Raw genomic sequence first — 44,354 nt, forward strand, 5'->3', positions numbered from 1 at the left:
GTGAACTCTGGGACTTCATGTACAGCACCTTCAGCACCATTAACTCCGTCTACAAATTCTGGGGTTTCTAACTTAGCTGATTCTACTGCATTCACACTACCGCTAAATTCTGGGACTTCATGAATAGTGGCTTCGCCATTTACTCCTCCGGTGAACTCAGGCACTTCATGGACAGCTACTTCTGCACCATTGACACCGCCTACAAATTCTGGAGATTCTGCTCTTGCTGCTTCTACTGCGTTCACACCACCTGTAAATTCTGGTTGTTCATGAACCGCTGCTTCTACACCATTAACTCCACCTACAAATTCTGGATCATTGGCTACGGCTGCTTCCTCGCCATTGACACCGCTATTGAATTCTGGTACTTCATGTACGGCTGCTTCTGCACCGTTGACAGATCCTTCAAAGGCTGGATTCTCAGGGGTGACAAGACTGTCTATGTTGACACCACCACTAAATTCTGGTTGTTCATGAACCGCTGCTTCCTCACCGTTGACTCCACCTGTAAATTCTGGAAATTCATGAACTGCCGCTTCGCTTCCATTTACTGCTCCAGGAATACCTGCTCCTTCAAGACTCACTGGAAGGTTGTGCATACTCTCGATCGCTCCAGAAGCAAGGCCAGTTATCTCTTGACCTAGATCTGACTTATCTATTGTGAATAGAAGAGTCTTAGTATCGTACTGGGTCATAAAGTTTATTTTTTTACCATTTGCCAACTGAAGTGTTGGGATTTTGTTAACTAAAACTTCTGAATCAAATTCTACTGCAAGAATTCCTGGCCATTTTTCAATAACATTTTTAACTTTGGCTTCTTTAGGAGAAATTCTTTCCTTCGTTAAGAAATCCCAGTTGAATTTCTTGAAGGATAGAGTATAAGGATTGCCACCAGCTTCATGATGCTCGTACAAGAGACCAAATTCTTTTGGTCCGATCTGTTGAAGTGAGTTATAGGCATACTCTCCTTCTTGAATCAAATGATGATGCAACCAAGTCAACTCGCCATCTTCTTCTACGCGAGCCACTCGAATATGGCCATTCTTACGACCTGGGCCATTGGCATTTGCTAGAAGGATGTACTCTTTACCATCTTGAACCGTATGAGTCGCCGCCATTTGAACATAAACATCTGGTACATCATAGCGTGCCACATAGTTATCCCATGTAATCCCACCATCATGACTTGTCGCAACTTGCAAATCTCCCGTCAAACCACGCATAAAGAGTTTCAATTGACCATTGTTCAACTGAACAACAGAAGCTTCTGTATTTTGAGCATAGTAATTGTTCATGTTACTTGAATCAACTACTGTGCCATCATGAAGTGTACGGTTGTCATTGACACCGCCACCCATATGCCAAGTCTTACCATGGTCATCTGAATAGATAATGCGAGATGATTGAGAACCGTTGAGGTGGTGGGTTCTGTTTGTCGTATAGACAGGGACAACAATCCGACCTTTATGAGGTCCATGCTGGAGGGTAATTCCCACTCCAGGTCCCACACCTAAGAATTTCATCCAATCAGCTTTGACCATTGGAGTGATATCTTGTGGTGCAGACCAAGTCTTACCATCATCATCACTGTAAGACATCCATAGGTAGCTGTCTTTGGCAATTCTAAATGGAGAAGTTTTATTGCTTGTAAAGTAGACATTTCCTAGTAGCTGCTCACCTTGATAAAGGTCACCTTTATCGCTATAGCCAGACTTGACAGGATTTACAACAACACGGTAATCCGTTGCCTGACCATCTGGTGTGTAGACTACACCATTTTCACGAATTGTATAGGCTCCATTTTCTCCTTCACGGTAGAGGATTTGGTAGGTTTTACCATCAATTTCTTTGTAGGCTTCCTCTTTTTCAGCTGACATCCCAAAAATTCCTTTCCCTTCTGGGAACATATCATAGACTGAAAAGATGCGTTTGGTTTCAGTATCTTGGGCTAAAACCATGTCGATATTGACTGGTGAACCAATGTTCGGATCCTTGGCTTTTGGGTTGTCACGTAGATTTGTAAGAGTGATGCGATCGCCCCATGTTTGGCCCTTATCTTCACTTCGTTTAACGACCATACCGATATCACCCCAGTCAGAGTAGTGTAGGCGGCGTTCGTCAGCTCCAGCAATCAAAGTTCCCTTGTCAGTCTTAAGGAGGGCTGGAATACGATAGCTATTAATACCATCTGGATTTGATTGCCCATTTTTACCAGCTTCAAAGACATCCTTTTTATCTGTTATCTCAGCCCCTTCTGGAAGTTTTTTCTCCAAATCCGCTCTTTCAAAGAGGTAACTACGATTTTGAACTTCTTCTGGACTTAAGGCACGGTCATAAACAGTTAAATTTCGAACCTTTAAGTTAGATCCCCAAACCATGCTTCCTGCACGATTTGTAGATCCAATCTGCATATGATTCACATCAGGCATATCTTTGATAAAGCGTCCTGATTTCTTACTTGTTCGTGACAAGACTCCGTTTACATAGAGACGAACTTGCCCGTCTGGAGAATCTGCACTTGGTCTTTCGACTGTAAAGGTTACTGAGTTCCACTGACCTGGTTTGACTGTTAACGGAGCATCTGTATATCTATCATAAAATTGGTCGCCGTTTTGATCTCGCCCCTCAATCAAGGCAACATTGTTGTAAACAGCCATGGTGAAATATTCATTTCGAACTGTATCACTTGAGACTGAGAAAAGGTTATAAAATGCTGGTGCAGAAGCATCTGGTTTGAACTCCATATGAATGGTCGCATTTTGAAGCTGTTTCAGTTTGTCCAACTGCTCTGTCAGATCAATTCTATTGCTATTTGTAGCATTAGTCTCTACATCTTCCTTTTCAAGAACAGTATTAACATTCTCTAATTCTCTAGCATAATAGTCACGTGGAAGTGCGTCTGAGTTTCTATCAGTTTCTGTAGTTTCTGTGGTTTCTGTAGTTTCTGTGGTTTCTGTGGTTTCTGTGGTTGCTTCGGTAGTCTCTGTTGATGTATGCGCAATCGTATCCACTACATTTGACTTCGTAACATTCTTTTCAACGATCTCTGCTTTTTCCTGTTCCTTTTCGACACCAAGCTCAGTGGTTTCTTTACTAGCAGCCGTTGATTCTTGAGCTAATACTGGTGACGCACCAAAAACAACTGCTCCAATCACTACTGAAGCGGCTCCTACTGTAAATTTGCGAATTCCGTATCGTTGTTTTTTTTCAAAATGACTATGTTTCATTTCTTATCCTTTCACCTCAAAAATAAAGCGCTTTCTTTTTTGCTTAAAATTTTTAGTCCCACTGACTAAATTTCAAAAATTACTTTTTCACGAATGGTTACACTCGCTCTTTCAAATTTTCTCTTACTTAACGCCCCATCGTTAACTAGAGTCTCCTACTCCTTTCAAATCTTATCTTATCCTCATTATATAATAAATTTCTATATTTTAAGATAGATGAATATAGAACAGATTTTACTTTCAGTTTTCGAAACATAAACTCAGACATTTGAAACTACTTTCGGATGCTTTGGATTTTTCTGACATAAAATTGCTTCATTCGGTTGAATCGTATTTTTAATGAACTTTATCTCAATCTTATACTCAATGAAAATCAAAGAGCAAACTAGGAAGCTAGCCGCAAGCTGTACTTGAGTACGGTAAGGCGAAGCTGACGTGGTTTGAATTTGATTTTCGAAGAGTATTAACTATTTGACTCCTGATTTATCTAGATCAAAAAGGCCGTAACTAGTTCTAGTCACGCCCCTTTCTAATATAAGATCAAATTTCTCTATGGATTTCGTTGATTTTAACTATTTCATTGATCTTCTTTTTTCTTACCTAGGGCAAACATGCCGAGGAGTATTCCTACAAGTCCTAGAGAGGCAAGAGGAGCAACAGCTTCACTTCCTGTTTCAGGAAGAAGTTGATGACGAGCAGCAGGGGCTTGATAAGTTTTATCTTCTGCCATGGCCTGAACCACAATTGACTGTTCTCCCTTATACTCTGAGACCTCATGGATAGCAGCTTCTAGCCCATTAACACCACCTGTGTACTCTGGAACTTCTAACTTAGCAGATTCCACTCCATTGACACCACCTGTGTACTCTGGAACTTCTAACTTAGCAGATTCTACTCCATTTACACCACCTGTATACTCTGGTGCTTCTAACTTAGCAGATTCTACCGCATTGACACCACCTGTATATTCTGGCACCTCTAACTTAGCAGATTCTACTACATTGACGCCACCTGTGTATTCTGGAACTTCTAACTTAGCGGACTCCACTCCATTGACGCTACCTGCATACTCTGGAACTTCTAACTTAGCAGTTTCCACTGCATTGACGCCACCTGTGTATTCTGGAACTTCTAACTTAGCAGTTTCCACTGCATTGACGCCACCTGTGTACTCTGGAACTTCTAACTTAGCAGATTCTACCGCATTAGCACCGCCTTCATAGGCTGGAAGTTCTGAACTTGCTGCTTCTACTGCATTAACGCCACCTTCATAAGCTGGAAGTTCTGAGCTTGCTGCTTCGACTGCATTAACGCCACCTTCATAAGCTGGAAGTTCTGAGCTTGCTGCTTCGACCGCATTAGCGCCGCCTTCATAGGCTGGAAGTTCTGAGCTTGCTGCTTCGACCGCATTAGCGCCGCCTTCATAGGCTGGAACTTCATGAACCGCTGCTTCTACTGCATTCACACCGCCTTCGAACTCTGGACTTTCTGCCTTAGCTCCTTCCTCACCATTGACGCCACCTTCAAAAGCTGAAGTGTCTGACTTAGCGGCCTCTACTGCATTCACACCGCCTTCGAACTCTGGACTTTCTGACTTAGCTCCTTCCTCACCATTGACGCCACCTTCAAAGTCTGATGCGTCTGACTTAGAGGCTTCTACTGCATTGACGCCGCCTTCGAACTCTGGACTCTCTGCCTTAACTCCTTCCTCACCATTGACACCACCTTCGAACTCTGATGTGTCTGACTTAGAGGCTTCTACTGCGTTGACGCCGCCTTCGAACTCTGGACTCTCTGACTTAGCTCCTTCCTCACCATTGACGCCACCTTCAAAGTCTGATGCGTCTGACTTAGAGGCTTCTACTGCATTGACGCCACCTGCGAAGTCTGGACTATCTGCCTTAGCTCCTTCCTCGCCATTGACACCGCCTTCGAATTCTGGACTATCTGCCTTAGCTCCTTCCTCGCTATTAACGCCGCCTTCAAAGTCTGATGTGTCTGGCTTAGCTGCTTCTACTGCATTGACGCCACCTGCGAACTCGGAACTCTCTGTCTTAGCTCCTTCTTCGCCATTCACACCACCTTCAAAGTCTGATGTGTCTGACTTAGAGGCTTCTACTGAGTTGACACTGCCTTCGAACTCGGGACTCTCTGACTTAACTCCTTCCTCGCCATTGACACCACCTTCGAAGGCTGAGATTTCATGAACCGCCGCTTGTCCTTTTGAAGTTTCCACTGGAATATATTCTGGAATTTCATGAACGGCTGCTTCCTCGCTGTTCACACCACCCTCGAAGTCTGAGACTTCATTGACTGCTGCTTCAGCACCATTCACACCGCCTTCAAATTCTGGGACTTCGTTAATAGTTCCTGGTGGATTTTCTTCAACCTCTATTTCTGGAACTTCATGAACAGCTGCTTCTTCGCCGTTCACACCACCTTCAAAGGCTGGCACGTCATGAACGGCTGCTTCCTCACCGTTGACGCCACCATCAAAGGCTGGATCCTCATGAACTGTACCTTCACCATTGACTGCACCTGTAAATTCTGGGACTTCATGGATTTCTGCTTTTGCACCATTTTTCCCACCAGGGACTCCTGCACCTTCAAGACTTACAGGCAAATTATGCATGCTCTCAATTGCGCCATCAATGATTTCTGTAATTTCTTGACCAATATCTTCCTTGCTAGCTGCAAATAACAAGGTTTTTGAATCATACTGCGTCAAGAAGGTAGCAAAATTCCCATTTGCCAGTTTAAGAACTGGTGGTTGATTCACCAATACTTCAGAATCAAATTCTAAAGCAATGACATTTTTGCTCATCTCCACAGCATTTTTCACAGTTGCTTTTGTTGGAGCAATTCTATCCTTACTTAAGAAATCCCAGTTGAATTTCTTATAAGACAAGGTGTATTCATTTTGAGTGGCAGTCGCATGCTCATAAAGCAAGCCAAATTCACCATTTCCAAGATCTTGCAAGGAGTTATAGGCAAATTTACCGCTTTGAATTGGATTGTGTTTTAGCCAAGTTAGGTCTCCATTAGCTTCCACACGCGCTAAGTGTACCAAACCATTGTAGCGTCCTGGTCCACCTGCATTACTGAGGATGATATATTCCTTACCATCGTGCACCGTATGAATGGCAGACATTTGAACGTAGACATCTTTGACATCTGAATAGCGTTTTACGTCTTTTTCCCAAGTTGCTCCACCGTCTTTACTCGTTGCAACTTGCAAATCCCCTGTCAATCCACGCATAAAGAGTTTGAGGTCTCCATTATTCAACTGAACAACAGTTGACTCCGTATTTTGAGCACCTGGATTATTCATAGTTGAAGAGTGAATTGTTTGGTTACTTACTGGACGGTTATCATTGACCGCTTCACCAGCGTGCCAAGTTTCACCATGGTCATCTGAGTAAATGACGCGTGAAGACTGAGAACCACTTAGGTAGGATACGTTATTTGTAGTGTAGGCAGGGATAACAAGACGCCCTTTATGAGGTCCTGAATGTAAGGCAATACCTGTACCAGGTCCAGTACCTAAGAAGTGCATCCAGTCCTTACGAATGCCGTATGTAATATCTTTTGGTGCAGACCAAGTTTTTCCATCGTCATCGCTATAAGACATCCAGAGATAGTTGGTGTTTGAAACTCTAAAGATATTCTTATCGCTATAATCGAAGTAGACATTACCAATCAGTTCTTCACCTTTATACAAATCACCCTTATCACTATAGGCTGGTTGCTTAGGATCAACTACAACTCGATATTCTGTCTTTCTATTTTCGGGATCAAAGACTTCACCATTTTCACGGATTGTATATCGTCCTGCTTCACCTTTTTTGTATAGAACCTGATAAACCTTATCTCCAATTTGCTCATAGGCTTGTGGTGCTTTTCCTGGTAAATCTCTGACAGCTTCACCTTCTACGAACATATCAAAAATAGAGAAGATTCGCTTAGTTTTCGGATCTTGGACTAGGGCCATGTCAATATTGACTGGTGATCCCGCATGAGCTCTTCTGGCATTCTCATTATCACGAGGATTTGAGATGACAATTCTATCTCCCCATGTTTTACCCTTATCATCACTACGACGAACAACCATACCGATATCGCCCCAGTCAGAGTGATGCAAGCGTCTCTCATCTGCACCAGCAATCAAGGTTCCTTTATCAGTTTTCAGCAGGGCTGGAATACGGTAGCTTGCGATACCATCTTTATTTGGCTTGCGGTTCTCACCACCTTCAAAAACATCCAGTTTATCAGTAACTTCTGCTCCTTCAGGAAGTTTCTTCTCCAACTCTCCTCTTTCAAAAAGTTGGCTACGTTTTTTAACTTCTTCTTGAGAAAGAGCACGATCATAAACCGTTAGATTACGGACTTTAAGATTAGAACCCCAGAAGTTTTTGCCTGTACGTTTCAATGTACCAATTTGCATACGGTTGACATCTGGCATATCTTGGATGAAACGACCAGACTTAGGACTTGTGCGCGACAAGACACCATTTACATAGACGCGAACCTTACCATCGGGTTGATCTGCATTTGGTCTTTCCACTGTAAAGGTTACAGAGTTCCACTCACCTGGCTTAATCTTCAGAGGAGCATCTTTATAATCTCCATAGAAATGATTTCCATTGGCATCACGACCTTCAACGATAGCTGTGTTATTAAGGATGGCCATGGTAAAGTATTCATTTACTTTGGTATCACTAGAAACCGAGAAAAGACTGTATAAATTAGGAGCAGACGCATCTGGCTTAAACTCCATATGGATGGTCGCATTTTGAAGTTTTTTAAGCTTGTCGAGCTCCTCTTTCATGTCAACTATTTGACCGTTTGCACGATTCGTTTCAACATCCTCTTTCTCAATAACAGTATTGACATTTTCTAACTCTCTTGCATAAAAGTCACGAGGAATGTTTCCAACTTCTTCTTCGTCTTCACTATCTGTTCCTGGAGTTTCACTTGCCGCTTCTGTTCCTGTTGGTTTTTCAGCCCCTGGGTTTGCTTGCAACTCTTCACGGTTGACTTCTGTTCCACTATTACTTACTGTAGTTACTGGATCTGCAGGTTTCTGATCTAGATTAGCTAGACTTCCTGTTTCTGCTTCTTTGTTTGTTGTTGCTTCTTGGGCCAAGACCGGAGTAGCACCAAAAACAACCGCTCCAATCACTACTGAAGCTGCTCCAACTGCAAATTTCCGAATTCCGTATCTCTGTTTTCTATCAAAATTTCTCTGATTCATGTTTTCCCTTCCATTTTTATAAAAAGTTAAGCGCTTTCTTTTTTGTTTAAAATTTTTAGCCACCGAGGCTAAAGTAGCAAAAGAAACTGATCTGTTCAATGGGAGTCCCCATCCTTTTTACTGTGAACTACTGTTGCATGACATAAATTTCCATTTATATGAAGAAATACAACAGATTTTGCTCCTTCCATAATTGATATCACACCTATTATATAATAAATATTACAAATTTTAGTCAAATCAATCTACAATAGATTCTACTTTCAAATATATTTGGAAGAATCAAACTATTTGAAACTACTTTCTTGCCATCCAAATATATTGAAAAGAACCCTGTAATTCATTCAAAATCACAGGGTACTTCTTCCTAAGCCTTTATTGACCTACATAGGTAAATGGGATCTCACTACCACACAACCAGTTGTAAACCTGATCATTGACATGGACGTTCATAGCTTCGTGTGCGTATTCTGGCATCAGGCGATAGCTCTTCTCACAAGTCAAACGATTGTAGATAGCAAACTGAGTGATTGGATAGCAAACATCGTCATCAAGTCCTGTAATCATTCTCACCTCACCTTTGATTCGATGGGCAAGATTTTTTACATCGATATAGGCGAGCGTCTCCATAATCTGCTCTTCAGTCTCATGGAATGGATCATGGAACTTAAAGTAACGAAAGAGCTCATCATAGGCTTCGCTGGTATTTCCAATCTCTAGCACTCGTCTAAAGTCTGATAAGAATGGATAAATAGCAACTGTACGTTTGATACGTGGATTTAGTCCCGCAGCCACTAGAGCTAGTGCCCCTCCTTGAGAAGCTCCATAGCTTGCTAATTGCCCCTCATCCACTTGTGGGAAACTAGCGACAATTTCAACCAATTGATAGATATCTAGATAGACATCTTTATAGAAGAGTTGCTCTTTTCCTTCTACTGCACCACGAATGATTTGGCCCTTAACTGTATTTCCGAGAGGTGAGCGCAAGCCATCTTGTGAGTATCCAGATTGGCCACGAACATCCATAGATACAACACCATAACCAGCTACTGTAAAGGCTAGCATATCTGTCCAATCCCAGCAACGTCCCATATAGCCATGGAAGTGGAAAATGACTGGTACTTTCTTTTCTGATTTTGGTAAGACTACACGCGCATAAACAAGGCCATCACGGGTACCTCTAAAAGTTAACTCATAACACTTCACAGTTGGAATATGAAAGTCTCGTTCCTCTAATTGATAGTCTGGTAACACTGACAATTTCTCAATCTCACCATCCCAAAAAGCATCAAAATCATGAGGAACTTCATCCCTTCCTTGGTATGTTTTCATTTCTTCTACTAATGCTGGATTTCTCATAAAACCCTCCTTAATTTTGTAACCGTTACCATAACTCTAGCACATAAAGGTAGGCTTTGCAAGAAGGATTTTTAAATAGAAAGTGATTTTAATTTTGAAGATTCATCAAAGCTAGTCTGAAAGTAGTTTTATCCACTCCATTCTGTCTAGATTCAATACACTTTCAAAGAAAACAGCTTCTTTGGTCTCTCCTCCAAGAGTCATTGAAGACTAGTCTTATACTCAATGAAAATCAAATTCAAACTACGTTAGCTTTATCTGCAAGCTCAAAGCCGTGCTTTGAGCAACCTGCGGCTAGCTTCCTAGTTTGCTCTTTGATTTTCATTGAGTATTAGCATGTTCTCGGGTATATAGTTGTCTATCTTTAAACTAGTTTTTTACAAAAATAAAAAAGTTTCATAATCTTAATAGAATTATTCTACCAAGATTACAAAACTCTTTCTTATTTCAAATCTTTTTTATAGCGTTCCAACTCTGCTTGGTTTGCCCAAACATAGTGACCTGGACGAATTTCTACCATAGAAGGCTTATCAGTTTGATAGTCATGTTGATCTGGATCATAGACTTTCAAAACTTTTTTACGTTCCAAGATTGGGTCTGGAATCGGAACAGCTGATAGAAGTGCTTGCGTGTATGGATGAACTGGATTGTTAAACAATTCTTCAGTTTCAGCCACTTCAACAATAACACCCTTATAAATTACCGCGATACGATCAGAAATGAAACGAACTACTGACAAATCGTGGGCGATAAAGAGATAAGTCAAGCCTAATTCCTTTTGGAATTTTTTGAGTAAGTTCAAGACTTGGGCACGTACAGAAACGTCCAAGGCTGAAATCGGCTCATCCGCAATAACGAAGTCAGGTTGCATAACCAAGGCACGGGCAATCCCGATACGTTGACGTTGTCCACCTGAAAACTCATGTGGGTAACGTGTCAAGTGTTCAGCCAAAAGTCCCACTTCACGAATGATATTTTGAACTTTTTCTTTTCTTTCTTCTTCATCTTTAAATAAATGGTGGTTATAAAGACCTTCCGAAATGATATAGTCAACCGTTGCACGTTCATTCAAACTTGCAGCAGGGTCTTGGAAAATCATTTGGATACGACGGATTAATTCCGAAGCTTGTTCACGTGATTTTTTACCATTGATTTTTTGACCTTCAAAGATAATATCACCTTTGCTGGTATCATTAAGACCGATAATAGCACGACCAATTGTTGTCTTACCACTACCAGACTCTCCAACAAGTGAGAAAGTTTCTCCTTTGTTGATAAAGAAGTTCGCATTTTTAACAGCGACAAACTTTTTGCTTCCTTCACCGAAGGAAATTTCTAAGTCTTTAATTTCTACTAATTTTTCAGACATTTCCTTCCTCCTAGTCCACAAGATGTGTAAAGCCCATCTTTTCACGAATCTTGTCGTGTAAATCTGCAATCACCGATGGTTTTTCAACTTTTGGAGCTTGTTCATGAAGCAACCATGTCTTAGCCCAATGAGTATCAGATACTGCAAACTGAGGTGCTTTTTCCTCGAAGTCAATCTTCATAGCATAATCTGAACGAAGAGCAAAAGCATCTCCCTTCAATTCAGTATAAAGCGATGGAGGTGTTCCAGGGATTGAGTATAATTCACCTTTGTCATCCGCAAGTTGAGGCAAGCTTGACAAGAGGCTCCATGTATATGGATGACGTGGGTCGTAGAAGATTTCTTCAACAGTACCATACTCAACGATTTCACCAGCATACATAACCGCTACTTTATCAGCGATACTTGCTACGACACCTAGGTCGTGGGTGATAAAGATTGTTGTAAAGTGGTATTCGTGTTGAAGTGACTTCAACAAATCAATAATCTGTGCCTGAATGGTCACGTCAAGAGCTGTTGTCGGCTCATCACAGATAAGAATGTCTGGACGACAAGCAAGAGCAATCGCGATAACAATACGTTGACGCATTCCCCCAGAATATTGGAAAGGATACTCGTCAAAACGTTTCTCAGAATCTGGAATACCAACTTTATTCATATAGTCAATAGCCATCTCTTTAGCTTCTTGAGCAGTCTTACCTTGGTGTTTAACAATAACTTCTGTGATTTGACTTCCGATTGTCTTGATAGGGTCTAGACTGGTCATCGGATCTTGGAAGATAGTTGCAATCTTGGCACCACGAATACTTTCCCATTCTTTATGAGAAGATAAGGTTGTCAAATCTTGTCCACGGTAATTAATACTACCTTGTGCAATACGACCATTTTCTTCCAACATTCCTGTGAATGTTTTTGTCAAAACTGATTTACCTGAACCTGACTCCCCAACTAACGCGAGGACCTCTCCCTCAATCAAATCGATGGAGACACCTCGAATAGCTGTCAAAATCTTGTCACGAACATCAAATTCCACGACAATATCTTGAGCAGTCAAAATTACATTTTTTTCTTTTGTCATTTCTACTCCTATCTATGTGTACGTGGATCACTAGCATCTGCTAGGTTTTGACCTACTACGAAAAGGGACAAGGATACCAAGACCAAAGTTGTCAATGGAATCCAGAAGAGGTATGCATTGGTTGTTACGTTCTGAGAATAATCTGAAATCAAGCGTCCCAAACTAGGAACTGTAATCGGCAATCCTAGACCAAAGAATGAAAGGAAAGCTTCATATGAGATAAAAGATGGAAGCATTTGCGACGTACTCGTAACAATAACAGATACCAATTGGGGCATAATGTTTTTCATAATAATTTTGTAACTTGGTGTTCCCAAGGTACGTGAAGCAAGGTTGTACTCTAAATCACGGTAACGTAACATTTGGATACGAATTGAATGGGCAACACTAATCCAAGTGGTTACACTCATGGCAAAGATCAAATTCCAGAAACCTGCACCGATAGAGTAAGTCAAAACAATAACGATCAAAAGTGATGGAATATTGTTGATAACGTTGTAGACTTCCATCATGATGCGGTCAACTGATTTTGAGATCCCCCAAATTCCACCAATAACAACACCGATAAAAAGATTGACAAAGGTCGCAATGACAGAAATCAAGATAGAGTTACGAGCTCCAAACCAGACACCATCAAAGAGAGATTTACCATTACTATCTGTACCAAACCAATGCTCAGCATTTGGTTTAATGTAACGAGCGCTAAAATCATTTACCTTACTTACATCATTGAAGTCAAAATCAGAGAACATTGGGTAAATGAAACTCATTAAAACAATTGCAATCAAGATACCTAGCATGATTACTGTTGATTTCTTCTTCAAAAACTGTCTAAAGACAGAACCCCAGTATGAGTAGGCAGGAGCATCAATTGCTTCAGAGGCATAATCATCACGTTTTACAAACTGAAATTTTTCATTACTAATTGTAGACATTATTTGCCTCCTTTCTCTGTCAATTTAATACGTGGGTCAATAATGGTCATCCAAATATCTCCGATAAGGTTTGAGAAGATTGAAACACAAGTGAAGATAAAGACGAGACCAACTACCATATTATTGTTTGAAGCCTTTACAGAGTCGATCAACATTTTACCCATACCTGGGAAGGCGAAGACTGTTTCGGTAAGAGTTGCTCCACCAATAACACCAATGATAGAACCTGGAATACCAGAAACGAGTGGTACCATAGCATTTTTAAAGATGTGCTTGTCAGAAATTTCTTTCTCAGACAAACCTTTAGCACGAGCAAAACGAACGAAATCTTGTGATTGCAAGTCAATCATATAACGACGAATCCAAATTGCCATAGTAGGTGCTCCTAGCAAGCCCAGAATCACTGCAGGAAGGACATAAGAACGCCAATCACCAGCACCCAAGATTGGGAATGAGTCTGGGAAGCCGATTGAAGAACCAATCAAACGAATAATATAGACTAGGGCAATCGTTGGAAGAGCCAACAAGAACGTTAGAGTCCCTGTAGCGAAACTATCGATCCAAGTGTTTTTGAAACGAGCCATTGCTGAACCAAGAGGAATCGCAATCGCATATGAAATCGCAAGACCAATCAAACCAGTGATAGCAGAACTTGCAATCATAGATGGGTACTGATAGTTGCTCTCAGTAGCTGTATATGGATCATCTTTACCGTAGTTGGCTACTTCACGAGCATCAGCTTGACTCGGAGATTTATAAGTTCTTGAGTAAATATTAACTGATGATGTTTTCTTACCAGTTGGGAATTGAACTTCAGAAGTCTTGGTTTGTCCTTGTCCTTGTGTAATAACTTGAAGAACAGGAGTATTGGCATAAGTTGGATAAGAATCTCCTAGGTTCAAGTTGACAAAGTTTTGGTGGACAAATGGGAACTGACTATTGAAGTACAAGAGGTATTTATGTTTAGTACCTGAACCCACAAGAGACCAACCGATAGCAGGGTCATTCTCAAAGCGCAAATAACGCTCTAAGTTAGGATTCTCAGGGTCTTGGATCTTGTTTGTATGGTCAATATCAAGCAAGTTTGCATAGAATTTGAACACACGCTCAAAAATAGGAATTTCACGTGTAGCGTAGAATTGTCCACTCTCTGTAAACTCACCTAGAGTCCAACCATTTCCAAGTTGTTGGATATATTTTTCATAGATTGCTTTATTTGTATCATTTGCATCTACTGTAACAGAAGAGTCAATGCTACTAGCTTTTTCCTGCAACTCTTTCGTATCGTAATATTCGATATAACCCATACGTTCAAAGACGGTATTTTCATAGTTATCACGTTTATCAGCTGTGGTTGCAATTTTATTGTAGTTAGTATCTTGTTTGAAGATCAACTTCCGTGGAACCATCGTATAGATGATTGTGTAAATCAAGGTCGTTACTAAGAAAATAGAAACCAACGACCGCAAGATACGCATAAAAACATATTTTTTCATATTATTTCCTTTTAAATCCCAAAAGAACCTTCTCCTTTAGGAGAGAAAGTTCTGATGAGCATTATTTATTTCACATGACTCGCTAACTCTTTTTGAGCTTTTTCGTTTGATTCAGCTTTTTCTTTGAGCCATTTTTCACGAGCTTCTTTGTACTCTTTGGTTGTTACAGTGTTAGCTTGCAATTTAAGGTACTTGAAGTATACATCTGAACTTTTATCACCAGATTGAGTGTAAGAGGCTGAGAATGGTACTACACGAGAAATAACTGGTGCTGCTCCTGAAGATGACATAGCTGGAAGGAAGAGTGAGCTATCTGTCAACCAAGCTTGAGCTGCTGCATATTTCTCATAACGTTTGTTAAGGTCACTTGTTTCATTACCAGCTTCTTCAAGCAACTTGTCGTAGTCTTTCAAACCAACTTGGGTAACTGCTGGATTTGATGGATTGTCATAACCCATGTAAGTCTTTGTTTGCTCGCTGTTACTTGTTTGCAAGATATCAAGGTAAGTTGATGGGTCTTGATAGTCTGGGTTCCATCCAACGGCACCTGAAAGATCCCAATCCTCAGCTGCTGCATTTGGAGCATAGTAAGTGATGTTAAATAATTCATCTTTTGTTACTTGTTGGATATCGATGACTACATTTTCTTCACCAAGAACTTTTTCAACAGATTGTTTGAAGGACTGAATACGAGCAATGTAGCTCTTAGCAGTTTGGTCAACTGGAATATCCAAGTGAATTGGGAATTTCACGCCATCTGCTTCCAAAGTCTTCTTAGCTTTAGCTAATTCTGCTTTTGCTTTATCAGCATTATAAAGACCATCTTGACCATCTGCAAAGTTTACATCTTTCCACTCATCACCATAAGAAACAACTTTCTCAGTAACCAAGTCACCAAATGTTTTCTCACCTGCAGAAACAAAGTCTGGTTTTACAAATAGGTTACGAACAGCAAGGGCTGCTCCATCTTCACCATTCAGCTGAGCAGAGTATGATGTACGGTCAAATGCAAAGTTCAAAGCTTGACGGAAGTCTTTGTTAAGAAGTGCTTTCTTAGTAGAAGTCTTTTCTTCATCAGTTGTTTTTGATGTATATTTATAGCTTTGACGGTCAATATTAACACCCAAACCAGCAATACCGGCTCCTTGTGGAGTATAGTAAATATTGTCTTTGTATGTTTCTGCGATTTTAGAATAATTTGAACTTGTTGGGAAGAGACGGGCGTAGCTGTATGCACCACTTGTAAAGTTACGTTCGATTGATTCTTGATCTGAACCATCATAGAATGCAAGCGTCACAGTGTCTAAGTGAACATTATCTTTATCCCAATATTGCTCATTCTTCACAAACTCAACAGAAGACTTAGCAGTTAATCCTTTAAGCAAGAAAGGACCATTGTAAAGCAATGATGTTGGATCTGTTGACTTACCAAAGTCTGAACCTTTTGATTTTTCAAACTCTGCATTCAAAGGCCAGAAGATTGCGTAAGACATTTTAGAATTCCAATATGGCTCTGGTTTGTTCAAAGTGTATTGAAGAGTGTAGTCATCAACAGCTTTTACACCAACAGTTGAAAAGTCAGTTGAGTTCCCAGCCACATAATCTGCCAAACCTTTTACAGAATCTTGAGCAAGATACAATGCTTCTGATTTCTTATCAGCTGCGTGTTTCAAACCTGTAACAAAGTCATTAGCAGTTACTTCTGCATATTCTTCACCATCAGCTGTGAGCCATTTTACACCTTTACGAATTTTATAAGTGTATGTCAATCCATCTTGAGACACTGACCAGTCTTCAGCGACTGCTGGAGTCAAGTTGCCATATTGGTCATTTGTAAAGAGTCCATCAATACCATTTGAAGTGACAACTTTTGTACTTTGTTTCCCAGAGGTAAGGTAGTCCAATGTTTCTGGATCAGCAGTGTATACATAACCATATGCTTTTGGCGCTTCAGCATTTGATGATTTTGAAGAGCCACAAGCTGCGAGAACACCTGTTGCAAGTAGGGCAACCCCTGCTACCGCAAAAATCCGACTTTTTTTCATGTTTAGTTAACTCCTCTATTAAAATTAATGAGATACTGTTGATTATACCATAATCCCTTTCAAAAGTAAACGAATTTTCAGAATATTTTGTCGCATACCATCTGATAAGCAGGAAAACTTACATTTTCAGAAAAGAAACTATTGACGAGATTTAATTTAAAAGGTATAATAATAAAAGTTAAGGCGGTATAGCCAAGTGGTAAGGCACGGCTCTGCAAAAGCTTGATCGTCGGTTCAAATCCGTCTACCGCCTCTATATTATCCAAGGCTCCTACAGGAGTCTTTTCTTTTTTACTACTAAAAAAGCTTTATCAGTTCTACTCTGATAAAGCTTTTGTTTTATTCTGTTTCTTCTTCTGATTCGAGTGCTTGGATTTGAACCTTAAGCTTGGTTACACGTCCATTTTTGACTTTGTCATTAGTCAATGTAATATGTTTGTTGGTACTTTCCAATTCATAGCTAAGTTTTTCAGTTGTTGGAATAGTCCCGACACCCGTCAAATAATAACCAGCGATTGTATCTACATCATCACTTTCAAGTTCAACATCGAAATAACTATTGAAGTCGTTCAAGTTCATCGTACCTTGAACAATGTAGGTATTCTCACCAATAGTGTGAACATAAACCTCAGCACGGTCAGTTTCGTCGTCAATCTCTCCGACAATCTCCTCAAGGAGATCTTCTAGTGTAACTAGACCAGCCATACCACCATACTCATCCAAAAGGATTGCCATCTGTCTTTGAGTGTTTCTGAACTCTTTTAATAAATCATCCACAAAAATCGTTTCAGGTACAAAGAGTGGATCTTGCAAAATTCGCTTCCAGACGATATTGTCAAACCCACTGACAAAGGCTTCTTTAAGGAGGCTCTTGGTGTGAACCAAACCAATGACATTATCCTTGTCTCCATCATAAACAGGAATACGAGAAAAGTTCTGTTTCAAGATACTTTGGATAATGGTTTGAGTATCATCCTGAATATCTACCATAAAGGCATCTGTTCGGGGAACCATGACTTCACGTGCCATGAGCTCGTCTAGCGAGAAAATCCCTTGTAACATTTCAATTTCATCAGCATCCAAGGTTTCTTCACTCTTAGACAACATGTACTCAATCTCATCACGAGTCATTTTTTCATCTGCATCGTCAAATGTCATCGGTGTCAATTGACTCAAGAGATTAGTTGATGCTGAGAGCATCCAAACGAAGGGACTCACAATCTTACCAAGTCCAATAATAAACGGTACTGTTCGGATAGCCAAGGCATCCTTAAGATTTAGAGCAATTCGCTTAGGATAAAGCTCACCAAAAACAATAGAAATATAGGTCAAGAAAGCTAATGATAAGAAGCTAGCTACCGCATAGGCAGTTTCGCTATTTCCCATCCAAGAGGCGATCAACTCTCCAAGTGAATCTGCTAGTTTAGCCCCTGACAAGATCGTAATTAAGGTGATACCAACTTGAATGGTTGATAAAAAGTGATTAGGGTTTTCAAGCACCTTTAGCAAACGGATATAGCGTTTATCTCCCTCTTCAGCTTTTTGCTCAACACGTGAACGACTAAGTGAAACCATGGCCATTTCTGTTGCAGAGAAAAAGGCATTTAAAAAGGTCAAAACAACTAATAAAACAAATTGCAGTAACAAATCCTGACTGCTCGGGTCTTCCATTTTCCTTCTCCTAAAAAGTATAATTGAAACCATTATACCATATTTTCCAATTTTTACACATTAATTTTCAATTTCTATGATAAAGGGGCGCTGAATAGAGAGCTGCAATCCAAGTCCTGACACCCTAGCTCAAGCCTTGTGAATCTTCAAAAAGGCTCTTTAAAATCAGAAGAGCAAAAAACAAGCAATCGTTTCTACAGTTCATGACTAATAAAAAACGAGGTTGGGATTTTTCCTCAACCTCTTGATCAATTAGCTATTTTTTGTGACTGTGACCTCACCTGTTCGGTAATCTAACTGAATTCCCTTTTGGACATTTGGAATAACGACATTAAACTCCAACTCCCCATCAGAGGACTTGGCTTCAATATGAGAAGCTGACGGCACCAAATCTTGCTCAGTAGCATAGAGTAATGTTACGCGGTAACGCACTCGTTTGTTTTGATCTAGAGCTTTTCGAACCAGACTTTCATAATAGTTTTGGCCTGTAGAATCTTCTGCACGCGCTTGGTTGGCCCAAGCTGTCTGTACGGCAATGTTTTTAGGATTGCTAGTAGAAGCATCAAAGCCATCTAACCCACCGATTAAGGCATAGCCCAACAAATGCCCTCTATCGACCGCATGGTTGTAACTTCCCTTTAGATTCTTAACCTGATGCCAACCCGCAGGCGTCCAAGATGTTGAACCATTCCCAGTCTCTTCACGATCTTTGTACTGTCTTGTCGCTTTTGACATGAGGGCGTTAGCGACAGTTGGAACCGTCTCCCCACCTACAGTTTTTGTCTTGTTATCGGCATAGGGTTTACCTGAAACCTTTGCGTCTAGATTAGTCTTATTCCCATTGACGATAAAGGCTCCCGCTCCATTCCATTCAAGAGAACCCTTAATTTGTTTTTTGATAGAATCTGTCAGGACACTTTCAGCTAATTCTTGACTTGGAGCATCCGATGCTTGCGACTTCTGCTTTACTTGCGTCTGAGGGGCAGAGTTGGAAGCTTGCATCTCCTTGATATAATAACTTCCTGCTGACAAGAGCAGAAAAAGCAAGAGACCTACTAGAGTCTGTCTAGTTTTTTTATTCATATTTTCTCCTTATACTCTTCAAAAATCTCTTCAAACCACGTCAGCGTCCATCTGCAACCTCAAAGCAGTGCTTTGAGCTGACTTCGTCAGTTCTATCCACAACCTCAAAACTGTGTTTTGAGCAGTCTGCGGCTAGCTTCCTAGTTTGCTCTTTGATTTTCATTGAGTATTACATTCACTTCCTAGAAAAAGACTGGTCTCCCAGCCTATTTTCCTGTAAATTTTGTGATGAGTTCTTGCCATTTTGCTGGCGCCAAAATAGCCCAAGGGTCTTCCCCTTTTCCTAGTATGCCATAGCCAATCATCAAACCAATAGCAAGAGCTAAGACTCCTAGTAGTAATACTACAATTACTAGGATAAAGCGACGTAAGACATATTTGGATTGTTTATTCATCTTCATCAGCTTCCACACTTACCCGTTCAATCTTAGCTCCTAACTGGGCTAATTTTTCATGAAAACGGTAGTAACCTCTATCTAAATGGACAAGCTTTCCTACAACTGTTTCGCCTTCAGCTACCAAGCCTGTCAAAATCAAGGCTGCACTGGCACGTAAGTCTGTCGATAGAACTTCTGCACCTTGGAGTCGCTGTCCGCCGATAATACGGGCTGTATCACGGATGATTTCAGAGTGCAAACCCATACGACGCATTTCCTCTAAATGTTGAAAACGATTCTCAAATACAGTTTCTACCATAGTTGACTCACCTTGAGCAACGGTCATTAGAGCAGTGAACTGCGCTTGCATATCTGTCGGAAATCCTGGATGTGGAAGTGTCTTAACGTGAACAGCCTTTAATTTTCCACGTTGAGAACGAATACGAATTCCTTCGTCCTCATCAATGACTTCAACACCCATTTCCTGTAATTTAGCAATCAAGGGGCGATTGTGTTCCCAGATAGCATCCAGAATCAAGACATCTCCACCTGTAATGGCAGCTGCTACCATGAAGGTCCCTGCTTCAATACGGTCTTGCACAACATTGTGGGTTGCACCGTGTAGTTGCTCAACACCAGTAACGGTAATAGTTTCTGTTCCTGCCCCCTTGACTTTGGCACCCATTTTATTTAGGAGAACAGCCAAGTCGACAATCTCAGGTTCACGCGCAGCATTTTCAATGACAGTTACGCCGTTGGCAAGAGTTGCTGCCATCATCAAGTTTTGAGTAGCACCTACACTTGGAAAGTCCATGTAGATATGTGCACCGTGCAAGCGTTCCGCCTTAGCTTCAATATAACCTGCCGTCTGAGTAATCTCAGCCCCCATTGCTTCGAGTCCTTTTAGGTGAAGGTCTATCGGACGACTACCGATAGTACAGCCACCTGGCATCGAAACTTTAGCATGTCCCACACGAGCCAAGATTGGCCCCAATACTACAATAGAAGCACGCATCTTGCTGACGTACTTATAGGGAGCTTCTTCTGTGATGTCTCCAGTAGCATCAACTTCAACAATATGTGCTTCTTGATCAAAGTCTACTTTCGCATTTAATCCACGAACCACCTGATTCATGGTAAAAACATCCGATAAAATAGGAACATTTTTTAAGACTGTTTTTCCTTCACTTGCTAAAATAGTTGCTGCAAGTAGTGGCAAAACTGCATTTTTTGCGCCCTCGATGGTAACACTTCCAACCAAACGATTATCGCCACCTTGAACTACAATTTTTTCCATAGAGTATTTTCCTTCACTTACAATTTTAGAATAACGTTCTAACTGCTTCTTGCCAAAGTTGGTAGAGATTTAGGAAAAAGGAACTAATCAGATATCCTAAACCGATACTACACAATACTACCAAGAGTCGAACCTTCTTCGCATTATCCTTTGTCACCTTCAAAATTTGATCCCATCTGACCAAATCTTTCAAGAGCTGAAAGACTAGGTAGACAAAAAACATATGACTACTAAGGGTAAAAAACAATTGAATCATTTGCCTATTATACCATCTTCTTTTTTCTACGCTAGTTTAGGGATTCGCCTACTGTTTAAGGATTGTTTTTCAAATAGTCAATCGCATCTTGAAGCGTTTTGACTGGAACGATTTTCATGTCTGTTTTAATCATTTGAGCTGCTTCTAGAGCTGTGTCATAGTTACTCTTGGCATTTGGATTTGCCTTTTTAGCTTCCTCAGTTACTGGATTGTTAGGAGCAAAGAATACAGTTGCTCCCTTTTTAGCTGCGGCAACCACTTTTTTATCAATTCCACCAATGTCACCTACGTTACCATCTCTATCGATGCTTCCTGTACCAGCAATGATACGTCCATTGCGAAGAGTAGGGTCTGCAATTTGCGTGTAGATGGATAAACTAAACATCATCCCAGCACTAGGACCACCAATACCTGCAGTTGAAAACTTGATTGGTACATCACTAGATACTTCTGTACGGTCAATCAAGCCGATTCCGATACCATTCTTCCCATTTTCTAGAGTAATGATCTTTCCTTCAGCAGTTTTGACTTTCCCATCCTCCTCATAAGTAACCTTAACCTGGTCACCTAGAGTTTGAGAATTAACGTAGTCCACCATCTCCTTGGAACTTTCAAAAGTCTTATCATTCACAGCTGTCACGGTGTCAGCAATATTAAGAACTCCCTTGAAAGTCGAATTATATGTTACAGTCAAAACATAGACACCTAAGTATTTGAGCTCTATTTCCTTACCCGACGTCTTCAGACCTTGATATTTGGCCATGTTTTGCGAAGTTTCCATGTAAAACTGGTTGATTCGCATAAATTCCGCATCTGACGAACCACCAGTCATTTCTTTGGCGCTATGTATGTCCGTGAAAGGAGTTAGCCAGGCATAGACTAAGTCAACCATTCTAGCGTGCTTAACTCCAACCGTCACAAATTGGTAGGAACCTTCCTCTTGGTCAGGTTGGTTATTAACTTGTAAAACCTTTCGAATATCTTCAGAAGTTCCTGGCACTTCGATATAATAAGGCAGGGGCACTGTAAAAGCGATAAAAGTGATAATGAGCCCAATAATGAGATATAAGGGCCATCTAGTTTTTTTCTTCATTGTTTAACTCCTCTAGGACAGCATTTGGTACATACCCGCTAATATCTTGACCAAATTTCAATAGTTCTCTCACAGCCGAAGAGCTGATGTATACATGCTCCGGCCGACTGTGGAGATAGATTGTCTCCATTTCTCCCGCTAGTTGATGGTTGTAAAAATCAAAACTAGCTTCATACTGAAGATCTGTTGCATTACGCAAGCCACGCACCAAGACCTCTGCACCTAATTTTCTAGCAACATCAACGACTAATTCATCGTGAGAAGCTATGACTTTGACATTTTTGAGATGTGCTACTGCTTTTTCCACAGTTTTCTTTCGACTCTCTATCGGCAAAAATCCTGTTTTATGAGGATTATAAAAAATTCCCACATACAATTGATCAAAGAGCTTACTTGCACGCTCAATGAGATCCAAATGTCCATTGGTCATCGGATCAAAGGAACCTGTAAATAGCCCAATCTTATCTGACATAAACCGTCACCTTACTAATCCCATATATTTTTTCCTTCCAGATGCCCAAACAGGCGATTTCTTCTGGAAGTTCTACTGATTTATCGGTCTCACATACCACCATGACATCCTCTGAAAAAAGATTTCTCTCTGCCATTTTTTCAATATCGGACACGATTTGTTCTTTTGCATAGGGAGGGTCCAAGAAAATAAGATCAAAGACACCGTCCACCTGCTCCAAAGCACGACTGGACTCCATTTTCAATAATTGAAATTTAGAGGTTTCCTTGGTCATCTTAATATTTTCTGCGACTATAGTCTGGGCTCGACGATCCTTCTCAACCAGAACGGCACTGGACATCCCTCTTGAAACTGCCTCAATGGTTAGACCACCACTACCAGCATAAAGATCTAGCACTCGCCCGCCTTCAAAGTAGGGACCAATCATATTAAAAATAGCGCCCCTAACCTTGTCTGATGTTGGCCTTGTCGTTTTACCGTCCAGCGTCTTTAAAGGACGCCCTCCGTAGATACCTGATACGATTTTCATACCGTATATTATACCAAATTCTTATCAAAAAAAGAAAATCGAACCTTACGGCTCGATTGATTAAAGAATATTTTCGTAGGTGTCTCTCACTTCTTGTGGCCAAACACTGGTTTGGACTTCACCGATATGCTTCTTACGAAGTAGGAACATAGCCATACGAGATTGGCCAATTCCTCCACCCATTGTCAATGGGAAGAGTCCATTTAGGAGAGCCTTATGCCATTCTAAAGTTAGACGGTCTTCGTCTCCTGTGATAGCTACTTGGCGACGGAGGGTGTCTTCATCGACACGAATGCCCATTGAAGACAATTCAAAGGCTGCACCCAAATTATCATTCCAAACAAGGATGTCCCCATTCAAGCCATGATAGCCATTTTCAGACTCAGTTGTCCAGTCATCATAGTCTGGTGCACGTCCATCATGAGGTTTTCCATCTGACAATTCTCCACCGATACCAATCAAGAAGACAGCACCGAATTCCTTACAAATAGCATTTTCACGTTCTTTAGGTGTCAAGTCTGGATAGCGTTCAACCAACTCTTCAGTATGGATAAAGGTAATTTGTTTAGGTAGAATTGACTCAATGTCGTAGCGAGCTTCTACTGCTAACTCTGTCAAACGAATAGCCTTATAAATCTTTTCTACCGTTTCTTTAAGATAGGCAAGATTGCGCTGTCCGTTTGGAATAACTTTTTCCCAGTCCCACTGGTCTACATAGACTGAGTGAGTCGCATCTAGTGAATCTTCGTCTGGACGAAGAGCCTTCATGTGAACAAAGAGTCCTTCTCCCTCACCAAAACCAAAACGGGCCAAGGTATGGCGTTTCCACTTAGCAAGGGAATGCACTACTTCATAAGATTCATCTGGAATTTGCAAAACCTTAACAGAAACTGGATGCTCAATCCCTGAAAGGTTATCCTGCATCCCATCCCCAACCTTACTCAAGATTGGTCCCTGCACTTCCACAACTTCTAATTTATCTTTCAAATACTGGGTAAAGGTATTTTTTACAAAGGAAATTTCTTCCTGTTGATGGATAAAACTTTTCTTCATACATCTCTCCTTTTAAATAATAAGATGATTATACCCTTTTGCTAGTAAAAATAAAAGTAAAAATTAAAAAAAGAGCTCATTTGAGCTCTAAAAGTATTAATCGTCACTTCCAAAGATACGCAAGAAGCTAAGAAAAAGGTTGATAAAGTCAAGGTAGAGGCTAAGCGCCAAAGAAATTGCCCAACCTGTTGCGACTTGACCATTTGATTCTTTATAAACATAGCGAATCTTTTGGTTATCCCAAGCAATCAAACCTGAGAAAACAAGAACCATGACAATACTGATAATGTAGTCGAAGAGACCACTGTTTAAGAATACATTGACAATCATAGCTAAAATGAGACCTACCAAGGCTCCAATTAAAGCACGTCCAATACCACTCAAGTCCTTTTTAATCACAACTCCGACAATTGCCATGACAAAGAAAAGGGCTGCGCTGGAAATGAAAGCCGTTAGAACCGTTCCTGGTAGATAGAGCGACACGATGAAACTCAGTGAAAAACCGTTCACTACTGAATAGATGAGAAACATCGGAAGAGCTGCTGGGCTATTTTTATAAGCCATATTACTTGCTGCAATTACAAGAGCAACTTCAACGACTCCTGTTACGATTAACCATATGCGGGCATTAAACATCAACTGAACAAGAAGGTCTTGGAAGGTTGTTAACATTAAGGCTGAGACAAGTGCAGATAAGGCGATCCCAATCCCTACAAAAGCATAAACTTTTGCGTAAAATTGATTCAAACCTGAACGTTCTTGAATAATTGTTTGATTCATATCTTTTTCTCCTTATGAAATCTTTTTACTGATTATAACAAAAATCAAATCATTTAACTCAAATAAAACATGAGTATGCCTGCAGCAATGGCGACATTGAGGCTTTCTGCCTGCCCTTTCATGCTGATGTGGACCAGTTGGTCCGCCTGGTCTGTCATGAATGGACTAATGCCTTGACCTTCATTTCCCATGACTAAGGCAAAATCCTCTAGGCAAGCCAGTTCACGATAATCTTTAGAGTTTTGTGATAAGGTGGTTGCCAGAATTGGTAAACCGCTCTTTTTAGCTTGTTCCACAAACCCTTCGACAGACATACGATAAATCGGCAAATGGAAATGACTGCCTTGCATGGAGCGAAGCGTTTTGAGGCTATAGATATCTGCTGACTTGCTGGAAACGATGACTCCAGAAAAACCTGCTGCATCTGCCGTCCGAATCATGGTCCCCACATTTCCAGGATCCTGCACATCTTCTAAAAAGAGATACTTTCCTTGGCTCAAATCTGGTAACTGCTCCTCTTCCTTTTGAACAATGGCAACAATACCCTGAGGAGTTTGCGAATCTGCTAAATCGAGCAAGATTTCTTCTGTCACAAGGACAGTCTGAGGATAATCTACTAATTTTTCACCATACTCTGCGAGAGCAAAAATTTTCTCAATCTTTGCACCTGCCTGAATAGCTTCTTCAAACAGATGCCATCCCTCAATCAAGTAAGAGGTTTTCCGATATTTTTTTTGATGCAATTTCTTGGCATTTTTTACCACAGAATTGGCTTTAGAGGTTATAATAGTCATAGAAATATTATAACACAATCAAGGAGGTTTGGTATGCAAAAGGTTAAAATGATTGCCCAAGGTCGCGTCCAAGGAGTGGGCTTCCGCTGGGGTGTCTATAGTCTGGCTCTAGAACTAGGTGGCATTACGGGTCGTGTCTGGAATAACGATGACGGAACCGTTGGAATCCTGGCCCAAGCAGACTCTTCTGCCATCATGGCTAAGTTTATCCAAGAGATCCGAAAAGGCCCTACACCTTTCTCTAAAGTAACCTACCTAGATGTGCAAATGAGTAACTTCCCATCCTATTCGGATTTCAAAGTCGCAAATTAGGTCCAGAGAACTATTGTATATTTTCCAAAAAAACAGTAGAATAGAAAGGTATAATTTTTAAAGAAGGAATAAAAACAGTGAAATCAATAAAACGTTTCGCCCTCTCGGCTATGGGAGTGGCTATGCTATTAGTCTTAACGGGTTGTGTCCAGGTTGATAAAGCAACAGGTAAGCCAATTGGTCCCGTTTGGGATTTCTTAGGTGCTCCGATGGGAGAAGCTATCAAATACTTCGCTAATGACCAAGGTCTCGGTTTCGGTGTTGGGATCATCATCGTAACCATTATCGTTCGCTTGATTATCCTCCCACTTGGTATCTACCAATCATGGAAGGCAACGCTTCACTCTGAGAAAATGAATGCTCTCAAGCACGTCCTTGAACCACATCAGACTCGCCTGAAAGAAGCAACAACTCAAGAAGAAAAACTAGAAGCTCAACAAGCTCTCTTTGCTGCTCAAAAAGAGCACGGCATCAGCATGTTTGGCGGCGTGGGATGTTTCCCTATCCTCATTCAAATGCCTTTCTTCTCTGCTATCTACTTTGCTGCCCAACATACTGAAGGAGTTGCCCAAGCAAGCTACCTAGGAATTCCTCTAGGCTCACCTAGTATGATTTTGGTTGCCTTTGCTGGTATCCTTTACTATCTTCAATCACTCCTTTCTTTACATGGAGTTGAGGATGAAACTCAAAGAGAACAAATCAAGAAGATGCTCTATATGAGCCCTCTCATGATTGTCGTGTTCTCTGTCTTCTCACCAGCCAGCGTTACACTTTACTGGGTTGTCGGTGGTTTCATGATGATTCTTCAACAATTTATCATCAACTACATCGTTCGTCCAAAACTTCGTAAAAAAGTACGCGAAGAATTTGCTAAGAACCCACCAAAAGCAAGCAAAACTTCAAGCACTCGTAAAGATGTAACCCCTGAACCAGCAACAGCTATCACAACTTCTAACAAGAAGAAAAACAAAAAACGCAATGCTGGAAAACAACATTCTAGATAAAAAATAAAAGGCTTAGCTTAAATGCTGAGCCTTTTCTATAGTCAAAAAGAGGCCGAGAAAAAATCCCGACCTCTTCTTTCATTTTATCCATGTACACGTTTCATGTAATCTTGATAGCTTTCTGTATCCATCAATTCCTTAGCGTTTTTGACACGATCTGCTGTTGGAGGTTTAACTCCTTCAAGGGAATATGGAATCCCAAGTTCACGCCATTTGAACTCACCCATAGTGTGATAAGGCAAGATTTCAAACTTATCAACATTTTTGAGAGTTTTTACAAACTTACCAAGTTCAATCAAATCTTCATCGCGGTCTGTCAATCCAGGTACAAGAACGTGACGAATCCAAACAGGTTTACCGATTTCTGACAAGTACTGGGCACAAGCCAAGATGTTTTTATTGGTTTGACTGGTTACAATCTTGTGTTGTGCTTCGTTGATTTCCTTGATATCAAGGAGAACCAAGTCTGTCACGGCCATTAACTTGTTGAACTTTTCTAGATAGCGTGGTTTGTTACGGAATGGAAGGGCACAAGTATCCAAGGTACAGTGGATACCTTTTTCTTTTGCCTTAGTAAAGAGAGCAATCAAGAAATCAATCTGCAAGAGGGCTTCTCCTCCGCTGACTGTGATACCTCCCTTGTCTCCCCAGAAACCACGATAACGAAGCGCTTCTTCTAGAACATCATCTACTGTTCGTACACGAGATTTATTGGTTTCCATAGCCCAAGTATCAGGGTTATGGCAGTATTGGCAACGCATCTGACAGCCTTGCAAAAAGACAATAAAACGAATTCCAGGGCCATCTACCGCCCCAAAACTCTCTGTCGAATGCACCATTCCTGTCACTTGTCCATAGTCAATTATTTCCTCAGACATATCGTTACCTTCCTTGAAAACGTTTTATAGTCTTTATTATACCATGACTGAAAAGAAAAACCACAGATTTTGCCTATTTTTTAGAAAACAATCTGTTTTTCACTTTCAACTTTCATGATTTTCAAAATATTTATTAATCCTTGTCAAAGTCAAACCCATAGAGAGTCGCAAAATAGTCCTCTGGTCGCTCTGCTCTACGGATTAGTCGAGCACCACCGTCCTCTGTATAGAGAATCTCTGCCGAACGAAGTTTAGCATTGTACTGGTATCCCATAGAGAAGCCATGGGCACCTGTATCATGAATGACTAACAAATCACCAATTTCTGTTTGAGGTAGTTCACGATTAACTGCAAACTTATCGTTGTTTTCACAAAGAGAGCCAACAACATCAACTACTTCAGTCTGACCATCAGGATGCATCATATTTGTAATATGGTGATAAGCACCATACATAGCTGGTCTCATAAGGTTAACAGCTGACGCATCTACTCCTAGATAGGTACGGTAGGTTTTCTTTTTATGAGTTACTTTTGTGACGAGAATGCCATGAGGTGCCAACATAAAGCGCCCTAGTTCTGTAAAGATCTTAACTTGACCAAGGCCTGCTGGTGTGAGGACTTCTTCATAAACCTGACGAACTCCCTCTCCAATCAAAGCAATATCATTAGGCTCCTGGTCTGGGCGATAGTTAACCCCGATACCTCCAGAAAGATTGATAAAGTCCAGCGAAATACCTAACTTTTCCTTGATTTCTACCGCTAACTCAAAAAGCTGACGTGCTAATTCTGGATAGTAGAGATGGGTCACTGTATTGGAAGCTAGGAAGGAATGAATCCCAAAGGTTTTAGCTCCCTTTTCTTTCAAGATAGAAAAGGCTTCAAAAAGCTGTTCCTTAGTCATCCCGAACTTAGCTTCACCAGGATTATCCATAATGTCCGTACCCAGTTCAAATACGCCACCAGGATTGTAACGGCAAGAGATGATTTCTGGGATGCCTGCTGCACGTTCCAAATGCTCGATATCTTCAAAGGCATCTAAATTAATCGTCGCACCTAATTCACGAGCATAGGCATATTCTCTATCTGGAGTATTATTAGATGAGAACATCATATCGGAACCTGCAAATCCTAGTTTATGACTCATTAAGAGTTCGACATAACTAGAACAATCCACTCCACATCCTTCTTCTTGTAAGATTTTCAAGATAGCTGGGGTTGGGGTCGCTTTAACTGCGAAGTATTCTTTAAAGCCCTTATTCCAAGAAAAGGCCTTGTTTACTGCGCGTGCTTTCTCACGAATCCCTTTTTCATCGTAAAGATGGAATGGGGTTGGATACTCCTCAACAATCTTTTCTAAGGCATCACGTTTAATAAATGGTGTTTTCATAGGACTCCTTCATATTCATTATCAAAGAAAGGCTGGGACGAAAGTTCCAACCTTTGTATTTCAAGTCAATTCTTATTTTTCTGCATCGAAGATATTTCCAACTTCAACAGCAATTTGTTGGTTCTTCACATCGATATTTGTGACTCTCAAGAGTGACTTGTAGTCGAACTGTTGTTCACGATCTTCCTGTGCATTATCAGCAAAGACAGCTACACCAGCCAACTCTGAATCAAACTCAGACAAGAGGCTAATCATCCCGTTAATGGTTCCTCCACCCTTCAAGAAGTCATCGACGATCAAGACACGACTTCCTGCTTTGAGGCTACGTTTTGAAAGAAACATTTTTTCAATACGGTCACTTGAACCTGAAACATAGTTGACACTAACAGTTGAACCCTCAGTAATTTTCAAGTCGCGACGGACAATAACAAAAGGTACGTTGAGGACATTTGCCACTGCATTTGCAAGCGGAACCCCTTTGGTCGCCACCGTCATAACAGCATCAATCTTCTGATCCATAAAGCTCTTAGCAATAATACGACCGATATTTTTCAAAATAGCTGGAGTGCTCAATAGGTCAGATAAATAAATGTAGCCACCCGGAAGAATACGGTCACTCTCTGAAAGTTTATCACGAAGCTCTTCGATAATCGTTTTAGACTCAAGGGTAGAGATCGATGGTGTAAAAATAACACCACCACCAGCACCTGTCACCGTTTGAATATGACCGATTTCAATTTCTTCGAAAGCACGCTTAATGATGACGATATCTTCAGAAATAGACGATTTGGCAGATTCATACTTTTCCGCAAAGGTGTTGAGACTGGTTAATTTGTATGGATTGTTAATCAAGTAATTGGAAATGACAACCATCCGATCACTTCTTCTTAATTTCATTATATTTTTACCATTCTTTTTTATTTAGTCTTTTTCTCATTATATCACACTAAAGCAAAAAAACGAACTTTATTGCCTAAATAAAGTTCATTTTTTTAGTTTCTAGTCTAATTTCGGCTTGTAGAAGGAACGATTGTCCATAGCAAAGACTTTATTGGTCATTTCTCCCTCATCAACAAGGGCCAGAGCTGTTGTCATCATCATCATGCTGGCATCCAAATTATCAATCATATGAATAATTTCTGCTTCCATCACTCGAGGACGAACTGGACTACCATACTCAAGGAGACCATGATGACTGAGAATGACATGGCGAAGAAGTACAACTTCTTCTCTGGTATCATCAATGCCAAGTTCCATTACCGCTTTGGTAATTTCGCTATCAATCAGAGCGATATGACCGATAAGGTTTCCTCTTACTGTGTACTCTGTCTGGTCAGGACCTGTCAACTCAATAACCTTGGCAAGGTCGTGCAACATAATTCCCGCATAGAGCAAGCTCTTATTGAGCTGAGGATAAATATCTGCAATTGCTTCTGCCAAACGAACCATAGTGGCAGTATGATAAGCAAGCCCTGTTTCAAAGGCATGATGGTTGGTCTTAGCAGCTGGATAGGAGTAGAATTCCTTGTCATACTTAGTGTAGAGATTCCGAACAATTCGCTGCCAAATTGGATTTTCAATTTTAAAAATCATCTGCGCCATATACTCACGAATCTCTTTGGCATCTACTGGAGATTTAACCTTGAAGTCCGCTGGGTCATTTGGTTCGCCAGGTTGTGGTAAGCGAAGGGTGATTTGATTAACCTGAGGCGTATTGTTGTACACTTCACGACGACCTTGCATATGAACTACTTTCCCTGCTGTAAAGGTTTCAACATTGTGGGGTTGAGCATCCCAGAGCTTCCCTTCGATTTCTCCACTATCATCTTGGAAGGTGAAGGCTAGGTAGTTTTTCCCAGCACGTGTCTGTCTCAGGTCAGCTGACTTGATCAGGTAAAAGCCTTCAAAAAGCTCATCTTTCTTCATGTGACTAATCTTCATATTCTTCCTCATCTTCTTGGAATTGGAGCAAATCAAGCGCAGGCTCACCTTCTGATAACTCAATATGACGAAGCGTTCGCTCGATAGCTGTAGTACGACGGTTTAATAAATCATCAATATTGCCAGAGGCATGTTGGAGATGTTTTTGTGCCTTGACCAGAATACCTCCAAACTTGCCAAATTCGGTTTTGACACTAGCAAGGGTTTTACTGATATGGTCAGCACTCTTTTGGATATTGAGAGTTTTGAAGCCAACCGATAGAGAATTGAGTAGGGCTGATAAGGTACTTGGACCTGCAACGATAATTTGCTCCTCCCGTCTCAAATCATCAAAGAAAATTGGATTGCGAACAATTTCTGAATAGAGACCTTCTGTCGGAACAAACAAAACTCCAAAATTAGTCGTCCGAGGTGGCGCCAGGTACTTACTCTTAATATCCTTAGCAAAACGCTTGACGCTTGCTAGGAGAGACTTACGACAGCGCTCAATCTCGTCCTTGTCACCTGCTTCATAGGCTTCTTCCAGACGGTAATAATCTGCCAGTGGAAACTTAGAATCAATCGGTAGATAGACATATTCCTGATCACCTTGTCCAGGTAACTTGATGGCGTATTCCACACGTTCACTAGAGTTTTCAACTGTTGCAAATTCTCGTTCATACTGGGCAGGTGTCATGATATCTTCAATGATCTGTCCTAGTTGTAATTCACCCAGAATTCCTCGGGTCTTGGTTCCAGAAAGAACTTTATTAAGCGCACCGACATCACGCGCCACCGTCTGCATTTCACCTAGGCCTCGATTGACAGATTCCAGTTGTTTGGAAACTGTCTCAAATGAAGCCTGCAAGCGTGTCTGCAAGGTCTTTTCTAATTTCTCCTCGACCGTTTGGCGCATCTGTTCCAAGCGTTGCTCATTTGATTCCTGCAAGGCCTGTAGTCGTTGATCGGTCTTATCTCTTGTTTGAAGGAGGTTCTCATTCATTTCCTGCCGAACTTGAGTTAAGCCCTGGTGCAATTCAATCCGCACCTCCTGCAAACGGTCGCTGACAGCCACTTCCAAGTCTTTTTGATCTAGCTGACTAGCTTGTCTGGCTTGTTCAAAACGATAATCAAGCTGATCTGAAAGATGATCTGCCTGGTCTTCTAAACTCTTGGTCAGATATTTCTCCTGCTTGTCCTGCCTTTGCCAAATGAGAAAGAGGCCGGCTAGATTAGCAAGTAATAGTACAATAAGTAAACTTTCCATCCTACCTCCTGTCTTTGCTATGCAAGACAACCACATAACCATCTGGGCAAGTCACCGAAACTTCCCTATCTATATATTCGTTAGAAGCGTAAACTTTCTTAAAGAAAAAATTCTCCTCTGTCAGTTCATACTTGGCACCGAGTATTGTCAAACGACTATCCCTCACAGGCATAAAAGCAAGGTAATCGTAGTCTGAACGTGGTTCAAGTTGACTGGTTCCTTCTGGACAGTAACGAATCAAATTTTGCCCATCCTCAATCTCTATTTGATGCATATAGGGGGCCAACTTGGGATTACTTGGAAGAAAGACATTGGCCAGCATATGATCAATACGACCACCTAGGGCACCAAAAATGGTTACCTGAGCTTGAGGGATTTTTTCAAAAATCGTTAAAAGTGCTAGTTCCAAATCGGTATCATCTTTTTCTGGCTGGGCTTGAATAAAATGCTGGGCACGTTTTTGAATCAACTGACGTTCTTCTGCAGTCACAGAATCAAAATCCCCAACGGCTAAAGCAAGAGGAAGTTTTTCCTCCAGTACCCAAAGCGAGCCTCGATCCACACCGACAAAGCAATCAAAATCCGTCCGATAGTGACCGCGGTCTCCACCTGCAAAAACAGCAACTTTAGTCCAGTTGATTTCGGAGAGCTTGTACTCGTTCATTGACATCTCCCTTAAAGACATAAGACCCTGCTACAAAAACTGTAGCGCCAGCTTCTTTGGCTAGAGCAATGGTTTGATCATCAATCCCACCATCGACTTCGATTTCAAAGTTCAAGCCTTTTTCCTCTCGAAGGGCCACCAACTCACGAATCTTATCCATGGTTTCAGGCAGAAAGGCTTGCCCGCCAAATCCAGGGTTAACCGTCATCACCAAGACTTGGTCAACTAAGTGAAGGACATGCTTAATGGCTTCAACAGGAGTACCAGGATTAATGACAACCGAAGGTCTAACACCGAGAGAACGAATCTTTTGAAGAGCACCGTGGATATGAGGAGTTGCTTCAACATGGATGCTGATGATATCTGCTCCTGCACGCGCAAAGTCTTCTAAATGATGTTCGGGATTAGCTACCATCAAGTGGCAGTCAAAAACCATCTTGCTATGAGGACGAAGACTTTCGACTACACCTGCACCAAAGCTGATCTGAGGTACAAAGTGACCATCCATGATATCGATATGGGCGTATTCTGCCCCAGTTGCTTCTAGGCGTTTAATTTCACGTTCAAAGTTGGCATAATCTGCTGCCAGAATTGACGGAGCAATCTTGTATTGAGACATAGGCTTCTCCTTATTTTGGAATTTTTTTGCTGACTTTTTTATAGGTTTCTCTACGATTTTCAATCTCACTGAGGAATTGCAAATAGTTGTCAAAACGGAAGTTCGCAATGATGCCCTCGTCTACTGCTGGTTTGACCGCACACGACGGCTCATGAGTATGGGTACAAGTGCGGAACTTACAATCACGACTGACACTAGCAATCTCTGGAAAAGCCTGATTCAGGTCTTCTGCTGTTGTTGCTTCATAATCCAGAGATGAAAATCCTGGGGTGTCTGCGATTTTACCACCATTGAGATTGTAAAAACTAACAGCTCGAGTAGTATGGCGACCACGACCCAGACTGTCTGAAATTTCTCCCGTTTCTAGATTGAGATCAGGTGCGATTTTATTGAGTAAAGTTGACTTTCCAACACCTGTCTGCCCCATAAAGACTGTCACTTTATCTGTCAACAAGGGCAAAAGTTCCTCTTTACTCGTCACAAAGTCGTAACCAATAGCACGATAGGTCTGCTGGTAAAAATCCAGCTCTTCGCGATCCTCTAGTAAGTCCATTTTGGAAATATAGACGATAGGATGAATGCCCTTGTGTTCCAAGAGAACCAAGAAGCGATCCAGCAAGTTGCTATTAAAGTCAGGTTCTTTAACTGACATAATGACAACGGCTTGGTCAATATTGACAATGGGTGGGCGAACCAAACTATTTTTTCGTTCATGAATTTTTAAAACATAACCTTCTGAGTTCTCCTCCGCAGAGAATTCTACCCAATCTCCAACATAGGGTGTATGACCTTTTTTACGAAAATTCCCACGCGCGCGTGTTTGATAAACTTGACCATCACTTTCCACATAGTAGAAACCGGCCAAGGCTTTAATGATTTGTCCCTGCATCTTAGAGTCCTTGTCCTTTAAGTGCGTCTGCTAGACTGGCAAATTCTTCTAAACCAAGAGCTTCACCACGTACAGATGGTGCCAAGCCTGCTTGGTCTAAAGCCTTGGTCAACTTATCCTTAACTTCCTCGGTCTTCCCAAAGTAACCTGTCAAGTTGTTCCACAAGGTTTTACGACGATGAGTAAAACTAGCCTTAGAGACTTTAAAGAAGAAGTTCTCATCTTTTACTGCTACAGCAGGTTCTTGACGGCGTACCATTTTCAGGATAGCTGAGTCCACATTTGGCGCTGGTACAAAGACCGTACGAGGTACGATAAAGGAAACCTTGGCCGTCATATAATACTGAACTGCAATCGACAAGCTACCGTAAGCCTTGGTATTTGGCTTAGCAGATATACGATCTGCCACTTCTTTTTGCATCATGACCACAAACTCACTAAAAGGAATCCCACTTTCAATCAAGTGCATGAGAATAGGGGTTGTGATATAGTAAGGCAAGTTGGCTACTACCTTAATAGGCAGGTCAGGATTTTTAAAATTTTGGATATGCTGCGCTAGGTCAACTTTTAGAATGTCCTCGTTGACTACGGTCACATTGTCAAAATCACGTAAGGTATCCGCTAGAATTGGTACCAAGCGGTGATCAATCTCAAAGGCCATGACTTCAGCTGCACGCTCAGCTAAGAATTCCGTCAAGGCACCTATCCCTGGCCCGATTTCGATAACATTGACTTGATCATCAATCTCAGCCGTATCCACAATTTTTTGAAGGATATTGGTATCGGTCAAGAAATTTTGCCCGAAGGATTTTTTAAAGGTAAAACCGTGACGCTCCAGCACTGCCTTGGTCACGCTATAATCTGCAATTCTCATTTATTCTCTTTTCTATTTATTAAAGCACTCTTTAACCGTTAGCTCTGCCTTCTAGTTTCTCACTGAGCTTTTGCATGTCTTTAAAAGCTGTTAGACTAACATAAGCACCCGCTTCATAGTATTCAGTTGGGTTTATGGCATAGTCAAAGCCTTCAATCATGCCTCCAGCTTCTTCAATCATGCCATTCCACTTTTCATCAAAGACCATTCGTAGACGTTTCCAATCAGTAAATACTGGAACAGAATTTCGTCCATCTTTTCCTTCTCTGGTCGGAATATTAAAGCTTGCATCTTTTTCCAAGACAAAGGAGTTACCTTCTTGCCCATTTTCTGGGAATCCTGATTCCGCATCCAGTGGCAGCAAGAACTTTGCTTTAGGCATAGCCATAGAGAAGAACTTGTAGTAAAGCCCATAAACTAGTTCTTGCTCTTCTGTCGTCGGACTATCCAGTTGCCCCATCAACAACATCCATCTTACTAGGTCAGGATTCATTACAGGAACTTGTATTTCTGGCAAATTAGAATAATCTGGTTTTTGGACTAAGGCTGAAGCACTGATGCTGACTTCCTTGGAATTAAAGATTGCTCCCAAGGCACCATTTAAGTAAAAGGCTGTTTCAAGGAAATTCTCAATCCCTTTTTTGTCTTCCCTATTTTCAATCAGTTTTACGACAGAGTTTGGTCGACTATCAATGGTTTCCTTGAATTGGCGATACCAAGATGGCGTCAAAAGCATAATCATGGGATCAGTACACAGATAGCCCTCTTCTCCCCTGTCATAGGTCGTTGAGAAAAGATAGGGTTCGCCTGTTTTTTCTGAATAAACTGCATAAACTGCATCTGCTTCTAAAAGCTTATCTTTAACGATTTCCGCTAGACGTTCCAACTTGCGAGTGTTGGCTTGATAGCTTTCTTCGCTTTCAGTTTCCTGATTTTGACGGCATTTCCATAAAAAGAGACGTAAAATCTCTACACTGTCATCAAGGCTAGCTGCCAAATAGTCTTCATTCGTCAATTGACCCTCTTGAATGGCTACAAAAGCACGATACAGAGCATCTGAATAGCTTGATAATTTTTGCTCTTCCTCAATACCTGAACTAAAGAGCACACTTCCTTTTTTCAATTTATCCAAAGAAGGAAGCCTATCAACCACTAGATGCGCGAGAACTTCATCAGTAAGACTATCGGCATCTTTGTTTTGACTGCTGAGCTTTTTAACCTCTACAGAGCCGAGAGCTTCCATTCCTTGGTCAGGATTGCAAAACTGCAACTGATCCCCAACCTTGAGAGTCCCTTCTAAACTCCCAACGATCAATAATTGATTCGTTTCCTTCATAGGGAGAAAGTCCAAAACTCCCACACATGCATTGTTTTTAGATTCCTCTCTTTCATTCTGTGCTTCAATTATTTCAGTTGCCTCTGCAGTTTCCGTCTTTTTTAAAAAATCAAAGATTCCCATAACTTTTCCTCATTAACTCCACACAAGGCTAATCCCGTGGAGCACTTTTCTAATGCTTGCTATCAAGCCTGATTAAACCGTATATGCTTACTTCTATTGTATCATATTCCCCTACATTTTGGGACGGTTTCTCAATCCTCATACGATTTCATGGCATCTTCAACTTCAGCTAAACTGATGCCAAATAATTCTAAACGCTTGAGAAGTTGTTTCCCATTGGAATAACCGATACGAAGATTCTCCCCTAGATATTCTCTACGTTTTCGACTATCTGATCCAGCCAAAAATCCCAATCGAATCAAGTCACTACGGCTAATGTCAAAATCACTTTCCGCTTCAAATTGCTCTGTGACTTGTTCCAGCGCTGTTTTCAAGTCTTCATAACTGGCATGTTCGATTCCTAGAGAACGTCCCTTGGTCTTGGACTTAGGAACTGCCTCATCACGTTTGAGAAAGGCGTGTTGCACTGTTGGAATGGTCGTCATAATCAAACGACGAATGCGTTCCCCATTAAAGTCAGGATCTGTAAAGACAATCACCCCATGATGTTGGTGTAGACGTTGGATTCGTTCAAGATCTTGCTCATTGATAGCAGAGCCACGAGTCTCATAGGTCTCCACATCAAAATAACGTTTGAGATTGGCCGTATCATCACGCCCTTCGACTACGATGACTTGGGAAATTTTCTTTTTCATAATTTACTTTCCAGTCCAAAAATTCGTTCCGCATTTGCACTTGTCGCAGCAGCTAATTCTTCTGTTGTCATGCCACGCAAATCTGCAATAAAGTCCACTACATAGCGTGTGTAAGCTGTCTTGTTTTCACGACCACGCTTGGGTACTGGGGCTAAATAAGGCGCATCTGTCTCTACTAAAATCTTATCCAAAGGCAATTCTTTGGCTGCTTCCTGAATGTCTGTCGCTTTTTTAAAGGTCACAACTCCGGAAAATGAAATGGTCATACCTAACTCCACAAACTTTTCAGCCCATTCCAGAGAACCTGAGAAGGAGTGCATGATGCCACCACGGGGACCGACTCCCTCACTTTTGATAATTTCATAGGTATCTTCTAGCGCATCACGGGTATGGACCACAAAAGGCAAGTCCAGTTCCTTAGATAGCTGAATCTGACGACGGAAAACTTGCTCCTGCACTTCTTTAGGGGCTGTCATCCAGTGATAGTCCAAACCAATCTCACCCAAGGCAACCACTTTAGGATGTTTGAGCTTGTCCAACAGGTATTTCTCAACGTCTTCTGTATAAGTCCCTGCTTCTGTCGGATGCCAACCAATCGTCGCATAAAGTTGGTCATATTCTTCCACCAATTCCAAGGCAAGCTCAATAGTCGGTTTGTCAAAACCAACAATATTCATCCGAGTCACACCCATTTCAGCTGCTAAGGCTATTTCTTCTGCTTCTCTTCCTGAAAATTCTTCCACATTCAAGTGGGTATGTGTATCAAAAATCATTTATATTCCCTCGTTTTTTCTACCTTCTATTATACCAAAAAACTAGTCTCATTCTTATAGGAAAAAATATTTTGAAATCATTCATTTTTTCTTGACTGCTTATTTTCATAGCAGTATAATAGCTCTTGTTGAAATTTTCGGAAAAGGAAAGAAAATGTTTACAAAATTAAAATATACCTTTATTGGTCGTCCTCTTAAGTCCTTGACTGAAGGCGAGGGAGGACTACTTGGAAAAACACAGGCACTTGCAATGCTTTCAAGTGATGCCCTATCTTCTATTGCTTATGGACCTGAGCAGGTCGTTCTTGTCTTGGCTAGTCTATCTCCGCTTGCTATTTGGTGGAGTCTCCCTATCGGCATTTTTGTCCTCTTGCTACTTGCTAGTCTAACCATTTCTTACCGACAAATCATTCACGCCTACCCTCAAGGTGGGGGTGCCTACATGGTAACACGAGAAAATCTTTCTCCTGAGCTCGGTTTGATTGCCGGTGGAAGCTTGCTTGTTGACTATATGCTAACAGTAGCCGTATCCGTGGCCGCAGGAGCTGATGCGATCACAGCAGCACTTCCTGCACTCCATCCCTACAATCTCCATATCTCCATTTTTCTAGTATGTTTGCTCATGCTTTTGAATCTGCGTGGCTTGAAGGAATCTGCCAGTTCTCTGATGATCCCTGTCTATCTCTTTATCTTTAGCACGGTCTTCCTCTTATTGTTTGGTATCTTCCAACTATTGACAGGTTCTCTCAGCTATCATGCAACTTCTGCAATTGGTCAAACTGTCCCAAGTCTCTCAATCGTCCTGATTTTAAGAGCCTTCACCAGCGGTTCAGCTTCACTAACAGGGGTTGAAGCTATCTCAAATGCCGTTCCATTTTTCAAAACTCCCAAAGAGAAGAATGCAGCTCAAACACTGACCATCATGTCTCTGATTCTTGGTTTTCTCTTTGCAGGAATTACCTTCCTAAACTACTGGATGGGGATTACACCTCAACACGGAGAAACAATCCTCTCACAAATGGCTAAAGGAATTTTAGGGGATTCAGCTCTCGGTCAGATTGTTTATTATCTCTTCCAATTCTCAACTGCCCTAATCCTAGCCGTAGCTGCAAATACTGGTTTTTCTGCCTTCCCGATGTTGGCATACAATATGGCTAAGAACAAATACATGCCCCATCTCTTTATGGAAAAGGGAGACCGCCTGGGTTATTCAAACGGTATTTTGACCTTAGCCTTTGGCGCTATGATCCTTCTGCTCATTTTCAACGGAAATACAGAACGCTTGATTCCTCTTTATACTATTGGAGTTTTCGTACCTTTCGCACTTTCTCAAACAGGGATGATTCGCCACTGGAAAAAAGAAAAAGGCTCTCATTTCTTAAAATCTGCCTTTGCAAATATCCTAGGTGCCATCATTTGTTATGCCATCGTTCTTATCTTACTCTTCTTCAGACTTGGAGATATCTGGCCCTTCTTCCCAATTATCCTAGTCTTAACCTTCCTCTTTTTGTCCATCCACAGTCATTACCAAAAAGTGGCCAAACAACTTCGACTTTATGAAGGAATTCAAAAGAAAGCCTACGATGGCAATGTCGTCCTTGTCTTAGTAGGAAATGTTACTCGAGTCAGCGTTGGAGCGATTAACTATGCTCAAAGTATTGGAGATGAGGTTTTGGCGATGCACATTTCCACCAAGGAAACTGAGGAAAAAGACCAAGAAATTCTCCACGAATTTGCCGACTATTTCCCAAATATTACCTTAAAGAATATTAATACTAGCTATCGCGATATCATCACACCTACAGTTCGCTATGTTCGAAAAATCTCTCAAGAAGCCAAGAAAAAGAACTACACAGTTACAGTTCTAGTACCCCAATTTATCCCTAACAAACCTTGGCAAAATATCCTACACAATCAAATGAGCCTCAAATTAAAATATGCTCTCAGATGGCACGAAGATGTCGTCGTTGCCAGCTACTCTTATCATTTGAAAGAATAAAGAAAAGGCATTACCAGAATAAGCTTCTGGTAATGCCTTTTTTCTGAATCTAGTCCTAAAATTAGACTTATACTCAATGAAAATCAAAGAGCAAACTAGGAAACTAGCCGCAGGCTGCTCAAAGCACTGCTTTGAGGTTGTAGATGAAACTGACGAAGTCAGCTCAAAACACTGTTTTGAGGTTGTGGATAGAACTGACGAAGTCAGTAACCATACTACCTACGGCAAGGCGACGTTGACGCAGTTTGAAGAGATTTTCGAAGAGTATTAAAATTTTATTGATAACCTTCTTCTATCGAACGTGGTTAGCCAAATCTTCTTGGGCTTTTTTATTTGACTCCGCTTTTTCTTTTTGCCATTTTTCATAAAGTTCTTGATACTGTTTAGCAGTCACTGGTTCCTTTTGCAATTCAAGGTATTTGTAATTATCCGCATCTCCTTTGTGCCCAACAAACGAGAAGGCACCTGTAAACGGAACTGTCTTACGGAAGATAGGATTAGCTCCTCCACTTTGAACTGGTAGGAAGAGGGCACTATCTGTCAACCAAGCTTGAACTTCGGCAAATTTTTCATAACGTGTTTGCGTATTTTCATTCTCTTTATCTGCCGCATCCAACAACTCCTTGTAGGTAGCTAGACCGAGTTTTTCCTTGATATCATTGTCTTTTCCTGGAGTCAAGCCAAGATTTTTCAACTGAGAACCAGAGTCTGGATCCAAGAGGTCAAGATAGGTCTTAGGATCAGAGTAATCTCCGCTCCAACCTGAGATGTCGATGTCATAGTCCTTTTGTTCAGCTGTATCAGCAAAGAAGGTTGCATTGTCTTTCTCATCTGGAGACAATTGAATGATATCAATCACAACATTATCTGAACCAAGCGTTGCTTCAACGGTCTGTTTAAAGGAGCTTGCCTGCTGAACGTCCAACTTAGCAGTTTGGTCTACCAACATGTCCAAGTGGATAGGGAAGGTCACGCCTTCTGCTTGCAAACTATCTTTAGCCTTGGCTTTTTCAGCCTTGGCTTTTTCAGGATCCAAGAAAGCAGCTTGAGCATCATTCAGATTGATATTTGACCACTCTGTACCATAGTTGACCATCTTTTCATTGACAGCATCTCCAAAGTTTTTGCCACCGATTTGAACAAAGTTACTTGGTGTGACTGTGTTTCTAAGGATTCTATCAGCCCCATCTTCTCCATTCGTCTGCGCAGCATAGGCATGACGGTCAAAGGCAAAGTTAATAGCTTGACGGAAGTCTTTATTTTGCATAGCCAGACGAGAATCCGTCTTTTCTTTGTCCGTCTGTTTCATGGTTTGCTTGTAGCTTTGACGATTGACATTGAAGAGATAGTAGAAGGTTATAGCGTTTTGAGGAGTATAAGTAATCTTGTCCTCATTCCCTTTTTTCAGCTGGTCAAAGACTGAGCTTGTTGGGAAGATACGCCCGTCTGTATAGTTGCCTTCCAAGAATCCTCTAGCCAAACTGTCTTGATCTGAACCATCATAGAAGGAAAGTTTTACTTTCTCAATCTTCACATTGTCCTTGTCCCAGTAATTAGGATTCTTTTCAAACTCAATTAAAGATTTTGATGTGAATGATTTAAATAAGTAAGGCCCATTTGACAGGATACTAGATGGAGTTACACTTCCAAATTCATCTCCCTTGGATTTCAAAAAGGCTTCATTGACAGGACTCAAAATTCCCCCAGTTGTCTTAGAATTCCAGTAGGACTCAGGCTTGTTCAAGGTTTATTGGAGAGTATAGTCATCGACTGCCTTGATACCAACAATCTCAAAGTCTGATGATTGCCCCTCAACATAGTCCGCCAAACCTTTGATAGAGTCTTACACCAAGTACAAGTTTTCTGCCTTTTTATCCGCCGCATACTTGAGACCTGTCACAAAGTCATGAGCTGTTACTTCAGCATATTCTTCCCCTTCAGAGGTATGCCACTTGACACCTTGACGGATTTTATAGGTATAGGTCAAACCATCTTTTGATACTGTCCATGATTCAGCCATGGAAGGAACCAGATTGCTATACTTATCATTTTCCAACAGTCCATCAATCAAGTTTGTCGTAATGCTAGACGTCGAGCCACGTGTCGAAGTAATGTAGTCTAGTGTATCTGGATTGCTAGCAAATGGTTTTATCAGATGCATTTGACTGTGTCGAGCTACAAGCTACCATCAAGAAGCTAGCACTTAAAATTCCAGCCCCTAGTAAGAGAGCTTTTGATTTTTTCATAAATATTCTATTATAGAAAAAATAGAAAGCTTATACAAACTATTATTTTAGAGCAAAACAAAAGCCAGTAGACTCGAGTTCCTACTGACTTCTTTGTTGAATTCGTTTGGATTATGCAGCCAAAACTTTGCGTCCTTTACGACGACGAGCTGCCAATACGCGACGACCGTTTTTAGTTGACATACGGTTACGGAATCCGTGTTTGCGCGCACGACGTAGTTTACTTGGTTGATAAGTACGTTTCACGATGAATACCTCCTCATAGATTTTGTATTCGTTTAGCCGGCTATAAAGTGATCAGTTACTAAACATACTTTACTATTCTATCTGATTCTTTCGCATTTGTCAATAGCTCTAAACAAATGTTTCCAGCTTTTTTGCTGAGGAGATAATTTGAAAATCCTTCCAATTTACTTTCGAAATCTATAAAATATCTAATGTACTAGTAATTTACCCAATTGGTACACTCAAAGTTCCAAGTTTTTCCTCTTGAAACCTTCCGCCTGCCTATTAAATGTAAAAGGTGTTTTCTATATTTTCCTTCTGTCACTTCTTGCATTTAAAAAGCAACAACACCGTAGGATGACGATTCTACCGTCTTTTAATTGGCAATAAACAAGATATTTAGTAATAATCCTTTCTAGTTATCATCGATTAAATCTCATTTTTAAAAAAACTAATATGTGTAGTTATCTAAAACCTCTATCTATTCTTCTTAAACAACACAAAAACGCTCTAGACGTAAAAATAGTTGTTATCCTAGTTGATTAAAAAAGTCTCTGATTTCCTCATCTTTTATAAAATAATATATAATTTTCCCCTCTCTTCTAGTATCCAAGATGTTTTGATTGGCTAGTTTACGAAGATGGTGGGAGGCAGATGCCATACTGAGATTTAGTAAACAGGCTATATCACAGACACAGAGTTCTTCAACAGCAAGGAGATAAAAGATGATATTTATCTGTTTATTATCGGTAAACTTTGATAAAATACGAAGTGATTTTTGGACTTTTTCCTTTTCAAGGTAGTTCGTTGCGGTTGTAACATTTTGTTGATTAATAACATCCACTTGACAGATACTATCTTTTTTCATAATTTTTTCTCCTAGCCGAACACAGTCCTTAGCATGTCAAAGCTGTTGTTTTCAATCAGAATATACATCCCCAATCCTAAATAAACAATGGCAATAAACCATCTGCT

General features: G+C 40.9%; 37 protein-coding genes, 1 tRNA gene and 1 pseudogene. 4 read left to right on the top strand and 35 right to left on the bottom strand.

The features are described 5' to 3' along the window. The 8 genes from QM928_RS08610 to QM928_RS08645 form a co-directional block, all read right to left on the bottom strand. Nucleotides 1-3,227: SIALI-17 repeat-containing surface protein (locus QM928_RS08610; RefSeq protein WP_414321996.1), on the bottom strand; the 3,227-nt coding region annotated here is incomplete at its 3' end. Between the two features lie 577 nt (nt 3,228-3,804). Next, nucleotides 3,805-8,481 (bottom strand): SIALI-17 repeat-containing surface protein, encoded by a 4,677-nt coding sequence (locus QM928_RS08615; RefSeq protein ID WP_414295003.1) that lies wholly within the window; start codon nt 8,479-8,481, stop codon nt 3,805-3,807. Nucleotides 8,482-8,856: 375 nt separating this feature from the next. Next, on the bottom strand, nt 8,857-9,840 hold the full coding sequence (locus tag QM928_RS08620) for an acetylxylan esterase (RefSeq protein ID WP_414295004.1): 984 nt from the start codon (nt 9,838-9,840) through the stop codon (nt 8,857-8,859). Nucleotides 9,841-10,282: 442 nt separating this feature from the next. Beyond that, nucleotides 10,283-11,209, bottom strand: coding sequence for an ATP-binding cassette domain-containing protein (locus QM928_RS08625; RefSeq protein ID WP_414295005.1), 927 nt, complete (start codon nt 11,207-11,209; stop codon nt 10,283-10,285). Nucleotides 11,210-11,219: 10 nt separating this feature from the next. After that, nucleotides 11,220-12,287, bottom strand: a complete 1,068-nt coding sequence (locus QM928_RS08630; RefSeq protein ID WP_414295006.1) for an ABC transporter ATP-binding protein — start codon at nt 12,285-12,287, stop codon at nt 11,220-11,222. A gap of 8 nt (nt 12,288-12,295) precedes the next feature. Continuing rightward, nucleotides 12,296-13,222, bottom strand: coding sequence for an oligopeptide ABC transporter permease OppC (gene oppC / locus QM928_RS08635; protein ID WP_248035153.1), 927 nt, complete (start codon nt 13,220-13,222; stop codon nt 12,296-12,298). Further along, a complete protein-coding gene (locus QM928_RS08640; RefSeq protein WP_049502738.1) occupies nt 13,222-14,718 on the bottom strand; it encodes an ABC transporter permease in 1,497 nt (498 codons plus the stop codon). Before QM928_RS08640 ends, oppC begins: the two co-directional genes overlap by 1 nt. 65 nt (nt 14,719-14,783) lie before the next feature. Continuing rightward, nucleotides 14,784-16,763 (bottom strand): peptide ABC transporter substrate-binding protein, encoded by a 1,980-nt coding sequence (locus tag QM928_RS08645; protein WP_248035155.1) that lies wholly within the window; start codon nt 16,761-16,763, stop codon nt 14,784-14,786. A 182-nt stretch (nt 16,764-16,945) separates the two neighbouring features. On the opposite strand from QM928_RS08645, the gene QM928_RS08650 reads away from it, so the two are divergent. Further along, nucleotides 16,946-17,016 (top strand) — tRNA-Cys (locus QM928_RS08650). Nucleotides 17,017-17,102: 86 nt separating this feature from the next. On the opposite strand, the gene QM928_RS08655 is transcribed toward QM928_RS08650, so the two are convergent. The 11 genes from QM928_RS08655 to QM928_RS08705 all read right to left on the bottom strand — a co-directional run bounded on the left by QM928_RS08655 (nt 17,103) and on the right by QM928_RS08705 (nt 26,168). Continuing rightward, nucleotides 17,103-18,434: a hemolysin family protein gene (locus QM928_RS08655; RefSeq protein WP_248035156.1), complete on the bottom strand. Its 1,332-nt coding sequence runs from the start codon at nt 18,432-18,434 to the stop codon at nt 17,103-17,105. 252 nt (nt 18,435-18,686) lie between these two features. After that, on the bottom strand, nt 18,687-19,517 hold the full coding sequence (locus tag QM928_RS08660) for a DNA/RNA non-specific endonuclease (RefSeq protein ID WP_248035159.1): 831 nt from the start codon (nt 19,515-19,517) through the stop codon (nt 18,687-18,689). A gap of 206 nt (nt 19,518-19,723) precedes the next feature. Further along, nucleotides 19,724-19,912 (bottom strand): DNA-directed RNA polymerase subunit beta, encoded by a 189-nt coding sequence (locus QM928_RS08665; protein WP_282434683.1) that lies wholly within the window; start codon nt 19,910-19,912, stop codon nt 19,724-19,726. Beyond that, nucleotides 19,905-21,191: a UDP-N-acetylglucosamine 1-carboxyvinyltransferase gene (murA, locus tag QM928_RS08670; protein WP_414295007.1), complete on the bottom strand. Its 1,287-nt coding sequence runs from the start codon at nt 21,189-21,191 to the stop codon at nt 19,905-19,907. Before murA ends, QM928_RS08665 begins: the two co-directional genes overlap by 8 nt. Before the next feature lie 25 nt (nt 21,192-21,216). Beyond that, nucleotides 21,217-21,447 (bottom strand): DUF1146 family protein, encoded by a 231-nt coding sequence (locus QM928_RS08675; protein WP_000615324.1) that lies wholly within the window; start codon nt 21,445-21,447, stop codon nt 21,217-21,219. Between the two features lie 55 nt (nt 21,448-21,502). Then, entirely contained in the window at nt 21,503-22,540 is a 1,038-nt protein-coding gene (locus QM928_RS08680; protein WP_414295008.1) for a SepM family pheromone-processing serine protease, read from the bottom strand. Then, on the bottom strand, nt 22,524-23,012 hold the full coding sequence (coaD, locus tag QM928_RS08685; protein ID WP_414295009.1) for a pantetheine-phosphate adenylyltransferase: 489 nt from the start codon (nt 23,010-23,012) through the stop codon (nt 22,524-22,526). Before coaD ends, QM928_RS08680 begins: the two co-directional genes overlap by 17 nt. After that, nucleotides 23,002-23,541 carry a 16S rRNA (guanine(966)-N(2))-methyltransferase RsmD gene (gene rsmD, locus QM928_RS08690; protein WP_414295010.1) on the bottom strand — a complete coding sequence of 180 codons (540 nt, stop codon included), beginning with the start codon at nt 23,539-23,541 and terminating at the stop codon, nt 23,002-23,004. Before rsmD ends, coaD begins: the two co-directional genes overlap by 11 nt. 60 nt (nt 23,542-23,601) lie before the next feature. Then, nucleotides 23,602-24,594 carry an aspartate--ammonia ligase gene (gene asnA, locus QM928_RS08695; protein ID WP_414295011.1) on the bottom strand — a complete coding sequence of 331 codons (993 nt, stop codon included), beginning with the start codon at nt 24,592-24,594 and terminating at the stop codon, nt 23,602-23,604. Nucleotides 24,595-24,690: 96 nt separating this feature from the next. Beyond that, nucleotides 24,691-25,374, bottom strand: coding sequence for a Bax inhibitor-1 family protein (locus QM928_RS08700; RefSeq protein WP_414295012.1), 684 nt, complete (start codon nt 25,372-25,374; stop codon nt 24,691-24,693). A 53-nt stretch (nt 25,375-25,427) separates the two neighbouring features. After that, nucleotides 25,428-26,168, bottom strand: a complete 741-nt coding sequence (locus QM928_RS08705) for a TrmH family RNA methyltransferase (RefSeq protein WP_153225129.1) — start codon at nt 26,166-26,168, stop codon at nt 25,428-25,430. Between the two features lie 33 nt (nt 26,169-26,201). On the opposite strand from QM928_RS08705, the gene QM928_RS08710 reads away from it, so the two are divergent. Further along, complete coding sequence (locus QM928_RS08710) at nt 26,202-26,480, top strand: acylphosphatase (protein ID WP_414295013.1); 279 nt, start codon at nt 26,202-26,204, stop codon at nt 26,478-26,480. 77 nt (nt 26,481-26,557) lie between these two features. Beyond that, nucleotides 26,558-27,484 (top strand): membrane protein insertase YidC, encoded by a 927-nt coding sequence (gene yidC, locus QM928_RS08715; RefSeq protein WP_414295014.1) that lies wholly within the window; start codon nt 26,558-26,560, stop codon nt 27,482-27,484. 83 nt (nt 27,485-27,567) lie between these two features. Here the strand turns inward: yidC and pflA are convergent, their stop codons facing one another. From pflA to QM928_RS08775, 12 genes are all read right to left on the bottom strand, one after another. Continuing rightward, on the bottom strand, nt 27,568-28,362 hold the full coding sequence (gene pflA, locus QM928_RS08720) for a pyruvate formate-lyase-activating protein (protein ID WP_001287990.1): 795 nt from the start codon (nt 28,360-28,362) through the stop codon (nt 27,568-27,570). Nucleotides 28,363-28,495: 133 nt separating this feature from the next. Next, on the bottom strand, nt 28,496-29,749 hold the full coding sequence (locus QM928_RS08725; protein ID WP_414295015.1) for a diaminopimelate decarboxylase: 1,254 nt from the start codon (nt 29,747-29,749) through the stop codon (nt 28,496-28,498). A 72-nt stretch (nt 29,750-29,821) separates the two neighbouring features. Beyond that, nucleotides 29,822-30,646, bottom strand: coding sequence for a pur operon repressor (purR, locus tag QM928_RS08730; protein ID WP_414295016.1), 825 nt, complete (start codon nt 30,644-30,646; stop codon nt 29,822-29,824). A gap of 102 nt (nt 30,647-30,748) precedes the next feature. Then, nucleotides 30,749-31,690 (bottom strand): 3'-5' exoribonuclease YhaM family protein, encoded by a 942-nt coding sequence (locus tag QM928_RS08735; protein WP_000703215.1) that lies wholly within the window; start codon nt 31,688-31,690, stop codon nt 30,749-30,751. Continuing rightward, nucleotides 31,680-32,936, bottom strand: coding sequence for a DNA recombination protein RmuC (gene rmuC, locus QM928_RS08740; RefSeq protein ID WP_414295017.1), 1,257 nt, complete (start codon nt 32,934-32,936; stop codon nt 31,680-31,682). Before rmuC ends, QM928_RS08735 begins: the two co-directional genes overlap by 11 nt. A gap of 1 nt (nt 32,937) precedes the next feature. After that, nucleotides 32,938-33,600 carry a thiamine diphosphokinase gene (locus QM928_RS08745; protein WP_414295018.1) on the bottom strand — a complete coding sequence of 221 codons (663 nt, stop codon included), beginning with the start codon at nt 33,598-33,600 and terminating at the stop codon, nt 32,938-32,940. Further along, the gene (gene rpe, locus QM928_RS08750) at nt 33,563-34,219 is read right to left on the bottom strand and encodes a ribulose-phosphate 3-epimerase (protein WP_414295019.1); all 657 of its coding nucleotides are present in this window, start codon (nt 34,217-34,219) and stop codon (nt 33,563-33,565) included. Before rpe ends, QM928_RS08745 begins: the two co-directional genes overlap by 38 nt. Nucleotides 34,220-34,229: 10 nt before the next feature. Next, complete coding sequence (rsgA, locus tag QM928_RS08755) at nt 34,230-35,108, bottom strand: ribosome small subunit-dependent GTPase A (protein WP_414295020.1); 879 nt, start codon at nt 35,106-35,108, stop codon at nt 34,230-34,232. A 1-nt stretch (nt 35,109) separates the two neighbouring features. Next, nucleotides 35,110-35,982, bottom strand: coding sequence for a 16S rRNA (adenine(1518)-N(6)/adenine(1519)-N(6))-dimethyltransferase RsmA (gene rsmA, locus QM928_RS08760; protein WP_414295021.1), 873 nt, complete (start codon nt 35,980-35,982; stop codon nt 35,110-35,112). A 31-nt stretch (nt 35,983-36,013) separates the two neighbouring features. Then, nucleotides 36,014-37,441 (bottom strand): SseB family protein, encoded by a 1,428-nt coding sequence (locus QM928_RS08765; protein WP_414295022.1) that lies wholly within the window; start codon nt 37,439-37,441, stop codon nt 36,014-36,016. 131 nt (nt 37,442-37,572) lie between these two features. Then, a complete protein-coding gene (gene rnmV / locus QM928_RS08770) occupies nt 37,573-38,136 on the bottom strand; it encodes a ribonuclease M5 (protein ID WP_371608422.1) in 564 nt (187 codons plus the stop codon). Then, entirely contained in the window at nt 38,133-38,909 is a 777-nt protein-coding gene (locus tag QM928_RS08775) for a TatD family hydrolase (protein WP_371608421.1), read from the bottom strand. The genes rnmV and QM928_RS08775 overlap by 4 nt, the downstream gene beginning before the upstream one ends. Nucleotides 38,910-39,063: 154 nt before the next feature. Here QM928_RS08775 and QM928_RS08780 point away from each other — a divergent pair, with 154 nt between their 5' ends. After that, the gene (locus tag QM928_RS08780; RefSeq protein ID WP_075232266.1) at nt 39,064-40,908 is read left to right on the top strand and encodes an APC family permease; all 1,845 of its coding nucleotides are present in this window, start codon (nt 39,064-39,066) and stop codon (nt 40,906-40,908) included. Nucleotides 40,909-41,200: 292 nt separating this feature from the next. Here the strand turns inward: QM928_RS08780 and QM928_RS08785 are convergent. The 4 genes and pseudogenes from QM928_RS08785 to QM928_RS08800 form a co-directional block, all read right to left on the bottom strand. Next, nucleotides 41,201-43,154 (bottom strand): annotated as a pseudogene (locus QM928_RS08785) (peptide ABC transporter substrate-binding protein). A 111-nt stretch (nt 43,155-43,265) separates the two neighbouring features. Further along, entirely contained in the window at nt 43,266-43,400 is a 135-nt protein-coding gene (gene rpmH, locus QM928_RS08790) for a 50S ribosomal protein L34 (RefSeq protein WP_000831905.1), read from the bottom strand. Between the two features lie 508 nt (nt 43,401-43,908). Continuing rightward, nucleotides 43,909-44,247 carry a Cd(II)/Zn(II)-sensing metalloregulatory transcriptional regulator CadX gene (gene cadX, locus QM928_RS08795; RefSeq protein WP_000711078.1) on the bottom strand — a complete coding sequence of 113 codons (339 nt, stop codon included), beginning with the start codon at nt 44,245-44,247 and terminating at the stop codon, nt 43,909-43,911. Nucleotides 44,248-44,258: 11 nt separating this feature from the next. Further along, the coding region (locus QM928_RS08800) for a cadmium resistance transporter (protein ID WP_414295023.1) at nt 44,259-44,354 on the bottom strand (96 nt) is incomplete at its 5' end.

Source organism: Streptococcus infantis (genome assembly GCF_047460405.1).
GTDB classification, from domain to species: Bacteria; Bacillota; Bacilli; order Lactobacillales; family Streptococcaceae; genus Streptococcus; species Streptococcus infantis_Q.

Bases quoted from the DNA above. Each gene is read 5' to 3' on its own strand.
- rpe (WP_414295019.1), bottom strand. From the start codon at position 34,219: ATGTCTCAATACAAGATTGCTCCGTCAATTCTGGCAGCAGATTATGCC.
- QM928_RS08725 (WP_414295015.1), bottom strand. From the start codon at position 29,749: ATGAAAACACCATTTATTAAACGTGATGCCTTAGAAAAGATTGTTGAG.
- QM928_RS08705 (WP_153225129.1), bottom strand. From the start codon at position 26,168: ATGACTATTATAACCTCTAAAGCCAATTCTGTGGTAAAAAATGCCAAG.
- QM928_RS08660 (WP_248035159.1), bottom strand. From the start codon at position 19,517: ATGAATAAAAAAACTAGACAGACTCTAGTAGGTCTCTTGCTTTTTCTG.
- QM928_RS08625 (WP_414295005.1), bottom strand. From the start codon at position 11,209: ATGTCTGAAAAATTAGTAGAAATTAAAGACTTAGAAATTTCCTTCGGT.
- QM928_RS08700 (WP_414295012.1), bottom strand. From the start codon at position 25,374: ATGAATCAAACAATTATTCAAGAACGTTCAGGTTTGAATCAATTTTAC.
- cadX (WP_000711078.1), bottom strand. From the start codon at position 44,247: ATGAAAAAAGATAGTATCTGTCAAGTGGATGTTATTAATCAACAAAAT.
- coaD (WP_414295009.1), bottom strand. From the start codon at position 23,012: ATGTCAGATAAGATTGGGCTATTTACAGGTTCCTTTGATCCGATGACC.
- rsgA (WP_414295020.1), bottom strand. From the start codon at position 35,108: ATGCAGGGACAAATCATTAAAGCCTTGGCCGGTTTCTACTATGTGGAA.
- QM928_RS08640 (WP_049502738.1), bottom strand. From the start codon at position 14,718: ATGAAAAAATATGTTTTTATGCGTATCTTGCGGTCGTTGGTTTCTATT.
- asnA (WP_414295011.1), bottom strand. From the start codon at position 24,594: ATGAAGAAAAGTTTTATCCATCAACAGGAAGAAATTTCCTTTGTAAAA.
- QM928_RS08615 (WP_414295003.1), bottom strand. From the start codon at position 8,481: ATGAATCAGAGAAATTTTGATAGAAAACAGAGATACGGAATTCGGAAA.
- QM928_RS08765 (WP_414295022.1), bottom strand. From the start codon at position 37,441: ATGGGAATCTTTGATTTTTTAAAAAAGACGGAAACTGCAGAGGCAACT.
- QM928_RS08675 (WP_000615324.1), bottom strand. From the start codon at position 21,447: ATGATTCAATTGTTTTTTACCCTTAGTAGTCATATGTTTTTTGTCTAC.
- QM928_RS08655 (WP_248035156.1), bottom strand. From the start codon at position 18,434: ATGGAAGACCCGAGCAGTCAGGATTTGTTACTGCAATTTGTTTTATTA.
- QM928_RS08620 (WP_414295004.1), bottom strand. From the start codon at position 9,840: ATGAGAAATCCAGCATTAGTAGAAGAAATGAAAACATACCAAGGAAGG.
- QM928_RS08735 (WP_000703215.1), bottom strand. From the start codon at position 31,690: ATGAAGATTAGTCACATGAAGAAAGATGAGCTTTTTGAAGGCTTTTAC.
- QM928_RS08630 (WP_414295006.1), bottom strand. From the start codon at position 12,287: ATGACAAAAGAAAAAAATGTAATTTTGACTGCTCAAGATATTGTCGTG.
- QM928_RS08645 (WP_248035155.1), bottom strand. From the start codon at position 16,763: ATGAAAAAAAGTCGGATTTTTGCGGTAGCAGGGGTTGCCCTACTTGCA.
- QM928_RS08680 (WP_414295008.1), bottom strand. From the start codon at position 22,540: ATGAAGAAAAAAACTAGATGGCCCTTATATCTCATTATTGGGCTCATT.
- QM928_RS08775 (WP_371608421.1), bottom strand. From the start codon at position 38,909: ATGATTTTTGATACACATACCCACTTGAATGTGGAAGAATTTTCAGGA.
- oppC (WP_248035153.1), bottom strand. From the start codon at position 13,222: ATGTCTACAATTAGTAATGAAAAATTTCAGTTTGTAAAACGTGATGAT.
- purR (WP_414295016.1), bottom strand. From the start codon at position 30,646: ATGAAATTAAGAAGAAGTGATCGGATGGTTGTCATTTCCAATTACTTG.
- rsmA (WP_414295021.1), bottom strand. From the start codon at position 35,982: ATGAGAATTGCAGATTATAGCGTGACCAAGGCAGTGCTGGAGCGTCAC.
- rsmD (WP_414295010.1), bottom strand. From the start codon at position 23,541: ATGAAAATCGTATCAGGTATCTACGGAGGGCGTCCTTTAAAGACGCTG.
- QM928_RS08780 (WP_075232266.1), top strand. From the start codon at position 39,064: ATGTTTACAAAATTAAAATATACCTTTATTGGTCGTCCTCTTAAGTCC.
- QM928_RS08710 (WP_414295013.1), top strand. From the start codon at position 26,202: ATGCAAAAGGTTAAAATGATTGCCCAAGGTCGCGTCCAAGGAGTGGGC.
- rnmV (WP_371608422.1), bottom strand. From the start codon at position 38,136: ATGAAAAAGAAAATTTCCCAAGTCATCGTAGTCGAAGGGCGTGATGAT.
- murA (WP_414295007.1), bottom strand. From the start codon at position 21,191: ATGGAAAAAATTGTAGTTCAAGGTGGCGATAATCGTTTGGTTGGAAGT.
- rmuC (WP_414295017.1), bottom strand. From the start codon at position 32,936: ATGGAAAGTTTACTTATTGTACTATTACTTGCTAATCTAGCCGGCCTC.
- pflA (WP_001287990.1), bottom strand. From the start codon at position 28,362: ATGTCTGAGGAAATAATTGACTATGGACAAGTGACAGGAATGGTGCAT.
- QM928_RS08745 (WP_414295018.1), bottom strand. From the start codon at position 33,600: ATGAACGAGTACAAGCTCTCCGAAATCAACTGGACTAAAGTTGCTGTT.
- QM928_RS08665 (WP_282434683.1), bottom strand. From the start codon at position 19,912: ATGAATAAACAATCCAAATATGTCTTACGTCGCTTTATCCTAGTAATT.